At 62.8% G+C, this 57671-nt stretch carries 49 protein-coding genes (2 of these 49 only partly in view); 15 read left to right on the plus strand and 34 right to left on the minus strand.

Annotated elements, in window-relative coordinates; translation table 11 throughout:
• The 7 genes from ASF66_RS06440 to ASF66_RS06470 all read right to left on the minus strand — a co-directional run.
• Positions 1-779: the 5' portion of a catalase family protein gene (locus ASF66_RS06440; protein ID WP_082484578.1), read on the minus strand. 349 nt of this gene lie to the left of the window's left edge; only the first 779 of its 1128 coding nucleotides appear in the window; it begins with the start codon at positions 777-779; the stop codon falls past the left edge of the window.
• A gap of 49 nt (positions 780-828) precedes the next feature.
• Entirely contained in the window at positions 829-1926 is a 1098-nt protein-coding gene (locus ASF66_RS06445) for an alpha/beta hydrolase (RefSeq protein WP_201782762.1), read from the minus strand.
• A 231-nt stretch (positions 1927-2157) separates the two neighbouring features.
• A complete protein-coding gene (locus ASF66_RS06450) occupies positions 2158-3402 on the minus strand; it encodes a saccharopine dehydrogenase family protein (RefSeq protein ID WP_056843183.1) in 1245 nt (414 codons plus the stop codon).
• A gap of 27 nt (positions 3403-3429) precedes the next feature.
• A complete protein-coding gene (locus ASF66_RS06455) occupies positions 3430-4527 on the minus strand; it encodes a carboxynorspermidine decarboxylase (protein WP_056843462.1) in 1098 nt (365 codons plus the stop codon).
• A gap of 288 nt (positions 4528-4815) precedes the next feature.
• On the minus strand, positions 4816-5688 hold the full coding sequence (locus ASF66_RS06460; protein WP_056843184.1) for a rhomboid family intramembrane serine protease: 873 nt from the start codon (positions 5686-5688) through the stop codon (positions 4816-4818).
• Positions 5685-6659 (minus strand): metallophosphoesterase, encoded by a 975-nt coding sequence (locus tag ASF66_RS06465; protein ID WP_442962747.1) that lies wholly within the window; start codon positions 6657-6659, stop codon positions 5685-5687. The genes ASF66_RS06460 and ASF66_RS06465 overlap by 4 nt, the downstream gene beginning before the upstream one ends.
• The gene (locus ASF66_RS06470) at positions 6656-7549 is read right to left on the minus strand and encodes an NAD(+) kinase (protein ID WP_043187749.1); all 894 of its coding nucleotides are present in this window, start codon (positions 7547-7549) and stop codon (positions 6656-6658) included. Before ASF66_RS06470 ends, ASF66_RS06465 begins: the two co-directional genes overlap by 4 nt.
• A gap of 167 nt (positions 7550-7716) precedes the next feature.
• Between ASF66_RS06470 and ASF66_RS06475 the strand changes: the two genes are divergently transcribed.
• Both ASF66_RS06475 and ASF66_RS06480 read left to right on the plus strand, forming a co-directional pair.
• Positions 7717-8664: a DUF1853 family protein gene (locus ASF66_RS06475; protein ID WP_056843186.1), complete on the plus strand. Its 948-nt coding sequence runs from the start codon at positions 7717-7719 to the stop codon at positions 8662-8664.
• 71 nt (positions 8665-8735) lie between these two features.
• Positions 8736-9284: a cytochrome b gene (locus ASF66_RS06480; protein ID WP_056843187.1), complete on the plus strand. Its 549-nt coding sequence runs from the start codon at positions 8736-8738 to the stop codon at positions 9282-9284.
• Between the two features lie 4 nt (positions 9285-9288).
• Here the strand turns inward: ASF66_RS06480 and ASF66_RS06485 are convergent, their stop codons facing one another.
• Positions 9289-10179: a 1-aminocyclopropane-1-carboxylate deaminase/D-cysteine desulfhydrase gene (locus ASF66_RS06485; RefSeq protein ID WP_056843188.1), complete on the minus strand. Its 891-nt coding sequence runs from the start codon at positions 10177-10179 to the stop codon at positions 9289-9291.
• Between the two features lie 65 nt (positions 10180-10244).
• On the minus strand, positions 10245-12281 hold the full coding sequence (locus ASF66_RS06490) for an NADPH-dependent 2,4-dienoyl-CoA reductase (protein WP_056843189.1): 2037 nt from the start codon (positions 12279-12281) through the stop codon (positions 10245-10247).
• A gap of 188 nt (positions 12282-12469) precedes the next feature.
• On the opposite strand from ASF66_RS06490, the gene ASF66_RS06495 reads away from it, so the two are divergent.
• Positions 12470-13585 carry a nitrilase-related carbon-nitrogen hydrolase gene (locus ASF66_RS06495; protein ID WP_056843190.1) on the plus strand — a complete coding sequence of 372 codons (1116 nt, stop codon included), beginning with the start codon at positions 12470-12472 and terminating at the stop codon, positions 13583-13585.
• Positions 13586-13589: 4 nt separating this feature from the next.
• Entirely contained in the window at positions 13590-14609 is a 1020-nt protein-coding gene (locus ASF66_RS06500; protein WP_056843191.1) for an AraC family transcriptional regulator, read from the plus strand.
• A 21-nt stretch (positions 14610-14630) separates the two neighbouring features.
• Here the strand turns inward: ASF66_RS06500 and ASF66_RS06505 are convergent, their stop codons facing one another.
• The 13 genes from ASF66_RS06505 to mtnA all read right to left on the minus strand — a co-directional run bounded on the left by ASF66_RS06505 (position 14631) and on the right by mtnA (position 29731).
• Positions 14631-15479 (minus strand): DUF2242 domain-containing protein, encoded by an 849-nt coding sequence (locus tag ASF66_RS06505; protein WP_082484506.1) that lies wholly within the window; start codon positions 15477-15479, stop codon positions 14631-14633.
• 130 nt (positions 15480-15609) lie between these two features.
• Positions 15610-15960: a lipopolysaccharide assembly protein LapA domain-containing protein gene (locus ASF66_RS06510; RefSeq protein ID WP_082484509.1), complete on the minus strand. Its 351-nt coding sequence runs from the start codon at positions 15958-15960 to the stop codon at positions 15610-15612.
• A gap of 21 nt (positions 15961-15981) precedes the next feature.
• Entirely contained in the window at positions 15982-16275 is a 294-nt protein-coding gene (gene ihfB, locus ASF66_RS06515) for an integration host factor subunit beta (RefSeq protein ID WP_049861359.1), read from the minus strand.
• A gap of 112 nt (positions 16276-16387) precedes the next feature.
• Positions 16388-16687: a hypothetical protein gene (locus ASF66_RS06520; RefSeq protein WP_049861360.1), complete on the minus strand. Its 300-nt coding sequence runs from the start codon at positions 16685-16687 to the stop codon at positions 16388-16390.
• 179 nt (positions 16688-16866) lie between these two features.
• Positions 16867-17166 carry a hypothetical protein gene (locus ASF66_RS06525; protein ID WP_056843193.1) on the minus strand — a complete coding sequence of 100 codons (300 nt, stop codon included), beginning with the start codon at positions 17164-17166 and terminating at the stop codon, positions 16867-16869.
• Positions 17167-17317: 151 nt separating this feature from the next.
• Positions 17318-19006, minus strand: a complete 1689-nt coding sequence (rpsA, locus tag ASF66_RS06530) for a 30S ribosomal protein S1 (protein WP_049861362.1) — start codon at positions 19004-19006, stop codon at positions 17318-17320.
• Between the two features lie 121 nt (positions 19007-19127).
• Complete coding sequence (gene cmk / locus ASF66_RS06535) at positions 19128-19814, minus strand: (d)CMP kinase (RefSeq protein ID WP_056843194.1); 687 nt, start codon at positions 19812-19814, stop codon at positions 19128-19130.
• A complete protein-coding gene (locus ASF66_RS06540) occupies positions 19811-22072 on the minus strand; it encodes a bifunctional prephenate dehydrogenase/3-phosphoshikimate 1-carboxyvinyltransferase (protein WP_442962748.1) in 2262 nt (753 codons plus the stop codon). Before ASF66_RS06540 ends, cmk begins: the two co-directional genes overlap by 4 nt.
• Complete coding sequence (gene hisC, locus ASF66_RS06545; RefSeq protein WP_056843195.1) at positions 22065-23174, minus strand: histidinol-phosphate transaminase; 1110 nt, start codon at positions 23172-23174, stop codon at positions 22065-22067. The genes ASF66_RS06540 and hisC overlap by 8 nt, the downstream gene beginning before the upstream one ends.
• Before the next feature lie 17 nt (positions 23175-23191).
• Entirely contained in the window at positions 23192-24286 is a 1095-nt protein-coding gene (gene pheA, locus ASF66_RS06550; RefSeq protein ID WP_056843196.1) for a prephenate dehydratase, read from the minus strand.
• A complete protein-coding gene (gene serC, locus ASF66_RS06555; protein WP_056843464.1) occupies positions 24286-25371 on the minus strand; it encodes a 3-phosphoserine/phosphohydroxythreonine transaminase in 1086 nt (361 codons plus the stop codon). Before serC ends, pheA begins: the two co-directional genes overlap by 1 nt.
• 165 nt (positions 25372-25536) lie before the next feature.
• Complete coding sequence (gene gyrA, locus ASF66_RS06560; RefSeq protein WP_056843197.1) at positions 25537-28341, minus strand: DNA gyrase subunit A; 2805 nt, start codon at positions 28339-28341, stop codon at positions 25537-25539.
• Positions 28342-28654: 313 nt separating this feature from the next.
• The gene (gene mtnA / locus ASF66_RS06565; protein ID WP_056843198.1) at positions 28655-29731 is read right to left on the minus strand and encodes an S-methyl-5-thioribose-1-phosphate isomerase; all 1077 of its coding nucleotides are present in this window, start codon (positions 29729-29731) and stop codon (positions 28655-28657) included.
• Between the two features lie 105 nt (positions 29732-29836).
• Here mtnA and ASF66_RS06570 point away from each other — a divergent pair, with 105 nt between their 5' ends.
• From ASF66_RS06570 to ASF66_RS06585, 4 genes are read left to right on the plus strand one after another with little or no spacing between them, the layout of a single operon-like run.
• The gene (locus ASF66_RS06570; protein ID WP_056843199.1) at positions 29837-31165 is read left to right on the plus strand and encodes a TRZ/ATZ family hydrolase; all 1329 of its coding nucleotides are present in this window, start codon (positions 29837-29839) and stop codon (positions 31163-31165) included.
• A 57-nt stretch (positions 31166-31222) separates the two neighbouring features.
• Positions 31223-31921 (plus strand): bifunctional 2-polyprenyl-6-hydroxyphenol methylase/3-demethylubiquinol 3-O-methyltransferase UbiG, encoded by a 699-nt coding sequence (gene ubiG / locus ASF66_RS06575; protein ID WP_049860980.1) that lies wholly within the window; start codon positions 31223-31225, stop codon positions 31919-31921.
• Positions 31922-31923: 2 nt separating this feature from the next.
• Positions 31924-32595: an N-acetylmuramic acid 6-phosphate phosphatase MupP gene (gene mupP / locus ASF66_RS06580; RefSeq protein ID WP_056843200.1), complete on the plus strand. Its 672-nt coding sequence runs from the start codon at positions 31924-31926 to the stop codon at positions 32593-32595.
• 23 nt (positions 32596-32618) lie between these two features.
• Positions 32619-33359 (plus strand): YciK family oxidoreductase, encoded by a 741-nt coding sequence (locus tag ASF66_RS06585; RefSeq protein WP_056843201.1) that lies wholly within the window; start codon positions 32619-32621, stop codon positions 33357-33359.
• Positions 33360-33471: 112 nt separating this feature from the next.
• On the opposite strand, the gene ASF66_RS06590 is transcribed toward ASF66_RS06585, so the two are convergent.
• The 7 genes from ASF66_RS06590 to ASF66_RS06620 form a co-directional block, all read right to left on the minus strand.
• Positions 33472-34254, minus strand: a complete 783-nt coding sequence (locus ASF66_RS06590) for a TenA family transcriptional regulator (protein ID WP_043187704.1) — start codon at positions 34252-34254, stop codon at positions 33472-33474.
• Positions 34255-34300: 46 nt separating this feature from the next.
• Positions 34301-36763 (minus strand): EAL domain-containing protein, encoded by a 2463-nt coding sequence (locus ASF66_RS06595; RefSeq protein ID WP_056843202.1) that lies wholly within the window; start codon positions 36761-36763, stop codon positions 34301-34303.
• 149 nt (positions 36764-36912) lie between these two features.
• Positions 36913-38739 carry an ABC transporter ATP-binding protein gene (locus tag ASF66_RS06600; RefSeq protein WP_056843203.1) on the minus strand — a complete coding sequence of 609 codons (1827 nt, stop codon included), beginning with the start codon at positions 38737-38739 and terminating at the stop codon, positions 36913-36915.
• On the minus strand, positions 38732-39367 hold the full coding sequence (locus ASF66_RS06605) for a DsbA family protein (RefSeq protein WP_056843204.1): 636 nt from the start codon (positions 39365-39367) through the stop codon (positions 38732-38734). The genes ASF66_RS06600 and ASF66_RS06605 overlap by 8 nt, the downstream gene beginning before the upstream one ends.
• A gap of 3 nt (positions 39368-39370) precedes the next feature.
• On the minus strand, positions 39371-40309 hold the full coding sequence (gene trhO, locus ASF66_RS06610) for an oxygen-dependent tRNA uridine(34) hydroxylase TrhO (RefSeq protein ID WP_056843205.1): 939 nt from the start codon (positions 40307-40309) through the stop codon (positions 39371-39373).
• A 178-nt stretch (positions 40310-40487) separates the two neighbouring features.
• Entirely contained in the window at positions 40488-40784 is a 297-nt protein-coding gene (locus ASF66_RS06615) for a BolA family protein (RefSeq protein ID WP_049860987.1), read from the minus strand.
• Positions 40785-40798: 14 nt separating this feature from the next.
• Entirely contained in the window at positions 40799-41338 is a 540-nt protein-coding gene (locus ASF66_RS06620; protein ID WP_056843206.1) for a DUF2059 domain-containing protein, read from the minus strand.
• 223 nt (positions 41339-41561) lie between these two features.
• Here ASF66_RS06620 and ASF66_RS06625 point away from each other — a divergent pair, with 223 nt between their 5' ends.
• Both ASF66_RS06625 and ASF66_RS06630 read left to right on the plus strand, forming a co-directional pair.
• On the plus strand, positions 41562-42938 hold the full coding sequence (locus tag ASF66_RS06625) for a class II fumarate hydratase (RefSeq protein ID WP_056843207.1): 1377 nt from the start codon (positions 41562-41564) through the stop codon (positions 42936-42938).
• A gap of 96 nt (positions 42939-43034) precedes the next feature.
• Positions 43035-43229 (plus strand): DUF6316 family protein, encoded by a 195-nt coding sequence (locus ASF66_RS06630; protein WP_049860989.1) that lies wholly within the window; start codon positions 43035-43037, stop codon positions 43227-43229.
• 5 nt (positions 43230-43234) lie between these two features.
• Here ASF66_RS06630 and ASF66_RS06635 read toward each other — a convergent pair whose 3' ends face one another.
• Positions 43235-44062 carry a substrate-binding periplasmic protein gene (locus ASF66_RS06635; protein ID WP_442962750.1) on the minus strand — a complete coding sequence of 276 codons (828 nt, stop codon included), beginning with the start codon at positions 44060-44062 and terminating at the stop codon, positions 43235-43237.
• 215 nt (positions 44063-44277) lie between these two features.
• Here ASF66_RS06635 and ASF66_RS06640 point away from each other — a divergent pair, with 215 nt between their 5' ends.
• Together ASF66_RS06640 and ppnP are read left to right on the plus strand one after the other, a co-directional pair.
• Entirely contained in the window at positions 44278-44820 is a 543-nt protein-coding gene (locus ASF66_RS06640; RefSeq protein ID WP_056843208.1) for an exonuclease domain-containing protein, read from the plus strand.
• A gap of 72 nt (positions 44821-44892) precedes the next feature.
• Entirely contained in the window at positions 44893-45174 is a 282-nt protein-coding gene (gene ppnP / locus ASF66_RS06645) for a pyrimidine/purine nucleoside phosphorylase (RefSeq protein WP_056843209.1), read from the plus strand.
• 34 nt (positions 45175-45208) lie between these two features.
• Here the strand turns inward: ppnP and ASF66_RS06650 are convergent, their stop codons facing one another.
• A complete protein-coding gene (locus ASF66_RS06650) occupies positions 45209-46966 on the minus strand; it encodes an ABC transporter transmembrane domain-containing protein (RefSeq protein ID WP_056843210.1) in 1758 nt (585 codons plus the stop codon).
• A gap of 141 nt (positions 46967-47107) precedes the next feature.
• Between ASF66_RS06650 and ASF66_RS06655 the strand changes: the two genes are divergently transcribed.
• On the plus strand, positions 47108-47287 hold the full coding sequence (locus ASF66_RS06655) for a PA1571 family protein (protein WP_056843211.1): 180 nt from the start codon (positions 47108-47110) through the stop codon (positions 47285-47287).
• A gap of 81 nt (positions 47288-47368) precedes the next feature.
• Here ASF66_RS06655 and pdxB read toward each other — a convergent pair whose 3' ends face one another.
• Positions 47369-48511, minus strand: a complete 1143-nt coding sequence (gene pdxB / locus ASF66_RS06660; RefSeq protein ID WP_056843212.1) for a 4-phosphoerythronate dehydrogenase PdxB — start codon at positions 48509-48511, stop codon at positions 47369-47371.
• Between the two features lie 256 nt (positions 48512-48767).
• Positions 48768-49247: a DUF1289 domain-containing protein gene (locus tag ASF66_RS06665; protein WP_049860995.1), complete on the minus strand. Its 480-nt coding sequence runs from the start codon at positions 49245-49247 to the stop codon at positions 48768-48770.
• 381 nt (positions 49248-49628) lie between these two features.
• On the opposite strand from ASF66_RS06665, the gene acnB reads away from it, so the two are divergent.
• On the plus strand, positions 49629-52238 hold the full coding sequence (gene acnB, locus ASF66_RS06670; RefSeq protein ID WP_056843213.1) for a bifunctional aconitate hydratase 2/2-methylisocitrate dehydratase: 2610 nt from the start codon (positions 49629-49631) through the stop codon (positions 52236-52238).
• A gap of 144 nt (positions 52239-52382) precedes the next feature.
• On the opposite strand, the gene ASF66_RS06675 is transcribed toward acnB, so the two are convergent.
• A complete protein-coding gene (locus ASF66_RS06675; protein ID WP_056843214.1) occupies positions 52383-57242 on the minus strand; it encodes an NAD-glutamate dehydrogenase in 4860 nt (1619 codons plus the stop codon).
• A gap of 267 nt (positions 57243-57509) precedes the next feature.
• Here ASF66_RS06675 and ASF66_RS06680 point away from each other — a divergent pair, with 267 nt between their 5' ends.
• Positions 57510-57671, plus strand: partial view of a hypothetical protein gene (locus ASF66_RS06680; RefSeq protein ID WP_056843215.1) — the 5' portion only. It continues 189 nt past the right edge of the window; only the first 162 of its 351 coding nucleotides appear in the window; it begins with the start codon at positions 57510-57512; its stop codon lies beyond the right edge, outside the window.

Consider the following 57671-nt stretch of genomic DNA (forward strand, 5'->3'; position numbering starts at 1 on the left):
CCGTCCGGTTTGCCGTCCAGATCGACGGGTTGATCGGTCAAATCGGTCAGCGATTGGGCCACTGGCACCACTTCCAGCTTGGCGTAGTGGGCACCGTACAGAAACGGCACGACCGTGTTGAAGGTCTCGCCCAGCACATGGGTCAGCGGATGCCCGCCCATGCTCTTGAGCGTACCGCTTTCACCGCCCATGGTTTCGATCACCGACTCCACGCCACGAAGCAGCGCGGAAAATGCTTTCTTCAGACCAGGACCCTTGTCTGTGGTCTTGGCCAAGAGTTTGAGACTCTTCAAGAACGCCTTGGGCGTGGCAGCGGTGAACGCCTTGGCGTTCTGCATTACGAAATCCTGGGTCACATCGCCTTCACTGCCCGGCAAACGCTCGCCCTGAACGCCGACGATCTTCAGCCCCAAGCCACGGGGTGTGGAGACCTTGTCGTCCAGAATGTCACCCGGGTTGGTGGAAAAGCGCATCACCACCGGCAGTGTGCCAGGGACGGCAAAGGCGCCCTGCGCCAAGGGCGCAGGAAGACCGTCGAGCACCGTGATATGACCCCGTACCAGCCCGTGAGCCTTGGCATGCACGCCACGCAACGCGTGGCCGCCGTCTTCGAACGTCGTATCCAGGATGCTGCGCATCACCTGGTTCAGCTCTTGACTGGTTTCAGCCTCGTCATCGGGCACTTGCTCGAATGAAGGCTCAAACACCAGCGGACTGACGTTCAATCCACCTTCCGGCAGTGGACGATCCGCCAATGGGTTATCCGAAGAATGGTTCATATGCATGCCTCTGCTCAGGTCGTACGGTTATCACGCTTGATCTTTATTATTATTTGGCCAGGTCGGCTTTCAGACGATCGCCTGCATACATCTGGGCTTCCTCGGCTTTTTCCACCACTGCAGCGGTGCCGAAGAATTCATGGGTCACGCCGGGATAGACCTTGCGCTCGACACTCACACCCGCCGTACGCAGCGCCTTTTCCAGCTCAGCGCCATCGTCGCGCAGCGGGTCGATTTCGGCGTTGATGACTGTCACCGGCGGCAAGCCCTTCAAGTCTGCATGGACCAGATCGATGCGTGTGTCTTTCACGTCAGCCGGACCCTTGGTCACGTTGTCGATGAACCAAAGCATCATCGGACGGTTGAGCGGCATGGCATCGGCGTACTTGCGATAGGACTCGGTCTCGGTATTGGACTGAGCCACTGGGTAGACCGACAGCACATGCTTGGGCTCGGTAAGACCGGCCTTGTGGGCTGCGACTGCGGTTGCCACGGCGAGGTTGCCGCCAGCGCTTTCGCCAGCCAGTGCCAGACGTTTGGCATCGCCATTGACCGCAGAGGCGTTCTTGCTCAACCAGCGATAGGCCGCCAAGGCATCGTCGTGAGCAGCGGGGAACTTGTTTTCAGGCGCGCGGCGGTAGTCGACGGACACGACCACGGCGTTGGCTTGTTTGGAAATGCCGCGCGCGCCACCGTCATACACCTTGCGATCGGCAAACACCCAGCCACCACCGTGGAAGTACAGGACCACCGGGAACGGTCCTTTGCCTTCGGGGGTGTAGACGGTGGCCGGCAGTGCGCCTGCTGCGCCCGGTACGGTGATATCACGAGTGGTGACGCCAGGGACCAGGGCGGTCGGAGCGCTGTCACGTTTTTCATCGGCGAGCACGCCTTTGACGGCATCGGCAATGGTGGGTTGCTGCCGAGCCTCGACGGCCGTGATTTTCTCCACGGCCTTGGCGTCGAAGCTGGCGAATTTGTTCAGGACGGTCTGCATGTCCGAATCGGTGCGGAACATGCTCTTGGTACCGCTCACAGCGAGTTCGGAAACCGAGCGTTTTTCCGGATCACGCGCGCAGCCGCTCAAAGCCATTGCCACGCCAGCAGCGCATAGCGCTACCATCCACTTACGGTCAGTCTTGATCATTGTTTTTTGCCTCGAACGAGAGTGGGAACGTCACGGAATATCAGGCCGCTGATAGCAACTTGATGTTCCAAAATTCCCACCTGCACTCAGACCAACGGTAGTCCTCCAAATACCACGACCTCTGTAGCAGCGGCGCAAACCGCGTCATCGGCCACAGAGGTGTGTCTGGAAAAACTGGGCGACCCCTGACGCGGCTTGCGCCGCTGCTACAGGGGTCGCGGTTGGCGGGACTTACGCAGTGGCGTCCCAGGCGCGGTCGCCGGAGGCGTCCTTGATGCGCGTCGGCAGGCCCATGGCGTCGAGCGCCTTGAGGAACGGCTCTGCGGGCAGCTCTTCGACGTTGGCCATGCGCTGCACGTCCCATTCGCCACGGGCAACCAGCAGGGCGGCAGCCACGGGCGGCACACCGGCTGTGTAGGAAATGCCCTGACTGTCGGTCTCGGCGTAGGCTTCTTCGTGGTCCGCGACGTTATAGATGAACATCTCATGGGGCTGCCCATTGCGGCTGCCCTTGACCAGATCGCCGATGCAGGTCTTGCCGGTGTAGCCCGGCGCCAACGACGAGGGATCCGGCAATACCGCCTTGACCACCTTGAGCGGTACCACTTCCAGACCTTCGGCGGTCTTCACCGGCTGCTCCGACAGCAGACCGAGATTCTTCAGCACCGTGAACACATTGATGTAATGCTCACCGAAACTCATCCAGAAGCGCACGTTGGGCACATCGAGATTCTTCGACAGCGAGTGCACTTCGTCATGCCCGGTCAGGTACAGGTTCTGCGAACCCACCACCGGCAGATCGTCGGTGCGCTTGACTTCGAACATGGTGTTGCTGGTCCACTGGCTGTTCTGCCAGCTCCAGACCTGCCCGGTGAATTCCCGGAAATTGATTTCCGGATCGAAATTGGTGGCGAAATACTTGCCGTGGGAACCGGCGTTGACGTCGAGGATATCGATCGAATCGATACGGTCGAAATGCTGTTGCTGCGCCAGCGCGGCATAGGCATTGACCACGCCCGGATCGAAGCCCACGCCCAGGATGGCGGTGACGTTCTTCTGTTGGCACTCTTCCAGGTGCTTCCACTCGTAGTTGCCGTACCAGGGCGGCGTTTCGCACACCTTGCCCGGCTCTTCATGGATGGCGGTGTCCAGGTAGGCCACGCCGGTGTCGATGCAGGCGCGCAGCACCGACATGTTCAAAAACGCGGAACCGACGTTGATGACGATCTGCGACTCGGTCTGCACGATGAGTGCCTTGGTCGCCTCGACGTCCAGCGCATCGAGCGCGAACGCCTGGATATCGGCGGGCTGCTTGAGGCTGCCCTTGGCCTTGACGCTGTCGATGATGGCCTGGCATTTGGAGATGTTGCGCGACGCGATGGCAATACGACCAAGTTCATCGTTGTGCTGCGCGCACTTGTGGGCCACCACCTTGGCGACACCTCCTGCACCAATGATAAGAACGTTCTTCTTCAATTTATTCACTTCTCCTCGGCTGTCCGCTTACGAAAGGCTGGACAGGTAGTCTTCGAAACCAAACTCACGAACCACCTCGACTGTACCGTCGAGTTGTTTCACTACGATGGACGGCATCTTCAGGCCGTTGAACCAGTTCTTCTTGACCATGGTATAACCGGCGGCATCGACGAACGACAGGCGATCACCGATGGCCAACGGACGCTCGAACGGGTATTCGCCGAAAATATCGCCGGCCAGGCAGGATTTACCGCACACCATGTAGGTGTATTCGCCACTGCTGGGGGCCAGCTTGGCATTGAGCCGGTAGATCAGCAGGTCGAGCATGTGCGCTTCGATCGAGCTGTCGACCACGGCCAGGTGCTTGCCGTTGTAGAGGGTGTCGAGCACGGTGACTTCCAGCGATGCGCTGTTGGTGATCGCCGCCTCGCCAGGTTCCAGGTACACCTGCACGCCGTACTTCTGCGAAAAGGCCTTGAGCCGGGCGCAGAAGTCGTCCAGTGCGTAACCTTCACCGGTGAAATGAATGCCGCCGCCGAGGCTGACCCATTGCACCTTGTGCAACAGATGACCGAAGCGCTCCTCGATGGTCCCCAGCATCTTGTCGAACAGGGCGAAGTCGCCGTTCTCGCAGTTGTTGTGGAACATGAAGCCGGAGATCTGCTCGATCACTTCCTCGACCTTGACCGGGTCCCATTCGCCCAGACGGCTGAACGGTCGCGCCGGATCGGCCAGCAGGTAGTCGGAACTGCTGACCTGCGGGTTGACCCGCAGGCCGCGGGTCTTGCCTTGCGAAGCCTGGGCAAAACGCTGCAGCTGGCCGATCGAGTTGAAGATGATCTTGTCGCAGTTGGCGAGCATCTCTTCGATCTCGTCGTCGGCCCAGGCCACGCTGTAGGCGTGGGTTTCACCGGCGAACTTCTGCCGACCCAGCTTGAGCTCGTACAGCGACGAGGAGGTAGTGCCGTCCATGTACTGCTCCATCAGGTCGAACACCGACCAGGTGGCGAAGCACTTGAGCGCCAGCAAAGCCTTGGCCCCGGACTGTTCGCGCACGTAGGCGATCTTTTCCAGGTTGCCCAGGAGCTTCTGTTTGTCGATGAGGTAGTACGGCGTATTGATCATTTCGAGGCCCCCGGCATGGCCAGCCAAAAAAAGGACCCGCATTGTGCCTTCAGTTACCCCGGACCGAAAGAGCGACCGCCCGATTTCCACGCGATGCCACCCCACCGACCGCAGCACCGGACACACCGCACCCACCACCAATGCGGCTCGCACCGCTGCCACATGGCGGCGCAAACCACGTCCGGCCTCACACCGCCTACACCACCGACGCGGCTCCCGCGCCCCTGTAGCAGCGGCGCAAGCCGCGTCCGGCCTCACCGCGCAACATCAGGCACACCGCCGACAGGCTTACCGGGACTTGCGCCGGGCCAGCAGGCCGCCCATGAGGCCCGTGGCGCAGCCGATCAACAGACCGCCAACATGCGCACCATTGGCAATTTCGCCGAAGCCCAGCACGCTCACCAGCCCACTCAGGCACAGCCCGAGCCATATCAGCATCATCACCAGCACACCACGGGGCAAACGGTAGATCGGGTTGGGCGCCAGCCACTGGTACAGCCAGCAGTGCCCGAGCAAGCCATACAGCACGCCCGACAACCCGCCGAACAAACTCGGCCCACTGACCAGGTACTGGACCACGTTCGAGACCAGGCTGAACGACAGGGTCAGCCCGAGCAGATTGATCCGCCCCTGCAACGCTTCGATACGCCGCCCCAGCTCCCAGTACCACAACGCGTTCATCGCCAGGTGCAGCAAACCAAAATGGATCAGCATGGGGCTGAACAGACGCCACCACTGCCCGCTCGCCAAGGTATCGGCCAGCGGCGTGAAGTAGAGGTACTCGCCCTGCACCTGAAAGTCGAGAAAGGTCAGCCAGCGCAGACTGCCCAGGTTGTCCCCCAGCAGGGTCACTGCCGCCACCACCAGGCACGCCAGCAGCACCGCAGCCGTGGCCGGGCTGGCCTTGAGCTGCTGCACGAAACCCGGCCTCTGCACCGGCGCATGCCGGGCCATCAATTGCGGATCGACTTCGGCGTTGCCTTGCGGATAGCGCTGGTACAGGTCGCGAATATCCTGCGCCAGGCGTTCGTCGGGCACCCAAAGCACTTGGCTACCCTGCTCTTCGCTGACCCGATGGGGCACCTTCAGACGTCTCAGCAAACCTACGAAACCACTCAGGTCAGTGCTCAGCGGCAGACGCAATACAGCGATTGCACTCATGAAAGCGCCTCCGGGCGTTCGACTTCGACCCACACGAACTTGCGTGGGTCGATTCGGGTTTCCTGGTCCAGACGGTACGCCACCAGCTTGCCGTACAGCACCGCGCTGTAATCCAGGCAAGCCAGGTTCGGCCGTATCGCCGCCGGTCGCCCACTGCGCCAGTAATGGCCGACGAACAGCAACGGCTCGTCGACTCCATAGCGCAGCAAGGCGTTCTTCTGCTCCTCGCTCAACGGCGCGCAGGCCACCTCGTCTGGCAGCGCATCAGGCTGAAACACTACATCACCGTAGGTTTGCGGATCGTCTTCCCAGAACTTGGTCCGAAAGAAGGCCCGACTCAGGCCGTCGGCCCCGGTCAGGGTGAGACCACCGGGCAGACGCATGTCGGTGCCGCGCAGCAGGCGGTCGAACACCTGGCTGGCAAAGCTGCCCTTGACCGCCGATGCCTGGAGAAAATGCGCGTCGATGCAGCCATCCGGGTGCTGTCGGCGCAGCGGCTCGATAAGGCCTGCGTCCCAGCACGCGTGCACCAGCCGGAAGCGTTCGGCATCCAGAAACAACGGCAACTCGTAGAACCAGCCAAGAAAATCATGCCAGTCACCAGGGTGCTGAGCGAACTGGTCGAGGGTCGCCTGAATCAGGCGTTCATGCCGTGGCACATGTTCGCGCACATAGTGCTTGCCACTGCCCGGCAGGGCCGGCGTGCTCCAGCCCAGGGCGTTGAACTCGTGATTGCCCATGATGCAGCGCGCCTGATCGGCCACCATCATGTCATGGACGATGTGCAGGGACTCGCGGATCCGCGGCCCGCGATCGATGATGTCGCCGAGAAACAACGCCTGGCGCGACCCATGGCGCCAGACGCCGCCCTGCTTGCGATAGCCCAGCCTGTCGAGCAGATGTTCGAGGGTGTGTGCGCAACCGTGCACATCGCCGATCAGGTCGTAACTTCGCGCCGGGTCGAGCATCAATCGCCTCCGGTGTTGCCGAGCCGGCTGCCCCAGCCGAGTTTGGTCCGGCACACTTCGTAATAATTGTGGTCCAGGGGATGAATCAGACGCAGTTTCTGCGATTTCTTGCGCACCGTAAGGGTATCGCCCGGTGCGCAGGTAAAGTGGTTCTGACCATCACATGAGACTTGCGGATAGATCTGCATGTTCTTTGAGACAACGATTTTCATCTCGCTGTTGCCATCGACGACGATCGGCCGACCCGAAAGCGTGTGCGGGTACATGGGCACGATCACGATCGCATCGAGTTTGGGGTGCATGATCGGCCCGCCCGCCGACAGTGCGTAGGCGGTCGAGCCGGTCGGCGTGGCGAGGATCAGGCCGTCGGCCTTCTGGCTACAGACGAACTGCCCGTCGATGTAGATCTCGAACTCGATCATGCGGGTCGACTTGCCCGGGTGCAGCACAACGTCGTTGAGCGCATCGCCCTGGCCGATGGCCTCGCCATGCCGGCGCACCTCGGCTTCGAGCAGGAAACGATTCTCGACCAGATAGTGTCCATCCAGTACCTCGGCTACCTTGACCTCAAGCTCGTCGGGGCGGATGTCGGTGAGGAAACCCAGGCTGCCGCGGTTGATGCCCAGCACCGGCGTGTTGTGCCGGGCCAATGCCCGCGCCGCGCCCAGCAGGCTACCGTCGCCGCCGACCACGATCACCAGGTCGCAGACTTCGCCGAGCATCTTGCGCGAAGACGTCTGCAGGTTGTGGCCGGGCAGTACTTCGGCAATGGTGTCCTCGAGGATGACGTGCATGTGCCTGTCCAGCAGGAAGCGTTTGAGGCGGCGAATGGTATCGAGCACCTGCGAGCTGCCAAGGCGGCCGATGATACCGATATTGCGAAATTGCTCCATGAGGCTCCTGCTCGGGTCTGTTCTGGCTATCGGGATGCGCCAGGCACATTCCACAACGCTGTCGCGCAACCAGCGGTTGCGGACACAAATACGGATCTGGATTATGGAGTAAAGCCGTTGCCGCACAAAACCCTTTCAGCCACCGCGCCATCGACCGGGATCGTCCCATGAATCCATTTGCCGCCCTCGCCGACTTCCCGCGCCACCTGCGCCAGCCCCAGGTGCGCGATCTGGCGTGGGTCATCCTCGCCCCGCCGCTGCTGCACACAGCACCCTGGACGCAACGCCATCCCCTGGCCGGCAGCCGCTGGGCCGAACGGCCTGAAGACTTGCAGGCGTGGCTGCTGGCCCTGGACGATGCCAGCCAACCCCTGGTCGACTGGCTGGCCCAGGCCCCCACGAGACGCCTTGGCCTGTACTACGAACGCCTTTGGCAATTCGCCCTGCACCAGGCGCCCGGTATCGAGTTGCTCGCCGCCAACCTGCCGATCCGCAAGGGTGGACACACGCTGGGCGAGCTCGACATGGTGATTCGCGACCGCGACGGCGTGCATCACCTGGAACTGGCCATCAAGCTGTACCTGGGGCCGGTGGCCGCCGACGGCCACGACGCCTTCCAGTGGCTGGGCCCCAACACCCAGGATCGGCTGGGTCGCAAGCTCAACCACCTGGCCGAGCACCAGTTGCCCATTTCCACGTCCAGTCAGGGCCGCGAAGTCTTGCACGACCTGGGCATAGAGCAGTTCGACGCCCACCTGTGGCTGGCCGGCTACCTGTTCTACCCCTGGCCAGGTGCAGCGAGCGCGCCCGAACATGCCCACCCCGACCACTTGCGCGGACGCTGGGTGCATCAGCGCGATTGGCCGATCTTCGTCGAGCAACGCCCGGACGGACGCTGGCAGCCGCTGCCGCGCGATGCCTGGCTAGCACCGGCTCGCCTCGCCGCCGCCGACGCCTGGGCACCCGACCAGCTCCACGCCTGGCTGCAGCAACTGGACCCACTCGCCGCCGCGCAGATGCTCGTGCGTCTGACCCACGACGCTCATGGTGACTGGCAGGAAGCCGAGCGGGTCTTCCTGGTCGCCGACCCCTGGCCAGCCCTGCCGGGCGTTTAAAGCACGGGGCTGGCTAAAGATGTCCACGGCCGGCCCGATACCCTGTGCATCACCGCTCGAGTAGTCGCCCGATGACCTGGAGAAACACCCACGCGCGTTACGGCAGCCTGTCCATCGCCCTGCACTGGTCGATGCTTGTCCTGCTCGCCGCCACCTATGCGTGTATCGAGTTGCGCGGACAATTCGAGCGAGGCAGCGGCGCACGCGTACTGATCGTGCAGTTTCACTTCATGCTAGGCCTGAGCGTGGGCCTGCTGGTGTGGCTGCGTCTGCTGGCACGAAGCCTGGGGGTCACCCCACGCATCGTTCCGCCCCTCCCCGCCTGGCAGACCCGCCTGGCCAGCCTGATGCACCTTGCACTCTACGCCTTGATGATCGGCCTGCCGTTGCTGGGCTGGCTGATCCTCAGCGCGCAGAACCGGCCCGTCTCGTTCTGGGGCATCGAGTTGCCTCACCTGATCGGCGAGGACCGTGACCTCGGTGGGCGCCTGCAGGAATGGCACATGCGCATCGCCGGCTGGGGCTATTGGCTGATCGGCCTGCACGGCCTGCTGGGCCTGGGCCATCATTACCTGCGCGGCGACAATACCCTTCGCCGCATACTGCCGCAGCGCGACTGAAACGTCACGGCGCGGCCCGCCAACCCTGCAGGCCGCCGGTGTGCACGAACACCACGCGGCTGCCTGCGGCGAGCACGCCCGCCGTTGCTGCCTCGCGCAAGGCCCACAACGCCTTGGCCGTGTACACCGGCTCCAGAGGAATACCGGCCTCGGCCTCGCAGTCGCGCATGAACGCCAGCAGCGCGCTGTCCATCTTGGCAAAGCCGCCGCGACTGGCATCGAGCAGGGTGTGACCCCGTTCGCCACACAGCGCATTCACCTGCTCTTGCACACCATGCCCCGGTCCGACCGCCAGCGCTCCGTAAACCCGACGCTGCCCGCCTTCGGCGAGGACCAAGCCGGCCAGAGTCGTACCGGTACCCACGGCCAGCCACCATGCCTCGAAATCGTCCCAGCCGATATCTGCCAGTTGCGCCTGCACTTGAACCCTCAGAGCTGCACACCCCTTGGCCCCCAGCAACCCTCCGCCACCCTCGGGCACCGGCAGCAGATCGGGGTAGCGTGCCTGCCAGGGTGCCCAGAAATCCTCCCGGTGGCGCTGTCGATACCCCTCGTAACCCAACCAGTGCAGCTCCATTCCCCACCGCTGCAGGTCAATCACGGTCGGCGTCACCTGGGCGTGGCCGCGCAGCAAGCCGACCGTGCGCAGACCCAGGCGCTCACCGGCCGCCGCCAGGGCATGCAGGTGATTGGAATGGGCACCGCCCAGACTGATGAGCCCCCTGCAGCCAGCGGCCCGAGCGGCCAGTAGGTGATACTGCAGCTTGAACGATTTGTTGCCGCTGATCAGCGGATCGATGAGGTCCAGCCGGAGTATGGCCGCCTCGATGCCGGCCTCGGCGAGCCAGGACAATCGCAAGGGTTGCAACGGAGCGCGTGGTAGATCAAGAAGCATGGGTGCCTGACAAGCTGGACGTGGGAATGCAGCGGCGCCGGGACCGACCCGGCGCGCTGCTCATTCTACAGCACAGCCGCCAGGCGCGAGCCCTGGTCGATGGCGCGTTTGGCGTCCAGTTCCGCGGCCACGTCCGCGCCACCGATCAGGTGCACTCGCTGCCCGGCCTCGATCAGCCCCTGCTCCAGCTCGCGCAACGGATCCTGCCCCGCGCAGATCACCACGTTGTCCACCGCCAGCACCCGCGGCTCGCCCCCGGCCACGCGCACATGCAGGCCGGCGTCATCGATCTTCAAGTACTCGACCCCGTTGACCATGCGCACGCCCTTGCTCTTCAACCCGGCGCGATGGATCCAGCCGGTGGTCTTGCCCAGGCCTTCACCCACCTTGCCCGCCTTGCGCTGCAGCAGGTAGACCTCGCGCGCCGGCGCGTGGGTCTGCGCCGCAACCCCAGCCACACCGCCGCGGGCGTGCAGCGTCAGGTCGATGCCCCACTCCTTCCAGAATGCCTCACGATCAAGGCTGGTGAACGGCCCTTGATGCACCAGGAACTCGCTGACGTCGAAGCCGATGCCACCGGCGCCGATCACCGCCACACGCTGACCCACCGGGTGCCGTTGCAGCAGCACGTCCAGGTAACCCAGCACCATGGGATGGTCGATACCCTCGATGTCCGGCAGCCGAGGGGCGATGCCCGTGGCCAGCACGATCTCGTCGAAACCTCCGGCTGTCAGCGCGGCTACGTCGACCCGCGCGCCCAGGCGCACGTCCACGCCGAGGCGCGTCAGCCTGCGATCGAAATAGCGCAGGGTTTCGTTGAACTCTTCCTTGCCCGGAATGCGCTTGGCCACGTTGAACTGACCGCCGATCTCGTCGCGCGAGTCGAACAGCGTCACCGCATGGCCGCGCTCGGCCGCCACCGTGGCCGCCGCCAACCCGGCCGGGCCGGCACCGACGATGGCAATCCTGCGCACCTGGGTCACGGGCAGATAATTGAGCTCGGTTTCATGGCAGGCGCGCGGGTTGACCAGGCAACTGGTCAGCTTGCCGGCGAAGGTGTGATCCAGGCAGGCCTGGTTACAGGCGATGCAGGTGTTGATCTCGTCGCCCCGGTCGGCAGCGGCCTTGTTGATGAATTCAGGGTCGGCCAGAAATGGCCGCGCCATCGATACCATGTCCGCGTCGCCATCGGCCAGGATGCGCTCGGCTACCTCCGGGGTGTTGATGCGATTGGTGGTGATCAGCGGCAGCCGCACCGCCGTGCGCAACTTCGCCGTGACCTTGCTGAACGCCGCGCGGGGCACCTTGGTGGCGATGGTCGGAATACGTGCTTCGTGCCAGCCAATGCCGGTATTGATCAGCGTGGCGCCCGCCGCCTCGATGGCCTGGGCCAACTCGACCACTTCCTCCCAGATGCTGCCGCCTTCGATCAGGTCGAGCATGGACAGGCGGAAGATGATGATGAACTCGCGACCGACTGCTTGCCTTACCTGACTGACGATCTCGACCGCCAGGCGCATCCGATTGGCGTAGCTACCGCCCCAGCGGTCGGTGCGCTGGTTGCTGTGAGCCGCCAGGAACTGATTGATGAAGTAGCCTTCCGAGCCCATGATCTCGACACCGTCATAGCCCGCCGACTGGGCCAGCCGAGCACAGGCGACGAAGTCGGCGATCTGCCTCTGAATGCCTTCCTCATCAAGTTCATGAGGCTTGAACGGGTTGATCGGCGCCTGAATGGCGCTCGGCGCCACCAGCTTGGGGCTGTATGCATAACGCCCGGCATGCAGGATCTGCAGACAGATCTTGCCGCCGGCCTCATGCACCGCCTGGGTCACGATCCGATGCTTTTCCGCCTCCTCGGGCGTGCTCAGCTTGGCCGCCCCGGCATACACTCCGCCTTCTTCGTTCGGAGCAATGCCGCCAGTGACGATCAGGCCTACTCCACCCCGCGCACGTTCGGCGAAATACGCGGCCATGCGTTCGAACCCGCCCGGTTTTTCCTCAAGACCGGTGTGCATGGAACCCATCAGGCTTCGGTTGCGCAAGGTGGTGAAACCCAGGTCCAGGGGTGCCAGCAGATGAGGATAGGGAGCAGCGGCCATGGGATCTCCACAGGCAGGATCACGGATAGGTGCCAAGCCTCTTTCAGCGGGCTCGGTCACGACGAGTGTCTGACAGTAAAGACCCGAGCCGTCTGTCTCAATGACCAGAAATGACAAGTCATTGATCATGCCGCACGCGACGTCTACCCTAGTGCGGATTCACCAACAGGAGCTGATTGTTGTCCCTCATGCGCAAAATCCTGATGTCCGTGGTCGCCCTGCTTTGCCTGGCGGCGTTGACCACCTATGCGCTGTGGACGACCCAGCGGCCCGTGGGCCACTACCTGTCGGACCTGCGCGTCACGTTCGAGGGGGGCGACGGCGTGCCGGCCGGGCGGGGCAATCTACTGGGCGTTCAGCCCGAACTGTTCCCGGCGGACTACCAGAGTGTCGAACGCCTGCGCCTGAAACTGGCCGGTTATCTGCAACACGCCCAGGACGCCGGGCTGCTCAACGGCAAGACCATCGTCGTGCTGCCCGAGCACATCGGCACCTGGTTGTGGGCCGTGGGCGAGAAGAACGAGTTCTACCAGGCCGCGCAACGCCGCGATGCCGAACAATGGCTCGCCGCCAGCAACCCGCTGGACCTGCTCGCCGGATTGGCCCAAGCCCATGGTGAGGACCGCTTCGCCGACGCCTACCTGCGCATGAAGGCGGCGCGCATGGCCGATCAATACCAGCAACTGTTCGGCGGCCTCGCCAGGCAGTTCGGTGTGACGCTGGTCGCGGGCTCCATCATTCTGCCCAAGCCTTCGGTTGCCAACGGTCGCCTGCGAACCGACAGCGGGCCGTTGTACAACGCCAGCGTCGTGTTCGCCACCGATGGCTCCATCCTCGGTCAGCCGCAGCTACAGCATTTCACCAGTCACCCTACCCGGCGCTATGTGGAACCCCTGGGCGATGCGCCATTCAACGTTTTCGACACCCCGGCGGGAAAACTCGCCGTACTGATCGGCACCGACAGCTGGCACCCAGCCAGTCACGCCCAACTACGCCGGCAGGACGTGCAATTGCTGGCAGTGCCAGCATCGGTGCTGGGCCGGGGCCGCTGGTCCAGCCCGTGGCGTGGCTTCCGCATCAGCCCGGCGCCCACCGATGTCGCCGTATCACCTCGCGAAGTCAGCGAGGCACACGCCTGGCAACGTCTGAGCGAAGCCAGCGCGCCCTTGGCCAGCATGACCGTGTTCATGGGCGGGCATTTCTGGAATCAGTTCTACGAAGGGCAAAGTTTCGCGCGTCAGCGTGAACGGTTCGGGCAAGTCGGCGATGGGCGCGGCGCGCGCCTGATCAACCTGTGGCTCTAGGCGCGTGACGGGCCAGCGCATCAAACTCGGCGACCTGTCGGTCGGCTTCACTCAAAGCCTGGCCGAGGCAGTACGTAGCCACGGTCATGACCCCTCGCCCCTGTTGGCCCAATACGGACTGGAGCCCAGTCGGCTCAACGTGGCCGGTGCACGGTTGACCATCGCCCGCTATATGCGCCTGGGGCATGCGGCCATTGCACTCACCAGCGACCCCGCCCTGGGCCTGCGCATCGGTCAGGCCAGTCGCTTGAGCCAGGCGGGGTTGGCGGGTATCACGGCCGCACAGGCGCCAACGGTGCGCGAAGCCGCCCGTACGCTGATTCGCTTCGAAGCACTGTATGCAGCCAACTACCGTGGACAGTCGAGCTTTCACGAAGACCGCGAAGGCGCATGGCTACGTTTCTATTCGATCAGCCCCTACAACGCCTACAACCGGTTCGTGGTGGATTCGCTGCTGACCGGCTGGCTGCGGCAACTGAGCGTGCTGGCGGGGCAGAACGTGCGTGCGCAGCGGCTGGAGATCGAGTTCGCCGCGCCGCAGTACGCCGACCACTACCCTGCCAACACCAGCTTCGACTGCGAGCACAATCAACTGCGTCTCACCCACGCCAGCCTCAGCCTGCGCAACCCCGAGCACTGTCCCAGCACCTGGCAGCATCTGTTGCAACTGTGCGAGCAGGAACTGGAACGGCTGACCCGTATCCGAACTTTAGCCGAACGGGTCAGCCAGTTGCTCGGCCCCTTGCTCAATGGCGGGCGCGAGCCCACGTTGGATGAAGTCGCCGCTTGCCTGAAAATGCCGTCCTGGACCCTGCGCCGCAAGCTGACCCAGGAAGGCACGCAATTTCGTTCGATTCTCAACGACACCCGTCGGGACCTGGCACAGACCTACATCCGTGACACCGAGCTGGCCTTCGGCGAAATTGCCTATCTACTTGGGTTCACCTCAGCCGAAGCCTTCCAGCGTGCGTTCAAGCGCTGGTGCGCGGTCACGCCCGGAGAGTACCGCCGCACGAACCGTTGATGGCCCGTACGTACATGGTCTTCAAGGCTGCGAGACAGGCGTGTCGGCGGCAGGCGTTTCAGGGGCGGCCTCGGGGACTGCCTGCGGCGTTTCGGGCTGTGTAATGATTTCGATCGGTGCCGGTTGCGCCGGAGGTGCCACCGGCTGCGAGGCCTCCTGTTCAGACACCGCGTCTACCCCAGGCGCCTGGATGGCCGCTGGCGTCGGCTGCGCCAACGGCGTTTGCGCAGCCGATGGCGCCGCTACTGCAGGCGCCAGGGAAGCAGCGGGTGCGGTGTCGGGCACACCCAGCTCATCCTGGGCTGGCTGCGGCGCTGCCGCCTTCTTGGCTTTGAACGGCATGAAGCTCTCGACCAAGGCGAAATAGCGGTCGTAGAACGTATCCGACGCCACTGTTTCACTAGCCACCTTGACCATGGAGTCGTCGGTGGACCCGATCGGCATCGACACCGAACCCAGCACCCCCACGCCCACGCTGGCGGAGTTGTTGACCTTCTTCAGCGCGTAGCGATCCTGCAGGGCGTTGGCGAACACGGTGGAACTGTGATCACTGCTGGCATCGGCTACGCAGACCACGTTGAAGCTGATTTCCAGATGACTCTCGCCGGTTTGCTGGAAGCTCTTGTGCCCGCTAACCTGGCGCGGATCATTGCTGGTGATGATGTAGCCCTGACTGAGCAATCCACGCCGGGCGGCCTCGCAGGACGCTACGTCACTGACGGGATAGTTGCGCGAGAACGTACCCGAGTCGGCAAAGTTTTCGTGTTCGTAGATGGCGGTCTTGGGCGAGGAACACCCTGCCAGGCCAAGCCATGCAGTTGCCAGCAAAGCGCCTGGGAGGCAACGTCCGAAAGGAAATGGGAGTGACATTTGGAGTCCTGGAAAACAGTCTGCGGCTATTGTGCAACAGAACATGCGCATGGGGCGCATGAAATACCGTTCAATCAGGACGTGCGGTGATACGCAATGTTTCCATGGGCTGTTTCCATGGACTGCGTGCTTATTTGACTGCGGGCGGCTGAGTCACAGGCTGCGCAGGAGCGCCAGTAGCGGCTGCAGAATCAAGAGGCACGGTCGCAAGTGCGGCGCGTTGCTCGGCGCGAGCCTTGGCACGCAACTGCTTGCGCCAGCGATACTTGCTGGTGGCTGCGATATACCAGCCGAACAACGGGCCCAACACCATGCCTGCGAGCACACCTGCCAATACGAAGACAGAAACCGGCAACGAAGGGCTGGACCATCCAAGAGCGCTCAGGGTGATGGGCTGCTGGTTCTCAAGCACGAATATCAGCACGGCAGCGGCGACTGCCAGGAAGATCAGCACCAGCAGCAACTTCTTGAGATTACGCAAAGCCTTCTCCTTCAACGTCGATCAAACGAGCTCTTCGTCCTCGTTCACCCGGTCGCGCAATTCCTTGCCGGGCTTGAAATGCGGAACGAACTTGCCGTCCAGGCTTACTGACTGACCTGTCTTCGGGTTACGCCCGACACGCGGCGCGCGATAGTGCAGGGAAAAGCTGCCGAAACCGCGTATCTCGATCCTGTCACCCGTGGCAAGGCACTGGGACATTTGTTCAAGCATGGTCTTGATGGCCAGTTCCACATCCTTGGATGAAAGTAGACCTTGATGGGTGACAATACGTTCGATCAATTCCGACTTCGTCATATTTTTTCCCTTCTTTATCAAGCAGCTAGATCAGCGCTTAGAAGGTTTTAGCATGGCTTGACAGATTTGAACAGCCCGACTCTTGACTTCTTCGCAATCAGTTGTGGGTGCACTATTTGAACGCACTGCTCTTGCGGCATTTGACGATCATGCTGCGCGTGGAATAACCGGCAGGGTTGAGACCAAAGACGTAGTCATCGGGGTCTTCCTTGGCGTCACTGGACTTGGCCAGGGTGCGATAGCCCGCAGGTCCACAGGCGGACTCCGCCTCTTTCTCGCACTGTGCCCAGGACGAAGTGAGCCCCGAACAGTTGATGTGCAATCCGCGGTTACCACGTTTGCCGTGGGAGGTGGAGGTGGCGGCGCAGGCAGTCACCAGCAGCAATGCTGCGATGAGCAAGGTAAATTTCATGACTCGGGCCTTGTCTACTTCAGGATGGACACGGGTTCAGGAGTAACGGCGAAATCGATCAACAACGACAGGCCACCTACCCTATCCAAGTAGCTGGCCGATTGCTAATTTACTTCAGGCGGGTTTCAGTGCGATGACTCGAAAGATTGTAACTATTCGTACGACACCTCGCTGGCCTCTCATCCCTGGCTATTGCAGCGCACGAACATGGTCCTGCTGGCCATTCCGGGATTCCAGCCCAGGAACCCGTCCTCCGGTTCCTCCTTGATATCCGATGTCTTCGCCAAGACCTTGTAGCCTGCCGAGCGGCACGATTGATGGGCCTTGTCATAGCACTTGCCCCATGACGAACCCAAGCCACTGCAGTTGATTTGCAACGCCTGCATGCCCCGATAATCTCGTTTGACCACCGATGTGGTGGAGCACCCGGACGTCAGGCCAACTACTACGAACAGCATCGCGGTTACTACGGTTTTCATCCCTGGAGGTCCTTGGGTATTCACTTATGCCTTTGAGCCTCCCAGGCACTTTTAAGTTCGGCATCCGTTTCTGCTGAACGGGACGAAACACAAATCGCAGGCGCAAAAAAGGGCGACCGAAGTCGCCCTTTTTCTACAGGTCAAACAGAACTTAGTTCTGCTTTTCCATCTGAGCACGCAGCAGGTCGCCCAGAGTGGTCGGACCGGCAGCGATATCCGAAGTAGCTGGCTTGTCGCGCAGGCTCTGGATAGCTTCTTTCTCGTCTTCAACGTCTTTCGATTTGATCGACAGTTGGATGACGCGGGACTTGCGGTCGACGCTGATGATCTTGGCTTCGACTTCTTCGCCTTCCTTCAGGACGTTGCGCGCGTCTTCAACGCGGTCACGGCTGATTTCGGAAGCTTTCAAAGTGGCTTCGATGTCGTCGGCCAGGGTGATCACAGCGCCCTTGGCGTCAACTTCCTTAACGGTACCGCGAACGATAGCGCCTTTGTCGTTGACAGCAACGTAGTTGGAGAACGGATCGTCTTCCAGCTGCTTGATGCCCAGGGAGATGCGCTCGCGCTCTGGATCTACCGACAGGATGACGGTGTCAAGCTCGTCGCCCTTCTTGAAACGACGTACGGCTTCTTCGCCCACTTCGTTCCAGGAGATATCGGACAGGTGAACCAGGCCGTCGATGCCGCCGTCCAGACCAATGAAGATACCGAAATCGGTGATCGACTTGATGGTGCCGGAGATCTTGTCGCCCTTGTTGAACTGGCCAGAGAAGTCTTCCCACGGGTTCGACTTGCACTGCTTGATGCCCAGGGAGATACGACGACGCTCTTCGTCGATGTCCAGAACCATGACTTCCACTTCGTCGCCGACTTGTACGACTTTCGAAGGGTGGATGTTCTTGTTGGTCCAGTCCATTTCGGAAACGTGTACCAGGCCTTCCACGCCTTCTTCCAGCTCTGCGAAGCAGCCGTAGTCGGTCAGGTTGGTCACGCGCGCCATGACGCGAGTGCTCTCCGGGTAACGTGCCTTGATAGCAACCCATGGGTCTTCGCCCAGTTGCTTCAGGCCCAGCGATACGCGGTTACGCTCGCGATCGTACTTCAGAACCTTGACATCGATCTCGTCGCCAACGTTGACGATTTCCGATGGGTGCTTGATACGCTTCCAGGCCATGTCGGTGATGTGCAGCAGGCCATCGACGCCACCCAGATCGACGAATGCGCCGTAATCGGTGAGGTTCTTGACGATACCCTTGACTTGCTGACCTTCCTGCAGGGATTCCAGCAGAGCTTCGCGCTCGGCGGAGTTCTCGGCTTCCAGGACACTGCGACGGGAAACGACAACGTTGTTGCGCTTCTGGTCCAGCTTGATGACCTTGAATTCGAGCTCTTTACCTTCCAGGTGGGTGGTGTCGCGCACAGGGCGGACATCGACCAGGGAACCAGGCAGGAACGCACGGATGCCGTTAACGTCGACAGTGAAGCCGCCTTTAACCTTACCGTTGATAACGCCCTTGACCACTTCCTCGGCGGCGAAAGCTGCTTCCAGAACGATCCAGCACTCGGCGCGCTTGGCTTTTTCGCGGGACAGCTTGGTTTCGCCAAAGCCGTCTTCTACCGCGTCCAGCGCAACGTGGACTTCGTCACCGACCTTGATGGTCAGTTCGCCAGCGTCGTTGTAGAACTGCTCGAGCGGGATGACACCCTCGGACTTCAGACCGGCGTGGACAGTAACCCAGTCACCGTCGATATCGACGACGATACCGGTGATGATTGCGCCTGGCTGAAGATTGAGAGTTTTTAGGCTTTCTTCAAAGAGTTCTGCAAAGCTTTCGCTCATTTTAATTCCTGTAGATTTGGGCGAAACATACGCCCATCAGCCACGCTCCAGACAACGTGGGTTTCGTTCAAGTAAAAGAAAGCCACCGGGATGTTGACTGGGTTCCCGTATGGCTTCTTCGTCACCCGGCGATATCGCGAAGTGCGATCTCGCTCATGATGCGTTCCAACACCTGCTCGATGGACAACTCCGTGGAATCCAGCTGTATGGCATCGGCCGCCGGCTTGAGCGGGGCCACTGCGCGCTGGGTGTCACGCTCATCGCGTGCACGTATCTCATCTAGCAGACTCGACAGACTAACATCGTTGCCGGCTGTCTTCAACTGCAAGTAACGTCTGCGCGCACGTTCCTCGGCACTCGCGGTCAGGAACATCTTGAGCGGCGCATCGGGGAACACCACCGTGCCCATGTCGCGACCATCGGCGACCAGGCCAGGCAGTTCCTGAAACGCCCGCTGACGCTGCAGCAAGGCATCGCGTACCGCTGGCAGGGCAGCGACCTGGGAAGCGCAGGCGCCGATCTGCTCGTTACGAATGTCCCGGGTGACATCGTCGCCTTCCAGGACGATGCGCTGTGGCTGGCCATCGGCGGCGGCAATGAATTGCACGTCCAAGTGCGCAGCCATGACCATCAACGACGCTTCGTTGCTCAAATCCACGCCATGATTGCGTGCGGCGTAGGCCAGCAGCCGATACAACGCGCCCGAATCGAGCAGCTTCCAGCCCAGACGTTTGGCCAGGATACCGGCGACGGTGCCCTTGCCCGAACCGCTGGGCCCGTCGATGGTGATGACTGGCGCCACGTTCACGACTTGCCCTCTTCGGCTACGTTGATGCCCACTTGGGCGCACAGGCCGAGGAAGTTGGGGAACGACGTGGCGACGTTGGCGCAGTCGTGGATGCGGATCGGCGCGCTGGCGCGCAGGGAGGCGACGCTGAAGGCCATGGCGATGCGGTGATCACCGTGGCCGTGGACTTCGCCACCGCCCATGGCAGGCACCCCGTGACCGACGCCGTCGATGATGATGCCGTCCGCGGTCGGCTCGCATTTGACGCCCAAGGCTTGCAAGCCATCGGCCATGACCTGGATACGGTCGGATTCCTTGACCCGCAGCTCTTCGGCGCCGCGCAGCACGGTGCGCCCCTCGGCGCAGGCGGCTGCCACGAACAGCACGGGGAATTCGTCGATCGCCAGCGGCACCAGCGCTTCGGGGATCTCGATGCCCTTGAGCCGGGCAGCCCGCACGTGCAGGTCGGCAACCGGTTCGCCACCGACTTCACGCTGGTTTTCCAGGGTAATGTCAGCGCCCATCAGACGCAGGATATCAATGACACCCGTACGCGTAGGGTTGATGCCGACGTGTTCCAGGGTCAGGTCCGAACCTTCGGCGATCGAAGCAGCCACCAGGAAGAAGGCGGACGAGGAGATGTCGCCCGGCACCTCGATATGGGTCGCGGTCAACCTGTGCCCGGACTCGACCGACGCCTGCGGGCCGTCGACGTGCACGGGGTAGCCGAAACCACGCAACATGCGCTCGGTGTGGTCGCGGGTCGGTGCGGGCTCGGTGGTGGTGGTCTTGCCTTCGGCCCACAATCCAGCCAGTAGCAGGCAGGATTTGACCTGGGCAGAGGCCATCGGCAGGGTGTAATTCAGCGCCTTGAGCCGCTGTCCGCCACGAATGACCATCGGCGGACGGCCTTCGGCAGCTGTCTCGATGACCGCGCCCATTTCCCGCAGCGGGTTGGCCACGCGGTTCATGGGGCGCTTGGACAGCGAGGCATCGCCGGTCAGCGTGGTGTCGAAGCTTTGCGCTGCCAGGATGCCGGCGAGCAGGCGCATCGAGGTCCCGGAGTTGCCAAGGTAGATCGGCCCTGGCGGCGCCTGCAACCCGTGCAGACCGACGCCGTGGATGGTCACGCGGCCCTGGTTCGGGCCTTCGATGACCACGCCCATGTCGCGGAAGGCCTGCAAGGTCGCCAGAGCGTCCTCGCCTTCCAGGAAGCCTTCGACTTCGGTGGTGCCTTCGGCCAGGGAGCCGAGCATGATCGAACGGTGCGAGATGGATTTGTCGCCCGGTACGCGGATGCGGCCATTGAGGCTGCCGCCGGGTTTGCCCAGGAAGATCAGGTCGTCATTGGAGTTCATAGCGTCCACATAGGCCCGACGGGCCAGGATTTTACTGAAATGCTCGCGGGCCACCCTGGCGCGTGTGAACACGCCCAGCAGGTGATGCCCATCCCCTGCATCGACCGCGTCGCGCAAGGCGTCGAGATCGCTGCGAAATGTATCGAGTGTGCGCAAAACTGCCTCGCGGTTGGCGAGGAAGATGTCGTGCCACATGACCGGATCGCTGCCGGCGATTCGGGTGAAATCGCGGAAACCGCCCGCAGCGTAGCGGAAGATTTCCAGGTTTTCACTGCGCTTGGCCAACGAATCGACCAGACCAAACGCCAGCAGGTGCGGCAGGTGACTGGTGGCGGCAAGCACCTCGTCGTGGCGCTCGACCTGCATGTGCTCCACGTCCGCCCCCAGGGCGCGCCACAGGCCGTCGACCCGGTCCAGCGCCTGGGGCGAGGTTTCGGCCAGCGGCGTGAGGATCACCTTGTGCCGCTTGAACAACTCGGCATTGGCTGCCTCCACCCCGCTCTGCTCGGAACCGGCGATCGGATGGCCCGGCACGAAGCGTGAGAGGTCACCGCCGAAAGCGTCACGATAAGCTCGCACCACGTTGCCCTTGGCACTGCCGACATCGGTGATCACCGCCCGATCCAGATCGAGTCGAGCCAGCGCCGCCAGCAGTTTCTCCATGCCCAGGATCGGTACTGCCAACTGGATCACATCGGCGCCCACACAGGCTTTGGCAAGCTCCGCCTCGCAGCGGTCTACCACACCCAGCTCGACGGCGCGCTGGCAGGAACGCGGATCGAGATCGACCCCAACCACTTCATCAGCCAGGCCGCTTTGCTTGATGCCTTTGGCGAAGGAGCCGCCGATCAGTCCCAATCCCACTACCACCAGGCGGCCTATTCTGGCAGCGCCGGGTTGCAATTGCGTGAAATCAGACACGAGCCAGCACCTGGCGCAATGCTTCAAGGAAGCGGCTGTTTTCTTCGGCCAGGCCGATGGTCACGCGCAGGTGATTGGGCATGCCATAGCCGGCCACCGGGCGCACGATCACCCCCTCGCGCAGCAGCCCCTGAAACACCGGACCGGCGTCGCGACCCACATCCACGGCAATGAAGTTGCCCTTGGACGGGATCCACTGCAGACCCAGCTCGGTGAAACCCGCCTCCAGCTGCTGCATGCCAGCGCTGTTCAGTTCGCGGCTGCGCTGCAGATATTCGGTGTCGGTCAGCGCGGCGCACGCGGCAGCCAACGCCAGGCTGTTCACGTTGAACGGCTGGCGCACGCGATTGAGCACGTCGGCAATCGTGGCAGAAGACAGGCTGTAACCGACGCGCAGCGCAGCCAGACCATAGGCCTTGGAGAACGTACGCGACACCAGCAGGTTGGGGTAGCGTGCCAGGTAGTCCAGGCCGTCGGGCAAGTCGCCTCCTACGGCGTATTCGATATAGGCCTCGTCGAGCACCACCAGGACGCTGGGCGGAACCGCCGCCAGAAAGTCTTCCAGCGCCTGCGGTCCGAACCAGGTCCCGGTCGGGTTGTTCGGGTTGGCCAGAAACACGATGCGGGTCTTGTCGTCGATCGCTGCCAGCATCGCGGGCAGGTCATGGCCGAACTGCTTGGCCGGGACGACCCGCGCGCCGGCATTCACGGCCTGCACGACCAGCGGATAGACGGCGAAGGCGTGCTCGCTGAACACGGCGTTCAGGCCAGGCGCCAGGTAGGCGCGGGCGACCAGTTCGAGAATGTCGTTGGAGCCGTTGCCGAGGGTCACCTGGTCGATCTGCACGCGGCACTGCCGAGCCAGCAGGGTCTTGAGGTCGAAACCGTTGCCATCGGGGTAGCGTGTGAGTTCGGCCAGCTCGCGCTCGATCGCGGCGCGGGTCTTGGGGCTTGCGCCCAATGGGTTCTCGTTGCTGGCCAGCTTGATGATGCTGGCCGGGTCCATGTTCAGCTCTCGGGCCAGTTCGTCCACCGGTTTGCCGGGAACGTACGGGGAAAGCTGTTGAACACCGGTCTGGGCCAGGGCAAGGAAATCGGTCATGCGTGCTAACCCTTCTGTTAGAGAACCGCTTTGGGGTACGAGCCGAGCACCTTGAGTGCCACGGCTTCCTGACTGATCTGTTCCAGCACACCCTTGATCAACGGGTCGCGATGGTGGCCGATGAAGTCGATGAAGAACACGTAGGTCCACTTGCCGCTGCGCGACGGACGCGTCTCGATGCGTGTCAGGTCGATACCGTTGTCATGGAACGGCACCAGCAGCTCGTGCAGCGCACCGGGGCGGTTGCTCATGGACACGATGACCGAGGTCTTGTCGTCGCCGGTCGGCGGTACTTCCTGGTTGCCGATGATCAGGAACCGCGTGGCGTTGTCCGGGCGGTCCTCGATCTTTTCGGCCAGGCGCTCCAGGCCATACAGGCCGGCCGCCATGTCGCCGGCGATGGCCGCCGAATTCCATTCGCCCTTGACCCGCTTGGCCGCCTCGGCGTTGCTGGCCACCGCGATGCGCTCCACGTTCGGGTAGTGCGCGTCCAGCCACTTGCGGCATTGCGCCAGGGACTGTGCATGGGAGTAGATGCGGGTGATGCTGTCGGTCTTGGTGTTGTCGCCGATCAGCAGGTGATGGTGGATGCGCAACTCGACCTCGCCGCAGATCACCATGTCGTGCTCGAGGAAGCTGTCGAGGGTGTGGTTCACCGCGCCTTCGGTAGAATTCTCCACCGGCACCACGCCGAAATTCACGGCGCCAGCGACCACTTCGCGGAACACCTCGTCGATCGCGGCCATCGGCTTGCTGATCACCGCATGACCGAAATGCTTCATCGCAGCGGCCTGGGTGAAGGTGCCCTCCGGACCCAGGTAGGCCACCTTCAACGGGTTTTCCAGGGCCAGGCAGGAGGACATGACTTCGCGGAACAGACGCGCCATTTCCTCGTTGCTCAGCGGCCCCTTGTTGCGTTCCATCACGCGCTTGAGCACCTGCGCCTCGCGCTCGGGCCGGTAGAACACCGGCACCTCGCCTTCGGGCAGCGCCGCCATCTTGACCCGTGCGACTTCTTCGGCACAGCGGGCGCGATCGCTGATCAGCTCGAGGATCTTTTCGTCGAGGCTGTCGATGCGGACCCGCAGGGCCTTGAGTTCATGTTCGGACATCAGCCGTTTTCCTTTTCGAACTCCGCCATGTAGTCGACCAGCGCTTCGATGGCGTCAAGGCCCAGGGCGTTATAGATGGAGGCGCGCATGCCACCGACCGAACGGTGACCCTTGAGGTTGAGCAGGCCGCGCGCGTCGGCGCCGGCCAGGAACGCCTTGTCCAGACGCTCGTCGGCCAGGCGGAACGGTACGTTCATCCACGACCGGGCGTTGACCGAGATCGGGTTGCTGTAGAACGCGCTGGCGTCGATGAAGCCGTACAGGCGGTCTTTCTTGGCCCGGTTGCGCGCTTCCATGGCGGCAACGCCGCCCTGCTCTTTGAGCCACTCGAACACCAGGCCCGAGAGGTACCAGGAGTAGGTCGCAGGCGTGTTGTACATCGAGCCGTTGTCGGCCGCGATCTTGTAGTCGAGCATGGTCGGACAGGCGCTGCGGGCCTTGCCCAGCAGGTCGTCGCGCACGATGACCACGACCAGGCCGCTGGGGCCGATGTTCTTCTGCGCACCGGCGTAGATGAGGCCGAACTGGGAGACGTCGACGGGCCGCGAGAGAATGTCCGAGGACATGTCGACCACCAGCGGGGTGTCGCCGGTCTGCGGAATCCAGTCGAACTGCAGGCCGCCGATGGTTTCGTTCGACGCGTAGTGCACGTAGGCCGCGCCGGGCGTCAGTGTCCACTCGTTCTGGCCGGGAATGGCCTGGTAGTCGTAGGGTTTGGCACTGGCCGCGACGTTGACATTGCCGTAGCGACGGGCTTCCTCGATGGCCTTCTTCGACCAGATGCCGGTTTCGACGTAGTCCGCCGTGCCGCCTTCGGGGAGCAGGTTCAGGGGGATCTCGGCGAACTGCTGGCTGGCACCGCCCTGCAGGAACAGCACCTTGTAGTTGGACGGGACGCCAAGCAGATCGCGCAGGTCCTGTTCGGCCTTTTCGGCGATGGCGGTGTAGTCCTCGCTGCGATGGCTCATTTCCATCACCGAGAGACCCTTGCCGCGCCAGTTCAGCATTTCAGCCTGGGCGCGCTGCAGTACGGCTTCGGGAAGCGCGGCGGGGCCTGCGCAGAAGTTAAAGGCTCGATTGCTCACATCCACTCTCGCTCTGCTTGAATTCGGGGCTGACCCGGGTGTGTCTGTCGGAAGATCGGCGGTGCGCCCTTCGCGGGCAGAGCCCCGCTCCCACAAGTGTTCACGAATCCTGTGGGAGCGGGCTCTGCCCGCGAAGGGCGCACCGCCGATCAACTGCCCTACAGCTTACTCCTCGGGCGCTTCGTCCGCGGCATCGGGCTCGACGTCACCCTGAGCCAATTCGGAATCGTCCAGCTCTACAGCTTCGACACCTTCAACGCCTTCGACACCTTCTTCCAGCTCGTCTTCCTCGACTTCCGATGGCTCCTGAACCCGCTCCAGGCCCACCAGCTTCTCGTCGGTGATCAGCTTGATCAGGGTCACACCCTGGGTGTTTCGGCCAAGGCTCGACACTTCACCGACGCGGGTACGCACCAGCGTGCCCTGGTCGGAAATGAGCATGATCTCTTCGCCTTCCTGGGACTGGATCGCGCCGATCAGCTTGCCGTTGCGTTCCTTGGTGACCATGGCGATCACGCCCTGACCGCCGCGACCGCGACGAGGGAACTTGCTCAACGGCGTGCGCTTGCCGAAGCCGCGCTCCGAAGCGGTGAGGATCTGTGCACCGGACTCGGGGATCAGCATGGAGATCAGTTGCTGACCCTTGCCCAGACGCATGCCGCGAATACCGCGAGCGCCACGGCCCATCTGACGCACGACGCCTTCGGCGAAGCGGATCACCTTGCCGGCATCGGAGAACAGCATGACTTCCTTGGCGCCGTCGGTGATGGCAGCGGCGATCAGGGTGTCGCCTTCCTTGAGCTTGAGCGCGATGAGGCCGCTGGAGCGCGGACGGGCGAACTGGGCCAACGGGGTCTTCTTGACGGTACCGAATGCGGTCGCCATGAAGATGTAGGCACCGGTCGGCTCGGCCACCAGCTCGGGGGTGTCACCGTCTTCGCCTTCGGCGGCCTCGACGACTTCCTCCGGCTCGACGATCTCGCCTTCGAGCACGGTGTCGTCGGCGTCATCCAGCTCTTCGTCGGCACCGGCGGTGGCCTGCAGGGCCTCGAGGTCGATCTGCAGCATGGTGGTGATGTACTCGCCATCATCCAGCGGCAGCAGGTTGACCAGCGGACGGCCGCGGGCGGCACGGGAGGCCTCGGGAATTTCGTAAGTCTTGAGCCAGTACACCTTGCCCTTGCTGGAGAACAGCAGCAGTGTGGCGTGGCTGTTGGCGACCAGCAGGTGCGAGATGTAGTCCTCGTCCTTGACGCCGGTGGCCGACTTGCCCTTGCCGCCACGGCGCTGGGCCTGATAGGCGGACAGTGGCTGGGTCTTGGCGTAGCCGCTGTGGGAAATGGTCACCACGCGCTCTTCTTCCGGGATCATGTCACCCAGGGTCAGGTCCAGACGCGAGTCGAGAATCTCGGTACGGCGCACGTCGCCGTATTCGGCGCGGATCAGTTCCAGCTCCTCGCGGATCACTTCCATCAGGCGCTCGGCGCTGTTGAGGATGCGGATCAGCTCGGCGATCTGGTTGAGGATCTCCTGGTACTCGGCCAGCAGCTTCTCGTGCTCCAGACCGGTCAGGCGATGCAGGCGCAGCTCGAGGATGGCCTGCGCCTGTTCCGGCGAGAGGAAATACTTGCCGTCGCGCAGACCGTACTGCGGATCGAGGTTTTCCGGACGTGAGGACTCGGCGCCGGCACGCTCGACCATGGCCACCACGGCGCTGGATTCCCACGGCGTGCTGACCAGCGCTTCCTTGGCTTCGGATGGGGTCGGCGAGGCCTTGATCAGGGCGATGACCGGATCGATGTTGGACAGCGCGACCGCCTGGCCTTCGAGAATGTGCCCACGCTCGCGCGCCTTGCGCAGCTCGAACACAGTGCGACGGGTGACGACTTCGCGACGGTGGCGCACGAAGGCTTCGAGCAGGTCTTTCAGGTTGAGGATGCGCGGACGGTTGTCGATCAGGGCGACGATGTTGATACCGAACACGGCCTGCAGCTGGGTCTGTGCATAGAGGTTGTTGAGGATCACCTCCGGCACTTCACCGCGGCGCAGTTCGATGACGATACGCATGCCGTCCTTGTCGGACTCGTCGCGCAGCTCGGAGATGCCTTCGAGCTTCTTCTCTTTCACCAGTTCGGCGATCTTCTCGATCAGGCGGGCCTTGTTCAACTGGTACGGCAGCTCGGTGACGACGATCTGCTGGCGACCACCGACCTTGTCGATGTCCTCGACGTGCGATCGGGCACGCATGTAGATGCGGCCGCGGCCGGTGCGGTAGGCCTCGATGATGCCCTGGCGACCGTTGATGATGGCGGCGGTCGGGAAGTCGGGGCCCGGGATGAACTGCATCAGCTCATCGATGGTGACGTCCGGGTTGTCGATGACCGCCAGGCAGCCGTCGAGCACTTCGCCCAGGTTGTGCGGCGGAATGTTGGTCGCCATGCCCACGGCGATACCGCTGGAGCCGTTGACCAGCAGGTTGGGGATACGCGTCGGCATGACCGCCGGGATCAGCTCGGTGCCGTCGTAGTTGGGCACCCAGTCGACGGTTTCCTTGTGCAGGTCGGCCAGCAGCTCGTGGGCCAGCTTGGTCATGCGCACTTCGGTGTATCGCATGGCCGCAGCGTTATCGCCGTCCACGGAACCGAAGTTGCCCTGGCCGTCCACCAGCAGGTAGCGCAGGGAGAATGGCTGGGCCATGCGCACGATGGTGTCGTAGACCGCGGTATCACCGTGCGGGTGGTACTTACCGATCACGTCACCGACCACACGGGCCGACTTCTTGTAGGGTTTGTTCCAATCGTTGCCCAGTTCACTCATCGCAAACAGAACGCGGCGATGCACGGGCTTCAAGCCATCACGTGCGTCAGGCAGTGCACGACCCACGATCACGCTCATGGCGTAGTCGAGGTAGGACTGTCTCAGCTCGTCTTCGATATTGACCGGGAGGATTTCTTTGGCCAGTTCGCCCATGAGAAGCCTGATTCCTTTTTCTGGTGAAACTCCGTTGCCTCCCTGTGAGAAGAACGAAGCTTGCCACCGCTGGCCGATGCCAACGGCGACTTACGACAAATCAACGAGTTACGCCTTGGACCGACGGCGCTGGGGGAGCACCTCGATGCACCCCCGAAAACCGCCGGATGTTAGCACAATCGCCGTCAGACACCTATCCCCTTAAACCCTGACAGGACCCTTGATCGAGTCGTATCGAGCCTCTGGCATGGCGCTGCGGCGCTTGCAGACCTTTCTTGAGGAAAAAAGCGAGCGTTTTGCCACTGCGGCGAATTCAATGCAGGCGTCGACGGCACATCAATTGCGCCAGCTTCGCCGCATCGGGTCGTTCGACGATGCCTTTTTCGGTGACGATCACGTCGATCAGATCGGCCGGGGTCACGTCGTGGATCGGATTGAATGCATCGACGTCGGCGCCGACGCGCGTTCCGGCCACTTCCAGCAATTCGCGACCATCGCGTTCGAGCAAGGGAATGTCTTCGCCGCTTTCCAGGGCCAGGTCGATCGCCGCGCTGCTGGCCACGACCATGAACCGAACACCGTGATGCATGGCGCAGACCGCCAGCTGATAGGTGCCGATCGGGCCGGCGATATCGCCATTGGCCGCAATCCGCTCGGCGCCGACGATCACCCAGGTGATGCCTTTGCTCTTCATCAGGTGCGCCGCCGCCGAATCGGCCGTCACGGTCACCGGGATGTCCTCGCTGGACAACTCCCAGGCCGACAGGCGCGAGCCTTGCAGCCCAGGCCGGGTTTCATCGGCATAGACACGCTCGAGCATGCCTTCATGGAAGGCCCCGCGCACCACCCCGAGTGCCGTACCGAAGCCGCCGCTGGCCAGCGCGCCGGCACTGGCGTGGGTCAGCACGGTCTGCAGATTGCCCTGGTGCCGGCGGATCACATCGACGCCCAGCTGCGCCATGGTCAGGTTGGCTTCGCGATCGCTCTGGTGAATGGCCAGGGCTTCGGCTTCCAAGGCCGGCACCGGGTCTTCGTCGGCGCGCACTCGGCCCAGACGTTCGCGCATGCGCTCCAGCGCCCAGAACAGATGAGCCGTGGCCGGGCGGATCGCCGCCAGCAGGCGCAGGTCCTGGTCCAGCGCGGCACGCCAATCGGCTGCGGCGGTGCGGTGCAGTCGCGCGGCGAGTACCACGGCATAGGCAGCGCAGATGGCGACCGCCGAAGCCCCGGACACCACGCCTGAGCGGATCGCGCCGGCGACGCCGGGCGCATCGACGAAAGCGCGCCAGACTTCCTGACCCGGAAGCGCACGCTGGTCGATCAGGTGCAACGCGTCACCTCGCCAATCAACGGCTTTGACCCGTTCCGCCGCCAACAATCGATCACGCATGCCCCAACTCCGTACTCAGACGCCAAAAGCGCTCGATTATAGCGAGCCCCCGTCCAAGACGCTCGGGTATACTTCGCCACCACCTGCACAAGCCCGGAACTTGCCATGCTCGACGTCGATACCGCCCTGGACCTGCTGTTGCTGCCAACCTGGCTGGTACCGGTCGAGCCTGCCGGTGTCGTGCTTCAGGAGCATGCCTTGGGCATCCGTGATGGGCAAATCGTCTTCATTGGCCCGCGCAGCGCGGCTGCCCGGCTGCAGGCACGTGAAATCCGCGAATTGCCCGGACAGTTGCTCGCGCCGGGGCTGGTCAATGCCCATGGTCACGCGGCCATGACCTTGTTCCGCGGCCTGGCCGACGACCTGCCACTGATGACCTGGCTCGAACGCCACATCTGGCCCGCCGAGGCCCGCTGGGTCAGCGAGGCATTCGTGCGCGACGGTACCGACCTGGCCATCGCCGAGCAGCTGCAGGGTGGCATCACCTGTTTTTCGGACATGTACTTCTTTCCCGAAGTGGCCGCCGAGCGTGTGCACGCCAGCGGCATGCGCGCCCAGATCAGCGTGCCGGTGCTGAATTTCCCCATCCCCGGCGCGCGGGACGCCGACGAGGCGCTGCACAAGGGCGTCGAGCTGTTCAATGACCTCAAGCACCATCCCCGCGTGAGCATTGCCTTCGGCCCCCATGCGCCCTACACGGTGAGCGACGAGAACCTGGAGAAGATCCGCGTGCTGGCCGATGAGCTGGACGCCGCCATCCAGATGCACGTCCACGAAACTGCCGGCGAAGTGCACGATGCCCTACAGCAGACCGGCGAGCGTCCGCTGGCCAGGCTGGCCCGGCTCGGCTTGCTCGGCCCGCGGTTCCAGGCGGTGCACATGACCCAGGTGGATGACGACGACCTCGCCCTGCTGGTGGAAAGCAACAGCAACGTCGTGCATTGCCCGCTGTCCAACCTCAAGTTGGCCAGTGGCTTTTGCCCAGTGGAAAAACTCTGGCAGGCCGGGGTCAATGTTGCAGTGGGCACCGATGGTGCCGCCAGCAACAACAGCCTCGACCTGCTTGGCGACACGCGCACCGCAGCGCTGCTGGCCAAGGCCGTGGCGGGTTCGGCGACTGCGCTGGATGCCCATCGCGCGCTGCGCATGGCCACCCTCAACGGCGCCCGCGCGCTGGGCATGGAAGCGAACATCGGTTCGCTGGAAATTGGCAAGGCGGCGGACCTGACCTCCTTCGACCTGTCCGGACTGGCCCAGCAACCGGTGTACGACCCGGTGTCGCAATTGATCTATGCCAGCGGCCGCAATTGCGTCCGCCATGTGTGGGTGGCGGGCAAACACCTGCTTGACGAAGGCCGACTGACGCGCCTGGACGAAAACAGGCTGCGCGACATGGCCGGCGCCTGGGGCGAGCGCATTGCCGCAGGGCAATGAAGGCTGAAGACCCCGGCACTCTCGAATTCTGGAATCACAACGTTTAGAGGACACCCAATGAGCAACGTCGACCACGCTGAAATCGCCAAGTTCGAAGCCCTGGCGCACCGCTGGTGGGATCGCAACAGCGAGTTCAAGCCGCTGCACGACATCAATCCATTGCGCGTCAACTGGATCGACGAGCGCGTCAACCTGGCGGGCAAGCAGGTGCTGGACGTCGGTTGCGGCGGCGGCATCCTCAGCGAGGCCATGGCCCTGCGCGGCGCCAAGGTGACCGGCATCGACATGGGCGAGGCGCCGCTGGCGGTCGCTCGCCTGCACCAGCTCGAATCCGGCGTGGAAGTGGAATACCGCCAGATCACTGCCGAAGCCCTGTCAGCCGAATGCCCGCAAAAATTCGACGTTGTCACCTGCCTGGAAATGCTCGAGCACGTGCCGGACCCTTCGTCGGTCATCCGCGCCTGTTTCCGCATGGTCAAACCCGGTGGCCAGGTGTTCTTCTCGACCATCAACCGCAACCCCAAGGCGTACCTGTTCGCGATCATCGGCGCCGAATACATCATGAAGCTGCTGCCGCGCGGCACCCATGACTTCAAGAAATTCATCCGCCCTTCCGAGCTCGGCGCCTGGAGCCGCGAGGCCGGACTGACCGTCAAGGACATCATCGGCCTCACCTACAACCCGCTGACCAAGCACTACAAGCTGGCCGCGGACGTCGACGTCAACTACATGATCCAGACCCTTCGCGAGGAATGAGCATGCGCCTTCGAGCGGTACTCTTCGACATGGACGGCACGCTGCTCGACACCGCGCCGGACTTCATCGCCATCTGCCAGGCCATGCGCGCTGCGCGCCAGCTGCCGCCCATCGACGAGCAACGGATACGCGACGTGATTTCAGGCGGCGCCAAGGCCATGGTGCAGGCTGCGTTCGACCTGTCGCCGCAGGCGCCGGAGTTCGAAACGCTGCGCCTGGAATTCCTCGAACGCTATCAGGACGGCTGCGCGGTGCACAGCCACCTGTACGACGGCATGGCGCAGTTGCTGGCGGACATCGAGCAGGCCAGGCTGATCTGGGGCGTAGTGACCAACAAGCCGCTGCGCTTCGCCGAACCCATCATGCAGCAACTGGGCCTGGCACAACGTTCGGCAATACTCATCTGCCCCGACCATGTGACCCGCAGCAAGCCGGACCCCGAACCGCTGCTGCTGGCCTGCAGCAAGCTCGAGCTGGACCCGTCCAGCGTGCTGTTCGTTGGTGACGATCTGCGCGATATCGAATCAGGCCGCGATGCCGGGACCAAGACTGCAGCGGTGCGCTACGGCTACATTCACCCCAACGACAACCCCGATCACTGGGGTGCCGATGTGGTGGTGGACCACCCGTCCGACCTGCGCCGCGTGCTGGACCAGGCCCTCTGCGGCTGCTGAGCCACCTTTTTTCAGGAGATCCCATGTTCGATTACTCAGCCCGCCCCGACCTGCTGGCCGGGCGCGTCATACTGGTCACCGGTGCCGGTCGCGGCATCGGTGGCGCCGCCGCGAAAACCTATGCTGCCCACGGCGCTATCGTGCTGTTGCTGGGCAAGACCGAGTCCAACCTGACGGCCGTGTATGACGAGATCGAAGCGGCCGGGCATCCCCAGCCGGTGGTTATCCCGTTCGATCTGCACAGCGCACACACCGCGCAGTACGCCGAACTGGCGCAGATGATCGAGAAAACATTCGGCCGCCTCGACGGACTGCTGCACAACGCCTCGATCATCGGCCCGCGAACGCCCCTCGACGTGCTGCCCGACGACGAATTCATCCAGGTGATGCAGGTCAACGTGAATGCGACCTTCATGCTCACTCGCGCACTGCTGCCCCTGCTCAAGCAGGCCGAAGATGGCTCGGTAGTGTTCACCTCGAGCAGCGTCGGTCGCAAGGGACGTGCGCACTGGGGCGCCTATGGCGTGTCGAAGTTCGCCACTGAGGGCTTGATGCAGACGCTGGCCGACGAATTGGAAGGTGTCAGCGCCGCACGCGCCAACAGCATCAACCCCGGCGGAACGCGCACGGCGATGCGCGCGCAGGCCTACCCGGCCGAGGACCCGGGCCGCAATCCGCTACCCGAACAGATCATGCCGGTGTACCTGTATCTGATGGGACCCGACAGTGCCGGGATCAATGGCCAGGCGTTCGACGCCCAGTGAAATGTGTCCTCAGGACAGGCGCCATTCCGTGCGACCGGCCAGCCAGCCTGTCGCGCAACCATGGCGCCGCCTGAGGTGATCCTGCTAGACCGTCATCAAGCCGCTACGGCCTTCACGCCACGACCCTGTTGTCCAGCGTCGTAGTGCGCTGCTGCTCCAGCGCCATGCAGCGTTCCAGGAACAGGAACATGAAGTCGTAGCTCTTGCAGATGGCGTTGCGCAGTTCGGTCTGCTGCGCTTCGGTGGCGTGGTTGCCGATCAGCGTGCAGATGATTTCCAGGGCTTCCCATGGATGCTCATCGTCGTACTGGGCGTGCAGGCTCAACCAGCGCATGGCGCGCTTGCGGTTCTGCTCGGGAAACGCCTGGGCATAGGTGTCGTCGGCACAGACCACCGCCGACCACTCGCCGGTGGCCCCTTCGATAGCATAGTTGGTCGCCGCCATGGCAACCGCCAGCGAATCGGTGGCGCAGCTCTGCCAGCACCAATGGCTGAGCGCATGCAGCTCGGCCGGCACATCCTGGGCGATGAGGTCCTGCAGGCTGACGCCATGGGCCTGGCTCCAGTGTACCCAGTAATCGGCATGGTTGAGCTCGACACGAATGTTGCGCATCAACCAGCGCCGCGCCATGTCCTCGCCCGGATGCCGGGCGAAGCGGGTCTTGGTCAGGTTCTGCGCCATGTACAGCGAGAATTGCTCCACCACCGGCCAGCCGCCGATCAGGTAGTGGCGCATGGTGCGCGAGCTCAGCTGGTTGTCGCGCATTCGTGCATAGACTTCATGCTCGACAACCCGCCGCTTGTTCGGCGCACAGTCTTCGATGAGTTTCTGTGCCCATTCGGGATAACTCTTTGCGTCCATCAGCGGACCCAGTCGAATAAAAGGATCGTTCACTGGCAAACCTCCATTTAATTGAGTGAAGAACAGCGGCAAATTGCCCTTATCGGAAAGTGTCGGGAACCCCGAATCGCGACGGCCGCAGTCTGCCCAGATGCCGGCGCAGACTGTCACAGGTAAATACCTGCGGTCGCTCGATCAAGTATCCCTGTGCGTAGTCCACACCAATTTCCAGCAAGGCCTGTTCTATCAGAGGCGTCTCGACAAACTCGGCAATGGTGCGCTTGCCCATGACGTGGCCAATATGGTTGATCACTTCCACCATCGCCCGATTGATCGGGTCGTCCAACATATCTTTAACGAAGCTGCCATCGATTTTCAAATAATCGACAGGTAAATGTTTCAAATAGGCAAAAGAGGACATACCGGCACAGAAGTCATCGAGGGCAAAATGACATCCTAAGCTCTTCAATTCATTGATAAATCGGATCGCGCTACCGAGATTTGCAATCGCGCTGGTCTCGGTGATCTCGAAACATATTAATTCAGCTGGAATCGCGTACAGGCGAAATTGTTCTTGCAGGAACTCGAGAAATTCCTCGTCGCCTATGCTGATCCCTGACAAGTTGATGGCGCAGACCGCCAAGGGGCCCTGATCGGGCTGATCCAGGGTCTGGCGTACCACCTTGAATACATTCTGCACTACCCACCGGTCCAGGGCGGTCATCAAGCCGTAGCGCTCGGCGGCTGGAATGAACACGTCGGGCATGATGATGCGGCCGGTTTCATCGCTCAGGCGCAGGAGAATCTCGATGTGTCCACCCGGTGGGCCGTCCTGTATGCCCAGCGCGGCGATTTCCTGTGCATAGAGACAGAAGCGGTTTTCTTCCAGGGCCATGTGCAGGCGCTGGACCCAGGCCATTTCGTCGACCCGCACAGTCAGCTCGCTATCGGCGGCATGGTAGACCTGGACCCGGTTACGGCCCCGTTCCTTGGCCAGGTAGCAGGCCATGTCGGCGGCGCGCATCGAAGCTTCGAGGGTGATCGGTGCCTGGGTCAGGTGCACCATGCCGACGCTTACGGTGGTCACGAAAGGCCGACCTTTCCACACGAAATGCAGGTTTTGCACGGTCTGGCGCAGCGTTTCGGCGAGCTTCTCCGATTCACTGGTGGAGCAGTTCTCGATGAGAATGCCAAATTCGTCCCCGCCCAGACGCGCCAGGGTATCGCCCTCGCGCAGCCCGGATTGCAGCAACGCGCAGATGTGCCGAAGCAGTTCGTCGCCTGCGGCATGGCCACAGGTGTCGTTGACCAGCTTGAACTGGTCCAGGTCCAGGAACATCAGGGAGTGACAACCCGGATAGCGTTGCAGCGCGGTAAGGGCCTGTTCGAGGCGGAACTCGAATTCGCGGCGATTGGCCAATCCGGTCAGTGCATCGTGGGTGGCCTGCCAGGAAAGGTTGGCGATGTACTGACGTTCCTGGGTCATGTCGTGCAGGACCAGCACGGTCCCGCTGATGTGCTGGTCGGTCTGGATGGGCGCGCCTACCAGCGTCACCGAGACCGTGCTGCCGTCCAGACGCTGGATCAACTTGGCGTGCTCGCTGCCGCCGCGCAGGTCGCCGCTGACGATGTGGTCGATAAGGGTGAAGCTGTCCTTCTCGGCGTTCTCGTCGAGCAGATTGAACAGCGCCGCCAGCGGCAGCCCGACGGCCTGGTCGGCACTCCAATGGGTGAGACGCTCGGCGGCCGGGTTCATGTAGAGAATCGCGCCTTCGACATCGGTAGTGATCACCCCGTCGCCGATCGATGCCAAGGTCACCTGGGCGCGATCTTTTTCCAGCTGCAGCGCATAGGCAAAGGCATGGCGCTGATTGAGCAGCTTGTGCGTGCGCCACAGCGCGAGCACGATCAGCAGCAAGGCGACCAGCAGATTGCTCACCACCAACAGGTATTGCACCGCACGCGAGCCTTCGCCCAGGGCCACACTGAAGGCCATGGCGGCGGGTGTGACCGCGTCGTTGATGGTCATGATCTGGTGTTTCCAGCGCGCCATGTCCGCTTCGGTTGCGGTGCCGGCCTGCTGTGCGGCGTGCATGCGCTGCGCCAGTTCGTCGAGCTGGACCAGGTAGGTGTCACCGGTCTTCCAGTGCGCAATGGCCCTGGACATGTAGCTGACATCGCTGAAGTGACGGTATAGCCAGATGATGTTCTGCATGTCGTCGGGGTGATTGTTACCCTTCAGAATGCCTGCCCGCGCCGCTGCCAGATCGGGCTCGGGCTGGTCCAGGGCCAGGCGCAGTTGATGACCGCCCTGGGGAATGGCGATGGCCCGCAGGTATTTCTGGAAAACGTCTTCGTCCCGGCTGTCGGCATACAGGTTGAGGTAGTAGATCGCGTCTTTCTGACCCTTGGACCAGAAACTTTCGCCCGCGACATAACTACGCACTGCGGACAGTGCGTAAAGGCTGATGCAACCCAGCATTGCCATCAATCCCACCACGGCGATAAATGGCCAGACGATCCCCAGTAATCTCGGCGTATCGAGAGTCTGCGTGTGCTTCATGAGGTTCCTTGCTTCAGCAATCCAGGCAACGTCCAAGTCAGAACTTCAATCACCGCTGGCACACTTTAGGCTAGTTTCGGAAAGGACCGGCACCGTTTTCTTCGGCGTCGAATGTTTTTTCCATAGCTCGTCGTGACGCCAGGGGCGAATCAAACCTGCTGCAGATAACCGTACAGACGCGCATACAACCCGCCCTCCGCGATGAGTTGCTGGTGGTCGCCATCTTCGGCGATCCGACCGCCGTCGAACACCAGCACGCGGTCGGCCTGTTTCACCGCAGACAACCGGTGGGCAATGATCACTGTAGTGCGTCCTCGCAGGAAGCGCCCGAGGGCCTGGTGCAAGTTGTACTCGGTGGCCGCATCGAGTGCCGAAGTGGCCTCGTCGAGGATGACCACCTTGGGCTCGGCGAGCACCATCCGCGCAATCGCAAGACGCTGTCGCTGACCTCCGGAAAGACGCACGCCCGAGCGGCCGACGACGCTGTCCAGCCCCTGCGGCATGTCCCGTACCGTGCCGTCCAACTGGGCGATCCGCAAGGCGTCCCAACACGCCTGGTCACCGGCGTCGCGCCCCATGGTCAGGTTGGCGCGAATGGTGTCGTTGAACAGTGCCGGATGCTGCAGCACCACCGCGACATTATCGCGCAGGGTCTCAAGGCCAATGGCCTGCTGCAGCGCGCCACCGAAGCGCACTTCTCCCGCCTGTGGCGTATAGAGCCCGAGCAGCAACTGCACCAGAGTGCTCTTGCCGCCTCCGCTGGCGCCGACGATGGCGACCTTTTCCCCGGCCGCTATGGACAGGTCCAGGCGGTCCAGTACCTTTTCTTCGGCGTAGGCGAAGCTCAGGCCACGAATGTCGATACCCACCGTCTCGCGGTCGCGGAACGGATCGCTGCCGCCCTCATACCTGGGTTCATCGGCACGGGCGAGCAATTCATTAATCCGGTTCAGTGCCCCGCCTGCCGCGTAGTAGGCGTATTGCAGGTTCAGCAGTTGTTCGACTGGCGCGATCATGAACCAGAGGTAGCTGAACACTGCCAGCATCTGACCGATGCTCAGGTCGGAGAACAGCACCGTGAGCATCGCAGCGGCGCGGAAGATGTCGATGCCGAACTGGAACAACAACGCACTGGCGCGGCCCGATGCGTCGCTTTTCCACATGGACGCGACGGCAAAGTCGCGGACCTCGCGAGCCCGCAGGCCCAGCCGCCCCAGGAAATAGCCCTGACGATTGCTGGCGCGCACTTCCTGAATGGCGTCCAGGGTTTCGCTGAGCGCCTGAGTGAAGCGCGCCGTGCTGTCGTTCTCGAGTTTTTTCAGGTGCTTGACGCGCTTGCCCAGTACTACCGTGGCGTACACCACCAAGGGGTTGAACAGCAGGATCAGCAGGGCCAGTTTCCAATGCATCCACATCAGGATGCCCGCAGTGCCTGCCAGGGTCAGCATGGCGACCAGAAAGCGACTCAAGGTTTCGCCGACGAATTTGTCGAGGGTGTCCAGGTCGGTGACCAAGTGCGTGGTGACGGTCCCGCTGCCCAGGCTTTCGTATTCGCTGAGCGAGATACGCTTGAGCCGCTCGATCAGGCGTAATCGCAAGCGATAGACCACGTCCTTGGCCAATCCGGCGAACAGCCGCGCCTGCACGACGTTGAACAGCAACGCGCCGCAGCGCAGGGTGAAACTGACCACCAGCATGAAGCCGATGAAGCCGACGGGGATCTGCCAGGCGCTGGGCAGCACCTGGCTCATCCACCGTGTGGCACTGCCGGCATGACCGAGCAGCACTTCATCGACCAGCAACGGCAACAGCAGCGGAATCGGCACGCTGCACAGGGTGGCCAGCACGGCTACCCCATTGGCGGTCCATAGTGCCCGCTTGTGCTGCAGGGCCAGGCGGCGAATTTCACCCCAGCTCAGGCGGTCTGCCGCCCCGTGTAAACCTGTCTCCCCGACGGGGCCGGGGCGGTCATGCATGGGCAGCACGTTCCAGCCAGCGGGCCAACAGCGGCGACAGCTCGGCCAGCGGTCGATAACCATTGGTCAGCAAGGCCAGCTGACCCTCTCGCTCGGCGAGCAGAGTCGGGAAACCTGCAATGCCCAACCCCTGCGCCCAGGCGAAATCCGCCTGGGTGGCCCGCACCCTGTGATCGCTGTCGAATGCCTCGACGAATTCGATGCGCGGCACCCCTGCCCGCTCGGCCAGGCTGGCCAGTTGCGCTGGCTGGGTTACGTCCAGGCGCTCGGTGTAGAACGCCTGCTGGATCAGCTGGACCAACGGCCACACCAGGTCGGGCGCCAGCTCGCGGACCGCCACGATCGCTCGGCACGCCGGCTCAGTGTCGTAGACGAAGCCTGCTGGCAAGGCCCCTTCGAACGTGAAGGGTTGACCGGTCGCCTCATGCACGGCGTGCCAGTGCTCGACGATGTAATCGCGAGTGGTGGGTTCCAACGCCGCGCCGCCGCTGCGCAGCCCGCCCACCACGATATGGGTCTTGACCCCTGCGGCCTCGGCCTGATCGATCAGGGCCTGAGCCACGGGGGCGAAGCCCCAGCACCAGGAGCACATCGGGTCCATCACGTAGATCAGGCGGTTGCGCGACATGACTCAGTCCTGAGCGGCTTTGCGATAATTGTGCCCGATAGGGTGCGGCAGATTGCGCGCGCGAGCCAGTTCGATCTGTTTCTGACGATCAATGGCGCTCTTGCGGGTCTTCTCGCTCAAGCTGTTCCAGCAATGCGGACAACTGACGCCTGGTAGGTAGTGATCGCTGGCACGGTCTTCGACACTGATCGGTGTGCGGCAGGCATGGCATTGGTCGTAGTCGCCTTCGCTGAGGTCGTGACGTACGGTGACGCGATTGTCGAAGACGAAGCAGTCGCCTTCCCACTTGCTTTCCTGCTGGGGCACCTTTTCCAGGTATTTGAGAATGCCGCCCTTGAGGTGATAGACCTCTTCGAACCCTTCGCCCAGCATGTAGCTGGAGGCTTTTTCGCAGCGGATGCCGCCGGTGCAGAACATCGCGACCTTCTTGTGCACGGCGGGGTCGAAGTGGGCCTTGATGTAGTCGGGGAACTCACGGAACGACGCGGTCCTGGGGTCCACGGCGCCCTGAAAGGTGCCGATGGCGACCTCGTAGTCGTTGCGGGTATCGATCAGCAGGACTTCAGGATCGTCGAGCAACGCATTCCAGTCCTGTGGCTCGACGTAGGTACCGACCGTACGATTGGGATCCACACCGGGTACGCCAAGGGTGACGATTTCTTTCTTCAACTTGACCTTGGTGCGATAGAACGGCTGTTCGTCGCAGTAGGACTCCTTGTGGTCGATGTCGTCCATGCGCGGGTCGAGCTTGAGCCAGGCCAGCAGCCCGTCGATACCCTCGCGGGTGCCGGACACCGTGCCGTTGATGCCTTCTTCGGCAATCAACAGGGTGCCCTTGATGCCGTTGTCGAGCATGGCCTGCAGCAGCGGCTCACGCATCTCGACGTAGTTTTCCAAGGTGACGAACTTGTACAGTGCCGCCACGACGATAGCTTGGGTCATGGGTAAAACGCTCCAGGTGGTCGACCGCGCAAGGGCCGGACCGGTATGTTTTCAGGTGACAAGTCACGAGACAGGTCGGGGAACAGGTTTCAAGGGTACCTGAATGAAAAAACCCGCCAGCGGCATGCCGCTGGCGGGTTCTGGATTCTAGCAAGTTTCGAAGCCCAGTGCTCAGGGCTCAGCGCCCACCGCCGGCGCAGGTGGGCGACGCCGGTGCAGCACCGACCTGCGCCCATTCCTGCGGCGTGTAGGTATGCAACGCCAGGGCATGGAACTCGCCCATCAGCTCGCCGAGCGTGCCATACACCAGTTGGTGGCGCTTGACACTGTTCAGGCCGGCGAAACGTTCGCTGACTAGAACCGCCTTGTAGTGCGTCTCGGTGCCACGGCTGTGCATATGGCTCTCGTCGAGCACGTCAAGATGCTCGGGTTGCAGCATCTGCAGCGTGGACACGATGCGTTCCTTCATCGACATCGCCAGCGACTCCGTTATGGCTTCGCAGGCTTGGCCGCACCGGCAGCAGCCTTGGCAGCGCCCTGTGGGTCCAGTTCCTTGGTCATGTCAGCCAGCAGGTTGTTGACCACGGGTACCGCGCTTTCCAGCTTCTGCTGGGTCAGCTGGGCGGACTGCTGGGTCACGGCCGGCATTTTTTCCAGGACTTTCTTGCCCAGTGGCGACTGGTAGAACTTGACCAGGTCCTTGAGCTCCTGCTCGGAGAAGTTGCTGGTGTACAGCTTGACCATGTCGGGCTTGAGCTTCGGCCAGCCGATGGCTTGATCCAGCGCGGCGTTGGCCTTGGCCTGGTAGGTTTCCAGGGTGGCCTGCTTGCTGGCCGGTGCCTTGGTCTGCTCGAAGCGCTGGGCGAACATTTGCTGTACTTGCATGTACACCGGTGTACCCAGCTTGTCCGCATGAGCCATCATCAGGAAGGCTTCGGCGCTGGCGTTGTGGCTGGCGGTGTCGGCAAGGACCTGGCCACTGGCACAGACGAGAACAGCCGCGGTGCAGATGGCGCGAAAACGAGTCATCGAGTTTCCTTATCTAGCAGGCGAGGTAGAACCCCAGAAACGATCATTCTGCGCTCATGTTCGTGCGTCACTCAACCCCGGGCTACGAACGGCACTTACAGTTTCATGGAACCTGAAGCTGGGCGCGTACCCTAACAGCCAAGGCTGCCGGTGAACCGCAGCAAGACCCGCCCGTGCATCGTCGGGGTGTGACGCGAGATCGACAACAAGGAGCATAAACAGCATGAGTCGTATCGAAACAGACAGCCTGGGACAGGTCGAAGTTCCTGAAGAGGCGTACTGGGGCGCCCAGACCCAGCGTTCGCTGGTGAATTTCGCCATCGGCGAGGAACGCATGCCGCTGCCGGTTTCGCACGCCCTGGCGCTGGTCAAGAAGGCCGCCGCGCGGGTCAACGATCGCAACGGCGATCTGCCGGCCGATATCGCCCGATTGATCGAGCAGGCCGCCAACGAAGTGCTCGCCGGCGAGCATGACGATCAGTTTCCTCTGGTGGTCTGGCAGACGGGCAGCGGCACCCAGAGCAACATGAATGTCAACGAAGTGATTGCCGGTCGGGCCAACGAACTGGCCGGCAAGGGGCGTGGCGGCAAGTTGCCAGTGCACCCCAACGACCACGTCAACCGCTCGCAAAGTTCCAACGACTGCTTCCCGACCGCCATGCACATCGCTGCCGCCCAGGCCGTGCACGCCGATCTATTGCCGGCGATCGCCGTGCTGGGTGAGGGCCTGGCCGAACTGGCCGGGCGACATATGCAACTGGTCAAGACCGGTCGCACGCACATGATGGACGCCACGCCGATCACCTTCGGCCAGGAAGTCTCGGCCTATGTGGCACAGCTGGAGTACGCACAGAAGGCCATCCGCAACGCCCTCCCCGCGGTATGCGAGCTGGCCCAGGGCGGTACGGCGGTGGGCACCGGGCTCAATGCACCCAAAGGTTTCGGCGAAGCGATCGCCGCCGAACTGGCGGCGCTCTCCGGGCTGCCCTTCGTCACCGCGCCGAACAAGTTCGCGGCATTGGCTGGCCATGAGGCCCTGACCAGCTTGTCGGGCGCACTCAAGACCCTCGCCGTGGCCTTGATGAAACTGGCCAATGACTTCCGTCTGCTGGGCTCCGGACCTCGTGCAGGACTGGCCGAGATCAAGTTGCCTGCCAATGAACCAGGCAGTTCCATCATGCCCGGCAAGGTCAATCCAACCCAGTGCGAGGCGCTGTCCATGCTGGCGTGCCAGGTCATGGGCAACGATGTGGTCATCGGGATTGCCGCAAGCCAGGGTCACCTGCAGCTCAACGTCTACAAGCCGGTGATCATCCATAACCTGCTGCAATCGATCAAGCTGCTTGCCGATGGCTGCCGCAATTTCCAGGAGCACTGCGTGGCAGGCCTGGTACCGGATGCGCAGCAGATGGGCGAGCACCTCGAGCGCGGGCTGATGCTGGTCACGGCGCTCAATCCGCACATTGGCTACGATAAAGCCGCCGAGATTGCCAAGAAGGCCTACGCTGAAGGCCTGACCCTGCGCGAATCCGCATTGTCGCTGGGTTACCTGAGCGAATCCGAGTTCGATCAGTGGGTGCGACCCGAAGAAATGCTTTAAGCTCTCGCCGCCAGCGCCTTCGTACTTCCTCGATGGCGCCAGCGGTGGACACACTTGATCCACGTCAAAGATCGAACCCTACACAGGATTCCCATCATGTTCGGCAAGCGTGCGCAGGACCTCGTTGAAACCACGCACTTTCGTGCCGAACGGTTCAGTACGGTCAACGGCTTCTACTTTTTCAGCACGCGGGAAAACACCCTCGAAGGCCCGTTCGCAACTCGCGAGGAAGCAGAGCGCGAGAGCCGGGCCTACGTCATCCGCGTATCAGGACGCCAATCCTACCGTTGACCCCCTCAGGGCTTGGCGGCCGGTTGACGCACTGCAACTCGACGGGCGGGTTGCTCCAGTACCGCTACCTTGGCGGGTGTAAAGATGGGCTGCAGTCTGCCGCTGGCATGCATCTGCTGCATCAGCGCGGTGAACTCCTCGGCCGTGATGGGCGCACCGGGGCGCAACAGCGCATAGTGCCGATAGATCTGATCGACTCGCTGGGAGACCAGCAACTGCGAGCCGACCTCCGGATTGTGAGCGATGAAATCCGCCAGGAACGACCGCGTTACCAAGGCAATGTCGGCACGCTTGCGCACGATCATCATCAGGTTGCTTTCATGTGAATACGTCAATACGGCGTTGAAGCGGCGCAACAGGTACTGCGGGTTGGCGTCGAAATCCGCGAATGCATAGTGATAGCCGTAGAACAACGCCATGCGCTTGCCATTCAGGTCGTCGAAAACCTCCTGATCATTGCCGTCCTTGAGCGCCACGAAGACCTCGGCATCTTCCAGCCCCAGATCGACCGCGCTGTGCTTGATGCGCTGCCAGCCCCACAGTGGGTTCTCGAACATCGCCATGTCGACCCTGCCCTTCTCGAAGTCCTGATACCGTCGAGCGATCGAGGTGGGCACCAGAACGAAGTGCCAGTTGGTCTGCACCTGGTTGAGCTGATCGATGAGCAGGGGCAGCAGGCCTTCGTCGCTCCCTTGTTCGGGGTGCACGACATAGGGTGGAAAATGAGCGGCGCCGACACGCACTTCCTGGGCCGCCTGCGCGCCCAGAACCCAAAAGGCCCATCCAGCCAGCAACAGACGTGGCAGGGCCGCCTTAAGATAACCGTACTTCAAGACAGAGAACCCTCACCAGCCGTTTTGCGAAGCACGTACGCTAGGGGTTTTACGTCGGGCTGACAACTGCTAAACCCTGTACGTGCCCTCGACACCTTCGCCCCTGCCAGCCGCCGCCTGTAACGATCCGCCCTGTTCCCCTGTTTCAGGGATCCCGGAACTCTTTGCACCGACTTGCGCTCTAGCCTCTAAGCGCATGTGCCTGGGAGCCTGGTATGCCGCATTGGCTGGTCATCGATCTGGAAGCCACCACCGACGAAGGTGGTTGGCCGGTCACCGAAATGGAAATCATCGAGATCGGTGCGAGCCTGGTCAACCGCGATGGCAGTGAGGTCGACCACTTCCAGCGGTTCGTCAAACCGGTGCGCCGCCCCAGTCTGACGCCGTTCTGCCGCGAGCTGACGCACATCGGCCAGGCGGACGTGGACGCTGCAGCGGTCCTGACTCAGGTCTGGAGAAGCTTCGAGCAGTGGCTGGCGCCTCATCGAGGGCAACTGCAGGGTTGGGTCAGTTGGGGCGACTATGACCGCCTGCAGTTGCTGCAGGACTGGCAGCAGCACAACCTGGAGAGCGTGCTGGCGCGGGTGCCGCACATCAATCTCAAGCAGCGCTTCGCCAAGGCCCGCCAATTGCCGCGCCCGCTGGGCCTGACCAGCGCTCTGCAACTGGCCGGCCTGCAGTTCAGCGGCCAGCAGCACCGGGCCCTGGAAGACGCGCGCAACACCGCGCGCCTGCTGCCAATGGTGCTGGCGCCGTAAAGCGGATGACGGCCTGCCAGGGCTTGGGCATACTGGCCAGCCCTTTCCACCCCTTTCGCAAGGAACCGACTCATGTTCAAGGTCAACGAATACTTCGACGGCACCGTCAAGTCCATCGCTTTCACCGAGGCTGACGGCCCCGCCACCATTGGCGTCATGGCGCCGGGCGAGTATGAATTCGGTACGGCCCAGAGCGAAGTCATGCACGTGGTATCCGGCGCCCTGACGGTCAAGCTGCCCGATGCCAGCGACTGGCAAACCTTCACCGCCGGCAGCCAGTTCGATGTACCGGCCAACAGCAAGTTTCAGCTGACCGTGGAAGTGGAAACCGCCTACCTCTGCCAGTACCGTTGATGATTCCGGCCCCCAGCCCTGGGGGCCGTCCGCTCTAGCGACCGAGTTGCAGGTGCGCCAGGCGCGCGTACAGTGGGTTGCTGGCCACCAGCTCGGCGTGGGTCCCCAGCGCCATCAGACATCCTTGATCAATCACGGCAATGCGGTCGGCGTTCTGCACCGTCGCCAGACGGTGGGCGATGACCAGCGTCGTGCGGCCCTGCATCAACGTAGGCAAGGCCTGCTGGATCAGGTGTTCGCTCTGCGCGTCCAGGGCACTGGTGGCTTCGTCCAGCAACAGGATGGGCGCGTCGACCAGCAAGGCCCGAGCAATCGCCAGGCGTTGGCGCTGTCCGCCTGAAAGTCCCATGCCGGCATCGCCAAGCGGTGTCTGATAGCCCTGCGGCAGCTGCACGATGAAATCATGGGCATGGGCAATGCGCGCAGCCGTCTCGACCTGCTCGGCGGTGGCGTCGGCGCGACCATAGCGGATATTGTCCTCGACACTGCCGAAGAACAGCGCCGGTGTTTGCGAGACGATGGCGAAATGTCGACGCAGGTCCTGCGGGTCAAGCTGGCGCATGTCGATATCGTCGATGAGCAGACGGCCCTGCTGCGGATCGTAGAACCGCAGCAACAGTTCGAACAGCGTCGACTTGCCGGCGCCGGAAGGCCCGACCAATGCCAGGGTCTCACCCGGCCGAACCGTCAGACTCATGCCCCGGATGGCCGGTGCGTCCTCCCGCGTCGGGTAGGCAAAAACCACCTCCTCCAAGGCCAACGCGCCGGTCACCCGAGACGGCAACTGCTGCAAGCCCTCGGTGGGCGGCTGAATCGCGCTGCGCGCCTGCAACAGTTCGGCGATCCGTTGCGCAGCGCCAGCGGCGCGTTGCAGTTCACCGACGACCTCACTGAGGGTGCCGAAGGCGCTGCCGACGATCAGGCTGTAGAACACGAACGCAGCGAGTTCGCCGGCCGAAATGCGTCCGCCGATCACGTCCATGCCACCCACCCACAGCATCACTGCCACCGCGCCCAGCACCAGCACGATCACCAGCGCAATCAACCAGGCGCGCTGGACGATGCGCCGCCTGGCCGTGTCGAAAGCCTGCTCCACGGTCACGGCGAAGCGTCGCTGGTCCTCGCCCTGGTGGTTGTAGGCCTGCACCGTCTTGATCTGGGTCAGGGTTTCGGCGACGTAGCTGCCGACGTTGGCGATGCGATCCTGGCTCTGTCGCGACAGACGCCGCACCTGGCGACCGAACATCAGGATCGGCGCCAGCACCAGCGGCAAGGCGACTACCACGATACTGGTGAGCTTGGGATTGGTGATGAACAGCAGCACCACGCCGCCGATCACCATCAGCAGGTTGCGCAGAAACATCGACAGCGACGAGCCGATGACCGATTGCAGCAAGGCCGTGTCGGTGGTCAGCCGCGACTGGATTTCGGAGCTGCGGTTGTTCTCGTAGAACGCCGGGTGCAGGTGGATCAGATGATCGAAGACCTGCTTGCGGATATCGGCGACACAGCGCTCGCCGATCCAGGACACCAGGTAGAACCGCGCAAAGGTCCCCGTCGCCAGGGCCAGTACCAACACCATGAACACCGCGATGGAGCGGTTGAGCAGATGCGTGGACTGGGTCATGAAGCCCTGGTCGACCAGCATCCGAATGCCCTGCCCCATGGACAGGGTGATACCGGCGGTGACCAGCAACGCCAGCAGCGCGCCGATGGCCTGCCATCGATAAGGGCGTACAAAACGCCACGCCAGGCGCAGGCCACGACGTTGACTTGAAGACAATAGCTGCAAGGGGGATGATCCGTATTCAGAGGGTCCACAAGCCTACACCCGGACGCGGGATCGACTACAGTGGAACTCCATGAATCGCACAAAGTCAGCTAGGAAGCAGGCCGTAACAAACGGCGCAAACACCTGAAGAGGAGACAGGCCATGAGCTCGCATGACGACACGCAGAAAAGCATCGAAGTGGTACGGGTGCATCCCCATGAGCCCGTCGGTGGTTCGATCATCGACGAGCAGGGCCGAGAAGTGCCCATTACCGAAGACATGGTGCAGGAAGCCTGTCGCGAGCTGGAAGAGCACGTCGTCAAACCCACCGGCAACGTCTGATCGAACCACCCGTCTCACTGCCTTACAAACCCGGCCCTGACAGAAATGACAGACGGCCGGGTTCGTGTTTCTAGGGCTCGGCTAAACCAGGACCGCACCCAGGGCGGCGACGATGCGTTCGAGCACAGGTGCCGGGCCGTCGATACGTACGCGCAGGCCTTCGATCTCGCGGCGTGGTGGGTAATGCTTGCGCAACTGGTCGAAGGCGAGTCGCTGCCGATCGGTGTCCGCGTCCAGGCTGCGGCGGAAATCGGCATCATCACGACGGGGGTCGTAGACACCGCGGCACAGCATGGCCAGCGCCCAGTCCGGATCGGTGTCGGCGCTCAGGTTCACCTCTCCCAGCCAGGGTTTGGGCAACAGGTCTTGTAACTGCACGTCGGCATTGCGCCCGAGGAACTCGCACAAGGCTTGATAGATCTGCGCCGTGCCACGGCGGCGACCGTCGAGGCTGTAGCCGGCGATGTGCGGCGTGCCGATCACGCAGCAGTCGGCCAGTTCGCGATCGACCGCAGGCTCCCGCTCCCAGACGTCGAGTACCGCTTGCAGGTCTTCGCGCGCCAGCAGGACGTGACGTAGTGCGACGTTGTCGATCACCGGGCCGCGCGCGGCATTGATCAGCCAGGTGCCCGGTTTGAGGGCGCGCAGACGCGCTTCGTCGAACAGGTGCCAGGTCGGATGAGGGCCGCTGCGGGTCAGCGGCGTGTGCAGGCTGATCACGTCGCAGTGCTCGACGATGTGTTCCAGGCTGACGAAGTCACCGCCCTCGCCGGCCTCGCGCAAGGGATCACACACCCGCACGTCCCAGCCCAACCCACGTAGTACCTGGACCAGTCGCCCGCCGACCTGCCCGGCACCGACGATGCCGTAGCAACGCCCGCTCAGCGGCAGCCCTTCGACCTCGGCCAGGGTCAGCAGGCTGCCCAGCACGTAGTCGACCACACCACGGGCATTGCAGCCCGGCGCGCTGGCCCAGCGGATGCCGGCCTCGGCGAAGTGGTCGAGATCCAGATGGTCGGTGCCGATGGTGCAGGTGCCGACGAAGCGCACCGGGCTGCCTTCAAGCAAGGCGCGGTTGACCTGGGTCACCGAGCGCACCAGCAGAACGTCGGCCTCGGCAACCGCCGCGCGATCGATCGACCTGCCGGGATAGCGACGGATTTCTCCAAAACCTTCAAAGAAAGCGTCGAGCAGCGGGATGTTTTCGTCGGCGACTATGAGCATGGGGTATCCAGAAATATAGAGTGATGGTAGCTTGTTCGCGGGCAGAGACCCGCTCCCACACAAGAGCGAGCGCGGTCCCTGTGGGAGCGGGGTARCCTGTTCGCGGGCAGAGACCCGCTCCCACACAAGAGCGAGCGCGGTCCCTGTGGGAGCGGGGTAACCTGTTCGCGGGCAGAGACCCGCTCCCACGCAAGAGCGAGCGCGGTCCCTGTGGGAGCGGGTCTCTGCCCGCGAAGGCATCGCCACGGAGTCAGCTTCAGATAATGCGCTGTTCGGTCAGCTCGCGCACGAACGATGGCGCGATATAGCGCTGGTAATGCGCCTCCGACAGAATGAAGAACTCCCGATCGATGGCATCGCGCAGTTGTGGCAGATCCCAGTCGCGGAACTCGGGCAACAGCACCAGGCCATAGGCTTCCAGGTTGTTGATCACCCGGGCTCCACGGGCAATCAGCTGGTAAGCCCAACAGTACTCCGACTGCCGCTCGACGAAACGTATCTTGCGTTGTTCCAGTTGTTGGCGCAGCTTCAAGGGGTCGAACACTTCCAGCTTGGCCACCATGACCTGCACGAGCAACTGCTCCAGCCGCACCCACACCGCGCGTTTCTGCGCTTCGTCGTAGCCGTTCCAGTGAATGACTTCATGGTGGTAGCGCTTGCAGCCACGACACACGAGGTCCCCGTACACTGTCGAGCACAGGCCCACGCAGGGCGTCTTGATGGAATGGTTGGACATGGCGAATCGGCACACTGGACGGTGGAACACCGGGCGCATGTTAGTCCTTTGTCTAACAGGGGTCACCCCAGAAATCGTGGGGCTTAACTTAACTTCCTGCGCGAATTAACGTAGAATCATGCAGCCTTTTTAGGCGCCAATGTCCATTGGAAGCTGTTTTCAAAGCGTCACGAGCACAGTCGATCCAGTAGAAGGGTGTTGGCACCGTTCATCCGGTGCCAGCCCTCATCAGTTTTCCCTTCTACAGGCGTAAAACTTTGAAAACAGCTTCTGTAAGGAATACCTGCCCTCCTGGCTGAACGGCCGAAAAGTCCGTGCGCATGGATGCAGGCATTCCCTGGATGAGCGTCCCTTCCGGGACCACTGATGAGGGTAATAACTGTGCTTGAAGCCTATCGCAAACACATCGAAGAGCGTGCCGCCCAGGGTATCGTGCCCCAGCCGCTTAACGCCGAACAAACCGCAGGCCTGGTCGAGCTGCTGAAGAACCCTCCCGCCGGCGAAGAAGCCTTCCTGGTCGACCTGATCACCAACCGCGTACCACCAGGGGTGGACGAAGCCGCCTACGTCAAGGCCGGTTTCCTTTCCGCCGTGGCCAAGGGCGAAGCCACCTCCCCGCTGATCGACAGCAAGCGTGCCGTGGAACTGCTCGGCACCATGCAGGGCGGCTACAACATCGCCACCATGGTCGAACTGCTCGACGACGCCACCCTGGCGCCGGTGGCTGCCGAACAGCTCAAGTTCACCCTGCTGATGTTCGATGCCTTCCACGACGTCGCGGAAAAAGCCAAGAACGGCAACACCCACGCTCAAGGCGTGCTGCAGTCCTGGGCCGATGGCGAGTGGTTCAAGAAGCGTCCTACCCTGGCCGACAAGATCAGCCTGCGGGTCTTCAAGGTCACCGGCGAAACCAACACCGACGACCTCTCCCCGGCGCCTGACGCCTGGTCGCGCCCGGACATCCCGTTGCACGCCCTGGCCATGCTGAAAATGGCCCGCGAAGGCATCGTGCCCGACGTCCAGGGCTCGATCGGCCCGATGAAGCAGATTGCCCAGATGTACGCCGACGGCTACCCCGTGGCCTACGTGGGTGACGTGGTCGGTACCGGATCGTCGCGTAAATCGGCCACCAACTCGGTGCTGTGGTTCTTCGGTACCGACATCCCGTACGTGCCGAACAAGCGTGCCGGCGGTTTCTGCTTCGGCACCAAGATCGCTCCGATCTTCTACAACACCATGGAAGACGCCGGCGCCCTGCCAATCGAGTTCGACGTGTCGAACATCAACATGGGCGACGTGATCGACCTCTACCCGCACCAGGGTAAAGTCTGCAAGCACGACAGCGACGAGGTGATCACCACCTTCGAACTCAAGACCCCCGTACTGCTCGACGAAGTCCGCGCTGGCGGCCGTATCCCGCTGATCGTCGGCCGCGGCCTGACCGACAAGGCACGCGCCGAGCTGGGCCTGGGCCCGACCGATCTGTTCAAGCTGCCCGAAGCCCCGGTCGACACCGGCAAGGGCTACACCCTGGCACAGAAGATGGTCGGCAAGGCCTGCGGCCTGCCCGAAGGCAAGGGCGTGCGTCCCGGCACCTACTGCGAACCGAAGATGACCACCGTCGGCTCCCAGGACACCACTGGCCCGATGACCCGCGACGAACTCAAAGACTTGGCGTGCCTGGGTTTCTCGGCCGATCTGGTCATGCAGTCCTTCTGCCACACCGCGGCCTATCCAAAGCCGATCGACGTGACCACCCACCACACCCTGCCGGATTTCATCCGCACCCGCGGTGGCGTGTCCCTGCGTCCAGGCGACGGCATCATCCACAGCTGGCTGAACCGCATGCTGCTGCCGGACACCGTCGGCACCGGTGGTGACTCGCACACCCGCTTCCCGATCGGCATCTCGTTCCCGGCCGGTTCCGGCCTGGTGGCTTTCGCGGCCGCCACCGGCGTCATGCCGCTGGACATGCCCGAGTCGGTGCTGGTGCGCTTCAAAGGCACCATGCAGCCAGGCATCACCCTGCGCGACCTGGTCCACGCGATTCCGTACTACGCCATCCAGAAAGGCCTGCTGACCGTCGAGAAGAAAGGCAAGATCAACGCCTTCTCGGGTCGCATCCTGGAAATCGAAGGCTTGAACGACCTGACCGTCGAGCAGGCATTCGAACTGTCCGACGCCTCGGCCGAGCGCTCCGCCGCCGGTTGCACCATCAAGCTGCCGGAAAAGGCCATCGCCGAGTACCTGCAGTCGAACATCACCCTGCTGCGCTGGATGATCAGCGAAGGCTACGGCGATGCGCGGACCATGGAGCGTCGTGCCCAGGCCATGGAAGCCTGGCTGGCCAACCCTGAGTTGCTGGGTGCCGATGCCGACGCCGAATACGCCGAGATCATCGAAATCGACTTGAGCGACTTGAAAGAGCCGGTCCTGTGCGCACCGAACGACCCGGACGATGCACGTCTGCTGTCCACCGTTCAGGGCGAGAAGATCGACGAAGTGTTCATCGGTTCGTGCATGACCAACATCGGCCACTTCCGCGCTGCCGGCAAGTTGCTCGACAAGGTCAAGGGCCAACTGCCGACCCGTCTGTGGCTGTCACCGCCGACCAAGATGGATGCCCATCAGCTGACCGAAGAAGGCTACTACGGCATCTACGGTAAGGCTGGCGCGCGCATGGAGATGCCGGGCTGCTCGCTGTGCATGGGTAACCAGGCACGCGTGGAACCCAACTCCACCGTGGTGTCGACCTCGACCCGTAACTTCCCGAACCGCCTAGGCGACGGTGCCAACGTGTACCTGGCGTCCGCCGAGCTGGCTGCCGTTGCTTCCATCCTGGGCAAGCTGCCGACTGTCGAGGAGTACATGGAGTACGCGGCCAGCATCGACAGCATGGCTGCCGATGTGTACCGCTACCTGAGCTTCGACCAGATCGCCGAGTTCCGCGATGCCGCGGCCAATGCGAACATTCCGGTGGTTCAGGCTTGATGCCACGCTGAAATGAGCTGCACAAAAAAACCCGTCATTTGACGGGTTTTTTTGTGGGTGGAGGTAAATGTCGCAGTCAGCAGGTCCGACGCTTTCGCGGGAAAAGCCCGCTCCCACAAGGACCTGCAGAAATCAACGCTGGCCTCAACTGACCTGCACACCCCCGCTCAACGCCAGGTCCATCAACTCGCGATTCGCCACCGCATACATGGCGTAATCGGTCCCTGTTGCCGCCTTGATCTCGTCGAGCATGGCGCGCCAGCGCTTGACCATCACCTCATGCTGTTCCAGCCACAGATCCAGGCGCTCCTCGACGTCGCCAGGCGCATCCTGCATCTTCAGCACGGAGATGGTGATCGCCCGTTGCTGTAGGTCGATGTCGTCGCGGAACGCCTCGCGGGCCAGCGCCTGCCAGTTGTTATCCACCGGCAGGCTGCTGATCTGCTGCAGGTACCAGGTCAGGTCCAGCTTGCTGCCCACGGCGAAGAACGCCTTGGCCACTTCGGCGGCGTTCTGACCAGTTACATCCGATGCTTCGATGATCGGCAGCAACGTGTACAGGTGGCTGGTACCGGCGACCATGCGCGCCAGCAATTCCGGCACGCCCGACTCGACGTAGCCCTGGTAGCGGGCCTGCCAGCGCTCGCGGGTCGGTCCCTCGAGCAGTTCGTCGAGCTTGAGGCCCAGCGCCGCGATGTGCGGACCGAAGTGCGCCACGTCGCGACCGGCGTCCAGCTCGTTGCGGCGGCTGCGCAGGAACCAGCGGGTGGCGCGACGGCCCAGGCGCATCAGCTCGTCCATCAACGCCAACTGCACATCGGCGGAGACCTGATAGTCCAGTGCCTCGATCTGGCGGAACCAGTGCGGCAGGTGGAAGATGTCGCGCACGATGGCGTAGGCGCCGACCACGCTGGCCGGCGTCATGCCCGTGGACTCCTTCAAACGCTGGACGAAGGTGATGCCCATGTTGTTGACCAGGTCGTTGGCGATCTGGGTGCTGACGATCTCGCGCTTGAGGCGGTGGCTGCGCATGGCCTCGGCGTATTTGCTGACCAGCGACGGCGGGAACGCCGTTTCCATGTCGCGGGTCAGGTAGACGTCGTCGGGTACCGGCGAGGCCAGCAGCGCTTCGTTGAGGTCGATCTTGCTGTAGGAGATCAGCACCGACAGCTCGGCCCGGGTCAGGCCCTGCTTGTTCGCCACGCGCTCGTTGAGCTGCTCCTCGGTCGGCAGGAATTCGATGGCCCGGTCGAGCTTGCCACGCGCCTCGAGGTCGGCCATCAGACGACGGTACTCGGCCAGGCGCTCATAGGCCTTGCGCGCCGCCAGCGACAACGCCTGGGTCTGCTTGTAGTTGTTGCCCAGCACCAGATGGCCGACTTCCTCGGTCATGCTGCCCAGCAGCAGGTTGCGCTGCTTCTCGGTCATGTCGCCGGCCTGCACGGCTTCGTTGAGCAGGATCTTGATGTTGACCTCGTGGTCGGAGCAATCCACCCCCGCCGCGTTGTCGATGAAGTCGGTGTTGGTGGCACCGCCGTTGAGGCCGAACTCGACACGCCCCAGTTGGGTCATGCCCAGGTTGCCGCCCTCGCCCACCACCTTGCAGCGCAGCTCGTTCCCGTTGACGCGCAGCGCATCGTTGGCCTTGTCGCCAACATCCGCATGGCTTTCGTCGCTGGATTTGACGTAGGTACCGATACCGCCGTTCCACAGCAGGTCGACCGGTGCCTTGAGCAGCGCATTGAGCAGTTCGGTCGGGGTCAGCTTGTCGGCCTTGATGTCGAAGCGTTCTTTCATCTGCGCGCTGATGGCGATGCTCTTGGCACTGCGCGAGAAGATCCCACCACCGGCGGACATGATCGAGGTGTCGTAGTCGCTCCACGCCGAGCGCGGCAGGTCGTACAGGCGCTGACGTTCGGCGAAGCTGCTGGCGGGTTCCGGGTTGGGGTCGATGAAGATATGCAGGTGGTTGAACGCCGCCACCAGTTGCAGCTTGTCGGACATCAGCAGGCCGTTGCCGAACACGTCACCAGCCATGTCGCCGATACCGATGACGGTGATGCTGTCTTTCTGCACGTTGATGCCGCGCTCGCGGAAATGCCGCTGCACGCCGACCCAGGCACCCTTGGCGGTGATGCCCATCTTCTTGTGGTCGTAGCCTGCCGAGCCGCCCGAAGCGAACGCGTCGCCGAGCCAGAAACCGTAGTCGATGGCGATGCCGTTGGCGATGTCGGAAAAGGTCGCGGTGCCCTTGTCCGCAGCCACCACCAGGTACGGATCATCATCGTCGTGACGCACGACGTTGGCCGGCGGCACGACGCTGCCATCCTTGAGGTTATCGGTGATGTCGAGCAGCCCGGAGATGAAGATGCGGTAGCAGGCCACCGCCTCGTTCTGCACCTCGTCGCGGCTGCCGCCCAGGGGCAGGCGGCGCGGAACGAACCCGCCTTTTGCGCCCACCGGCACGATCACCGAGTTCTTCACGTGCTGCGCCTTGACCAGGCCCAGCACTTCGGTGCGGAAGTCTTCCTCGCGGTCCGACCAGCGCAGGCCACCACGAGCGACGTTGCCGAAGCGCAGGTGAACACCTTCGACCCGTGGCGAGTAGACGAATATCTCGAACTTGGGTACTGGCTTGGGCAACTCGGGAATCAGCTTGGGGTTGAACTTGAAGCTGAAGTACGACTTCACCTGGCCATTGCTGTCCGGCTGGTAGAAGTTGGTGCGCAGAGTGGCCTTGATCAGGTCCAGGTAGCGACGCAGGATGCGGTCTTCGTTGAGCACCTGAACGTCGTCCAGGGCGGTGAGAATCGCCTGTTCCAGACGCTGCTGCTTGTCGTCCAGGTCGTCGCCGGCCAGCTTGCGTGCCAGGTAGAAGCGGGTCTTGAACAACCGCGTCAGTTCGCGGGCGATGTCGGTGTGGTTGTTCAGGGTGCTGGCGATGTAGCCCAGATCGAAGCCCAGGCGAATCTGCTTGAGGTAGCGCGCGTAGGCACGCAGCAGGGCAACGTCGCGCCACGGCAGGCCTGCGGTCAGCACCAGCCGGTTGAACGCATCGTTCTCGGCATCGCCGCGCACGATGTGCACGAAAGCATCCTGCAACGTGTCGTTGAGCTGTTGGATGTCCAGATTCAAGCCTTCGCTGTAGGTGAAGGCGAAGTCGTGGATCCAGTACTCGCGGCCGCTGCGATGACGCAGGCGGTACGGGAACTCGCCGAGCACGCGCAGGCCCAGGTTCTCCAGGATCGGCAGGACGTCGGAGAGCGCCAGCGGCGTGTCGGCGTGATACAGCTTGCAGTGCAGCTGGCGTTCACCGCTCTGCGCCAGTGGCTGGTAGAAGCTCATCACCAGCGGGCGGGCTTCGGACAGGGCCAGCAGGTGCTGCATGTCCACCACTGCCGAGTGCGCCGCGAAGCGCTCGCGGAAACCGGCCGGGAAGCCTTTCGGGAAATCGACCAGCACGTTGGTGCCGGCGGCCTCGCCGAAGCTTTCGATGGTCAGGCTGGCGTAGTCGTCCTGCCACGAACGGCAGGCCTGGATCACTTCGTTTTCCAGCTGCTGCGGGTCGATGTCGATGCGGTTCTTCGGATCCACACGCAGAATCAGCTGCACACGCGCCAGCACCGACTCGGAGAAGAACGTCCAGAACTCGCAGTCCGTGGCCTTGAGGCGGTCCATCAGCACCTGCTGGATCTTCTGCCGCACTTCGGTGGAATAGACGTCGCGCGGCACGTAGGCCAGGCAGTAGCAGAAACGGCCGTAAGGGTCCTTGCGCAGGAACACGCGGATCTTGTTGCGCTCCTGGATCTGCACGATCGACATGACCGTGCTGAACAGCTCGTCGATCGGCGTCTGGAACAGGTCGTCACGCGGCAGCACTTCGACCACCTGGGCCAGTTCCTTGCCCAGGTGCGCCTTGGCATGGAAACCAGAGCGGCGTTCGATCTCGGCGACCTTGCGGCGAATGTAGGGGATCTCGCGCACGCTCTCGCCATACACAGACGAGGTGTACAGGCCCATGAAGCGGCATTCCTTGAGCACCTTGCCGTCGGCATCGATCTGGCGGATCGACACGTAGTCCGGGTAGGCCGGACGATGCACGCGGCTTGGATGGGCCGCCTTGGCGAAGGACAGCAGCATCGGCTCGTGCAGGTATTGCACGGCGTAGTCTTCGATGTGCAGTTCTTCGCTGCTCAGGCCGGCGCGCAGCAGCCGGGTCAGGCCGAGGAAGGACGCGGGGTCGTAGCTGAGCTGACCGCCCTGGGCGTCGGCATCGACCACGAATTCCTCGTAGCCCAGAAAGGTGAAGTGGTTGTCGGTCAACCATTCGAGGAAGGCCTTGATCTCGCCCTTTTCCTGCTCGTCGCTGGCGAACGCGGTCTGCTCCACGAGGGTGATCATTTCGCGGACCTTGGCCTTCATCGGCTCGAAGTCCTGCACCGCGATGCGCACCTCGCCCAGCACCTGCTCCAGCTCGCGAGCGAGCACGTTGAGTTCGGCGGCGTTGGCGCAGCGGTCGATTTCCAGGTACATCAGCGATTCGTGCAGGACGTCTTCGCCCTGGGCACCCTTGGCCAGCACTTCGAGCAGCTCGCCCTGGCTGCCGCGGCGCACGCTGAGCACGGTGGTCTGGAGGGTATGAATGCTGTAGCCGCGGCGGTTGAGCTCGGTACGCACCGAGTCCACCAGGAACGGCAGGTCGTGATGCAGCACCTCGACGGCGGTGTGGGTGGACTGCCAGCCGTGACGTTCGTAATCGGGGTTGTAGACCCGCACCTGCGGCTTGGCATGATCGAAGCGCTGCAGCAGGCGCCACGCCGACAGGGTGCAGCCGGCCAGGTCGCTGAGGCGACGCTGGGTGAGTTCGTCCAACGAGATGATGCCAAAGAACTGATCGGCGAACAGCGCCACTTGTGGCAGTTGCTGCTCGCTGATGTGCTGAGCCAGGGCCGATTGCAGTTGATGCTGGAAGTCGGCTTTGCTGGCTGCGGTGAAGAACGCCATCTGTGGTACTCCGCTTGGGCTTTGTTATTGGGTGAAGCGTCGCAGGTCACCCCGGTTCGGATCAACCATAGCCAATCCGGCGCTGCAGGGCGACATTCAAGAGGTCCAACGACCTAGCTTACCCAGAGCCCGGCATGCACTCTTGCGGTGCGGCGACATATTCGGTCATGCAGGAGTTATCGTACGAGCCCGCTGGCACGGGCGTTCCAGCCACCTTGCAGCTTTACCGGTATAATCACGCCACTTTCCTACAATGGGACCTCCCGCATGCGCATGACCGCCTCCCTGCTGATGGCCAACCCTCGCGACGAAGAAGAAGACGACATGGCCCTGCTCTGCTGCCATGGCAGCGAAGGGGAAATGTTTCTGATGACGCGTTTTCCGGACGAAGAAGAGCTGGAAATCACCCTCGGCGAAGACCCTTACCTG

Origin of the sequence: Pseudomonas sp. Leaf129 (assembly GCF_001423465.1) — a bacterium.
In the GTDB taxonomy this organism is placed as follows: domain Bacteria; phylum Pseudomonadota; class Gammaproteobacteria; order Pseudomonadales; family Pseudomonadaceae; genus Aquipseudomonas; species Aquipseudomonas coleopterorum.

Coding starts and splice junctions, on each gene's coding strand:
- ASF66_RS06445 (WP_201782762.1), bottom strand. CDS start 1,926: ATGATCAAGACTGACCGTAAGTGGATGGTAGCGCTATGCGCTGCTGGC.
- ASF66_RS06455 (WP_056843462.1), bottom strand. CDS start 4,527: ATGATCAATACGCCGTACTACCTCATCGACAAACAGAAGCTCCTGGGC.
- ASF66_RS06460 (WP_056843184.1), bottom strand. CDS start 5,688: ATGAGTGCAATCGCTGTATTGCGTCTGCCGCTGAGCACTGACCTGAGT.
- ASF66_RS06470 (WP_043187749.1), bottom strand. CDS start 7,549: ATGGAGCAATTTCGCAATATCGGTATCATCGGCCGCCTTGGCAGCTCG.
- ASF66_RS06475 (WP_056843186.1), top strand. CDS start 7,717: ATGAATCCATTTGCCGCCCTCGCCGACTTCCCGCGCCACCTGCGCCAG.
- ASF66_RS06480 (WP_056843187.1), top strand. CDS start 8,736: ATGACCTGGAGAAACACCCACGCGCGTTACGGCAGCCTGTCCATCGCC.
- ASF66_RS06485 (WP_056843188.1), bottom strand. CDS start 10,179: ATGCTTCTTGATCTACCACGCGCTCCGTTGCAACCCTTGCGATTGTCC.
- ASF66_RS06490 (WP_056843189.1), bottom strand. CDS start 12,281: ATGGCCGCTGCTCCCTATCCTCATCTGCTGGCACCCCTGGACCTGGGT.
- ASF66_RS06495 (WP_056843190.1), top strand. CDS start 12,470: ATGCGCAAAATCCTGATGTCCGTGGTCGCCCTGCTTTGCCTGGCGGCG.
- ASF66_RS06505 (WP_082484506.1), bottom strand. CDS start 15,479: ATGTCACTCCCATTTCCTTTCGGACGTTGCCTCCCAGGCGCTTTGCTG.
- ihfB (WP_049861359.1), bottom strand. CDS start 16,275: ATGACGAAGTCGGAATTGATCGAACGTATTGTCACCCATCAAGGTCTA.
- ASF66_RS06520 (WP_049861360.1), bottom strand. CDS start 16,687: ATGAAATTTACCTTGCTCATCGCAGCATTGCTGCTGGTGACTGCCTGC.
- ASF66_RS06525 (WP_056843193.1), bottom strand. CDS start 17,166: ATGAAAACCGTAGTAACCGCGATGCTGTTCGTAGTAGTTGGCCTGACG.
- rpsA (WP_049861362.1), bottom strand. CDS start 19,006: ATGAGCGAAAGCTTTGCAGAACTCTTTGAAGAAAGCCTAAAAACTCTC.
- hisC (WP_056843195.1), bottom strand. CDS start 23,174: ATGACCGATTTCCTTGCCCTGGCCCAGACCGGTGTTCAACAGCTTTCC.
- pheA (WP_056843196.1), bottom strand. CDS start 24,286: ATGTCCGAACATGAACTCAAGGCCCTGCGGGTCCGCATCGACAGCCTC.
- gyrA (WP_056843197.1), bottom strand. CDS start 28,341: ATGGGCGAACTGGCCAAAGAAATCCTCCCGGTCAATATCGAAGACGAG.
- mtnA (WP_056843198.1), bottom strand. CDS start 29,731: ATGCGTGATCGATTGTTGGCGGCGGAACGGGTCAAAGCCGTTGATTGG.
- ASF66_RS06570 (WP_056843199.1), top strand. CDS start 29,837: ATGCTCGACGTCGATACCGCCCTGGACCTGCTGTTGCTGCCAACCTGG.
- ubiG (WP_049860980.1), top strand. CDS start 31,223: ATGAGCAACGTCGACCACGCTGAAATCGCCAAGTTCGAAGCCCTGGCG.
- mupP (WP_056843200.1), top strand. CDS start 31,924: ATGCGCCTTCGAGCGGTACTCTTCGACATGGACGGCACGCTGCTCGAC.
- ASF66_RS06585 (WP_056843201.1), top strand. CDS start 32,619: ATGTTCGATTACTCAGCCCGCCCCGACCTGCTGGCCGGGCGCGTCATA.
- ASF66_RS06595 (WP_056843202.1), bottom strand. CDS start 36,763: ATGAAGCACACGCAGACTCTCGATACGCCGAGATTACTGGGGATCGTC.
- ASF66_RS06600 (WP_056843203.1), bottom strand. CDS start 38,739: ATGCATGACCGCCCCGGCCCCGTCGGGGAGACAGGTTTACACGGGGCG.
- ASF66_RS06605 (WP_056843204.1), bottom strand. CDS start 39,367: ATGTCGCGCAACCGCCTGATCTACGTGATGGACCCGATGTGCTCCTGG.
- trhO (WP_056843205.1), bottom strand. CDS start 40,309: ATGACCCAAGCTATCGTCGTGGCGGCACTGTACAAGTTCGTCACCTTG.
- ASF66_RS06615 (WP_049860987.1), bottom strand. CDS start 40,784: ATGTCGATGAAGGAACGCATCGTGTCCACGCTGCAGATGCTGCAACCC.
- ASF66_RS06620 (WP_056843206.1), bottom strand. CDS start 41,338: ATGACTCGTTTTCGCGCCATCTGCACCGCGGCTGTTCTCGTCTGTGCC.
- ASF66_RS06625 (WP_056843207.1), top strand. CDS start 41,562: ATGAGTCGTATCGAAACAGACAGCCTGGGACAGGTCGAAGTTCCTGAA.
- ASF66_RS06630 (WP_049860989.1), top strand. CDS start 43,035: ATGTTCGGCAAGCGTGCGCAGGACCTCGTTGAAACCACGCACTTTCGT.
- ASF66_RS06640 (WP_056843208.1), top strand. CDS start 44,278: ATGCCGCATTGGCTGGTCATCGATCTGGAAGCCACCACCGACGAAGGT.
- ppnP (WP_056843209.1), top strand. CDS start 44,893: ATGTTCAAGGTCAACGAATACTTCGACGGCACCGTCAAGTCCATCGCT.
- ASF66_RS06655 (WP_056843211.1), top strand. CDS start 47,108: ATGAGCTCGCATGACGACACGCAGAAAAGCATCGAAGTGGTACGGGTG.
- pdxB (WP_056843212.1), bottom strand. CDS start 48,511: ATGCTCATAGTCGCCGACGAAAACATCCCGCTGCTCGACGCTTTCTTT.
- ASF66_RS06665 (WP_049860995.1), bottom strand. CDS start 49,247: ATGTCCAACCATTCCATCAAGACGCCCTGCGTGGGCCTGTGCTCGACA.
- ASF66_RS06675 (WP_056843214.1), bottom strand. CDS start 57,242: ATGGCGTTCTTCACCGCAGCCAGCAAAGCCGACTTCCAGCATCAACTG.